The sequence below is a fragment of the Streptomyces sp. NPDC029296 genome, from assembly GCF_055569255.1.
Window position 1 is genome coordinate 79,251 of the sequence record NZ_JBVHXT010000022.1, and the last position, 57,671, is coordinate 136,921.

Below are 57,671 nucleotides of genomic sequence, written 5' to 3' on the forward strand. Positions count from 1 at the left end.
CCCTCTCCCTCCCCCCCCCCCCCCCCCCCCCCCCCCCCCCCCCCCACCCCCCCCCCCCCCCCCCCCCCCCCCCCCCCCCCCCCCCCCCCCCCCCCCCCCGCGCCCGCGTATTCCCCTTATCTCGCGGCCTCGTGGAAATGCGCCAACCACGCCTCGATATCACAGTGGATACTGTCCGGATCGATCCCTAATCGAGCGGCGATTTCATCCGCCGCCAATTCCGGCTGCCAGTCGCTGCGCTGGAGCGCCAGCCACATCGTCGTGCCACGCGGACCGCACCGATGCCGCTTACCGGTGCGCCGTGAGAGTAACTCCAGATAACCATCGGGCCGGACGCTCGCGGTCAGCTCGTGGTCGGGCCTCCTGGCCATGTGACATCCCATCTTCGTGGATTCTCGGGTCCGTTCCGACGGTACCCGCAGGTACGCCCCGTGACACGGGCGGCAATCGGACCTTTCCCGGTGGAGCCGCCCGTGCGGACGGAGTCGAGACACCTCTGCACAAACATGGCGCCACTCCTGCACAAAGGTGGAGACGGTGTCGTACACATTTCAGCGGAACCCTGTCGAAACCTGGCCCGGGGAGGTAGAGAAACCTCTACCTCGAACCGGGCGGACAATGCCAATGTGCCGACGGCGCGGTGTTCCTAATGTGGTCCTCAGACACCGCGTGAGAGGCGCGTCATCCCCTAGGGAGCCCGAGTGCAGACTTCACACGACCTCCGCCGGACGGAGGCGGTACGGCTGGACGCCGTGTCGAAGACCTACGGCCGGGGAGACGGCCGGGTGGCCGCCCTGCGCGGACTCACCATGAGCTTCGCCGACGGCACCTTCACCGCCGTGATGGGCCCCTCGGGATCCGGCAAGAGCACCTTCCTGCACTGCGCCGCCGGACTGGTCCGGCCCACCTCCGGCACGGTCACCGTCGGCGGCACCGACCTCGCCGGCCTCGACGACACCCGGCTGACCAAGCTGCGCCGGGACCGGATCGGCTTCATCTTCCAGTCCTTCAACCTGCTGCCCGCCCTCACGGTGATGCAGAACATCACGCTGCCGCTGCAACTGGCCGGGCAGCGGCCCGACCAGGACCTGATCCGCACCGTGGTCGAGCGCGTGGGCCTGGCCGAGCGGCTCGGCCACCTGCCGGCCCAGCTGTCCGGCGGCCAGCAGCAGCGCGTCGCCATCGCCCGCGCCCTGGTCACCCGGCCCGCCGTCGTCTTCGCCGACGAACCCACCGGCGCCCTCGACACCCGCACCGCCGCCGCCGTGCTCCGCCTGCTGCGCGAGTCCGTCGACACCGCCCGCCAGACCCTCGTCATGGTCACCCACGACCCGGTCGCCGCCTCCTACGCCGACCGCGTGGTCTTCCTCGCCGACGGCGCCTTCGCCGGCGAGCTGCACCGGCCCACGGCCGACGCGGTCGCCGCCCGGATGACCCGGCTCGGCGCCTGGGAGGACGAAGCCCACCGGCAGAACGCGCCGCAGCACTCGGGAGGGCGGTTCTGATGTGGCGCCTGGCCCTGCGCACCCTGAAATTCCGCCGGACGAGCTTCGTCGCGACCTTCCTCGCCATGTTCCTCGGCGCCGCGATCGTCATCGGCTGCGGCGGCCTGATGGAGACCGGCGTCCGCATGGCGGCCGACCCGCAGCGCCTGCGCGGCGCCCCGGTCGTGGTCACCGGTGAACAGACCCACGACTCCAGCGCGCTGACCGAACGGCACCGCATCGACGCCGGTCTGACCGGCGAGGTGGCCCGGGCCGACGGTGTGCGCGCGGCCGTCCCCGACGTCTCCTTCCCGGCCACCGTCCTCAAGGACGGCGAGCCGGTGACGGAGAAGTCCGCGTCGTACGGCCACGGCTGGGCGTCCGCCCGGCTCACCCCCTATACCCTCGCCGCCGGGAGATCCCCCGTCACCGGCGGCGAGGCCGTTCTCGACGCCGGGCTCGCCCGGCGGGCCGGCGTCCGCCCCGGCGCCACGGTCGACATCGTCGTCCGGGGCACCGCCCGGCAGTTCCGGGTCAGCGGCGTCGCCGAGCAGCACGGCGGCCACAACCCCGACGCGGCCGTCTTCTTCACCGACGACGCGGCCCGCGCCCTCGCGGGCGGCCGGATCGACTCCGTCGCCGTGCTGCCCGAGCCCGGCACGAGCACCGCCGCCCTCGCGGACGCGGTGCGCGCCGAGGTCGGCGACCGCGCCGAGGTGCTCACCGGCGCCCGCCGGGGACTGGCCGAACTGCCCGGCACCCTCTCCAGCCGGCGCACCGTCGTCATCCTCGCGGCGGTCTTCGGCTCCTCGGTCGTCCTGATCGTCATGTTCGGCGTGGCCTCCACCCTCGGCCTCTCCCTCCAGCAGCGCGCCCGCGAGATGGCCCTGCTGCGCGCCGTCGGCTCCACCCCGAAGCAACTGCGCCGCATGATCCTCACCGAGACCGCCGTGCTGTCGGTGGCCTCCGTACTGCTCGCCCTGGCGCCCGGATACGCCCTCGGACGGCTGCTGTTCAAGGTGCTGACCTCCAGCGGCGTGGTGGCGCCGGCGATCGTCTACCAGGCCGGCTGGATGCCGATGGCCGTCGGCGCGGCCGTCACCGTCCTCGCGGCGGCCGGCGCCACCCGGTTCGCCGGACGGCGGGCCGCCCGCACCGAACCGGTCGCCGCCCTCGCCGAAGCGACCGCCGCGGGCCGCTGGTTCAGCCTGCCCCGGCTGCTGCTCGCGCTGTTCTTCCTCGCCAACGGCATCGGCCTGGCCGTCGCCACCGCCACCGTGATGGAGGACGGCCCCACCCTCGCCAGCACCGCGGGCCCCGCCTCCGTGCTGTTCTGCATCGGCCTCGCCCTGCTCGCGCCCGGCCTCACCAAGGCCATGGTGGCGCTGCTGCGACCCCCCGTACGGGCCCTGTCCGGGCTCTCCGGGCAACTGGCGCTGCGCAACGCCGCCACCGCCCACGTCCGCATGGCGGGCGCCGTCGCACCGATCGTCCTGCTCATCGGCATCGCCACGGGCACCCTGTACATGCAGTCCACCGAGAACCACGTCTCCCGGACCTCCTACGACGCCAACGTCCTCGCCGACTACGTCCTCGACTCCACCACGGGCGGTTTCGCGCCCGGCGTCGTCGCCGAGGTGCGAGGCACGCCCGGGGTGGCCGCGGCCAGCGAGTTCGTCACCAGCCGCGGCTTCGTGGACCGCCCCGGCGGCCCGGCCGACACCGACCTGCGCGGCGTCTCCGCCGAAGGGGTGCGCCAGAGCCTCGACCTGCCCGTGGTCGCCGGCTCCCTCGACGCGCTGCACGGCGACACCGTGGCCCTGTCCGACAAGAAGGCCCGGGAGTACGGCGTCGAGGTCGGCGACCGGCTGCCGCTGCACCTCGGCGACGGCAGCGCCCTGCGGCCCACCGTCGTGGCCCTCTACACCGACAACCCCAAGCAGCAGTACCTGACCCTGCCCGCGGCGACCCTCGCCCCGCACACCGGCGACGGGCTGCCGCGCCAGATCCTGGTCCGCGCCGCGCCCGGCGCCGGCGCCGAGGCCCACGAGCGGCTCGCCGCGCTGGCCGCCCGGGTGCCCGGCACCGAACTGGACGACAGCTCCTCCCTGGCCGGCCGGAACAACCAGATCCAGCAGATCCTGGTGTCCGCCAACTACACCATCGTCGCCATGATCGTCGGCTACGCGGCCATCACCGTCGTCAACACCCTGGTGTCCGTCACCCGCAAACGGCGCGCGGAGTTCGGCCTCCAGCGGCTCACCGGCGCCACCCGCGCCCAGGTGATCGGCATGCTGACCGTGGAGGGCGTGCTGATCGCGGTCGTCGCCACCGTCCTCGGCACCCTCGCCTCCGCGACGACCATCGTCCCCTACAGCCTCGTCAAGAGCGGCTCGTACCTGCCCTCCGGATCCCCCGGCATCTACCTCGCCATCGTCGGCGGGTCCCTGCTGCTGGTGTTCGGTGCCACGCTGCTGCCCTCCTGGCGCGGCATGCGCAGCCCCGCCGTGGACACGGTGAAGGCCGCGTGAGCCACGCCCCGGCCGGGCCGTCCCCGCTTCCCCCGGGCGGGGACGGCCCCCGCGTGAGCGCCGGCCGGGGATGGCAGCATGAGGGCATGAAGACTGTGCCGGTCGCCTGGCGCGGCCGACTCCGCCGCGCCGCCCTGGACACCCTGGTCGGCGTGGCCACCGCCACCGGAGCCCTGCTGTCGGTCGTCCTCTTCGTCACCACCGCCTACTTCGTCATCCTCTGCCTGATCGGCATCGGCTTCCTCGCGCTGCCCTACCTCACCCGGGCCGTGCGGTGGCTGTGCGACCTCAACCGGCGCGCCGCGGCCCGCTCGGGCGTCCCCGTGGAGCGGCCCTACCGGCCCGAACCCGAGGAGATCGAGCGGGACATCGTCGGCTGGACGCGCCGCTGCAAATGGATCCTCGCCGACCCCGCGACCTGGCGGGACCTGCTGTGGCTGCTGCTCAACACCGCCCTCGGCATGGCCGGGTTCATACCGGCCGCCCTGCTCTACTACGCGGGGGAGGGGCTGTTCCTGGCCTGCGGGCTGTGGCGGCCGGTCGCGGACGGCGGAACGGGCCGCTGGTACGCCTTCGTCACCGTCGGCAGCTGGCCGGCCGCGTTCGCCGCCGGCCTGCTCGCGCTCGTCGTGCTCACCGGCTGGGTGTTCCTGTCCCCACTGGTGCTCAAGGGGTACGCCTACTTCGTCCGCTTCCTGCTCGGCCCGACCCGCGGTTCCCAACTCGCCTCACGCGTGCAGCACCTGTCCGAGACCCGGTCCGGCGCGCTGGACATCCAGGCCGCCGAACTGCGCCGCATCGAACGCGACCTGCACGACGGCGCGCAGGCCCGGCTCGTCAGCCTCGGCCTCCAACTCGGCGCCGTGGATCGGAAAATGGGCCAGGACCCGGAGGAGGCCCGCCGGCTGCTGCGGCAGGCCCGCAGCTCCTCCGTCGAGGCCCTGCGCGAACTGCGCGACCTGGTCCACGGCATCCACCCGCCGGTCCTCGCCGAACGCGGCCTGGCCGACGCCCTGCGCGCCCTGGGCCTGGCCAGCCCGCTCGACGTGACCGTGGTGGCGGACCTGCCCGGCAGGCTGCCCGACCCGGTCGAGTCCGCCGTCTACTTCGCGGTGTCGGAACTTCTCACCAACGCCCTCAAGCACGCCGACGCCCGGCGCGTGGAGGTCGTCGCCTGGCGCGCGGAGGACACCCTGCACACCCGGATCACCGACGACGGCCGCGGCGGTGCCGACGTCTCGGCCGGGAGCGGTCTGGAGGGCATCCGGCGGCGGCTGGCATCCTTTGACGGCGTCCTGGAGATCGACAGTCCTCCGGGCGGACCGACCGTGATCAAGCTGGAGTTGCCGTGCGCGTTGTCCTCGCCGAAGACCTCTTCCTCCTGAGGCAGGGAATCATCCAATTACTGGAGGCGTACGGGTTCGAGGTCGCCGCCGCCGTCGACAACGGAACCGACCTCGCCGCCGCGATCGCCGAGCACCGGCCCGACGTGGCGATCGTGGACGTACGGCTGCCGCCCACCTTCACCACCGAGGGCCTCCAGGCCGCGCTGCGGGCCCGGCGCGAGCGGCCCGGCCTGCCGATCCTCGTCCTCTCCCAGCACGTCGAGCAGATGTACGCCCGCGAGCTGCTGGCCGACGGCACCGGCGGCATCGGCTACCTCCTCAAGGACAGCGTCCTCGACGACGAGCAGTTCATCGACGCCGTGCGCCGGGTCGCGGCCGGCGGCACGGCCATGGACCCCGCCGTCGTCGCCCAGCTGTTGACCAGCCACGCCCGGGACGAACCGCTGGCCGCGCTCACCGCCCGCGAACGCGAGGTGCTGGAACTCATGGCCGAGGGCTGCTCCAACACCGCGATCGCCCAGCGGCTCACCGTCACCGAGGGAGCGGCGGCGAAGCACATCTCCAACATCTTCACCAAGCTGATGCTGCCGCCGTCCAGCGACAGCAACCGCCGGGTGCTCGCGGTCCTGGCCTATCTCAACGCCTGAGCGACGCCGGGCGGTTGGGGCGGGTAGGGGTGGCCGGGCGTCCGCAAGGCGGGTCAGACTGCTGGGGCCCGCCCGTGCCCCCCGCGGCGCCGCCGCCCCAGGAAGGGACCACCCGCCCCATGACCACGCTCGCCGAGCACGACCGTCTCTGGATCCGCCGCTACCACCCCCGCCCGGACGCGGCGGCCCGGCTGGTGTGCCTGCCGCACGCCGGCGGCTCGGCGACGTTCTACCACCCGGTCTCGGCGAGCATGCCGCCCTCCGTGGACGTGCTCGCCGTGCAGTACCCGGGCCGCCAGGACCGCCGCCACGAGCCGTGCGCCGGGAGCATCGGGGAACTGGCCGACCACGTCACCCCCGCGCTGCTGCCGTGGGCCGACCGCCCCTTGGTCCTGTTCGGCCACAGCATGGGCGCCTCCCTCGGCTTCGAGGTCGCCCGCCGGCTGGAACGCGACCACGGCATCGTCCCGAGGGCCCTGTTCGCCTCCGCCCGACGGGCCCCCTCCTGCCCGCGCGACGAGTCCGTCCACCTGCGCGACGACGACGGACTCATCGAGGAGATGCGGCGGCTCAGCGGCACGGACTCGGCCATCCTCGACGACATCGAACTGCTCCGCATGGCCCTGCCCGCCATCCGCGCCGACTACCGGGTCGCCGAGACCTACGCCTACGAGCCCGGCCCGAACCTGCGGTGCCCCGTCGTCGCGCTCGTCGGCGACGACGACCCCAAGGTCACCGTGGACGAGGCGCGTGCCTGGTCCCGTCACACCGACGCCTCCTTCGAGTGCCATGTGTTCCAGGGCGGCCACTTCTACCTGACGAGCCATCAGCGTCAGGTGCTCGGGCTGCTCGAGGACGCGGCGGTACGGCCGTGAGGTCGGTCCTCGTCACCGGCTGCGGCAGCGGCATCGGACTGGAGACGGCGCTGGCGTTCGCCCGCCGGGGCGACCGGGTGCACGCCTGCGTCCGCGACCCGGGCACCGCCGGGGAACTGCGGCGTCGTGCCCGCGCCGAGGAACTGACCCTGGACATCCCCCGGCTGGACGTCACCGACGACGCCTCCGTCACCGCCGCCGTCACCGCGGTGCAGGACCGGTACGGCCCCCTGGACGTCCTGGTCAACAACGCCGGCGTCGACCGTACCGGGCCCGTCGAGACCATGCCGGACGAGCAGGCCCGCACCGTGCTGGAGACCAACTTCTGGGGCCCGCTGCGCCTGGCCCGCGCGGTGCTGCCCGGGATGCGCGCCCGGGGCTCCGGCGTCATCGTCAACGTCTCCTCGCTCGCCGCCCGCACCTTCGCCGTGCCGCACGGCGGGTTCTACGCGGCGAGCAAGGCCGCCCTGGGCGCGCTCAGCGAGGCCCTGTACGCGGAGGTCCAGCCGTACGGCATCCGCGTGGTGTGCCTGGAGCCGGGCAGCTTCGCCACCGCCATCCAGCGGGCCTCCCTGGCCGGCGCCGCCGGCGGGCAGCCGTCCGGGAGCGGCCCCTACGCCGCGGACCACGCCTGGCTGGACCGGTTCCTCGCCCGGGTCGCGGAAGGCGCCGCCGACTGCGCCGAGGCGGCCCGGGCCGTGCTCGCCGCCGCCGACGACCCCGCCACCGGGCTGCACACGGTGGTCGGCGCGGACGCGGAGGCGGCCCTGCAGTTCCTCCAGGGGGTCTCCTACGAGCAGTGGCTGCCCCGCTTCCTGGAGCAGGCCCGGTCCCTCGCGGGACCGCGCCCCGCGGACCCCCGATAGGCCGACGGCGGCGGGACCGGGCCACCCGGTCCCACCGCCGTCGAGTGGGTTCAGCCGTGCACGCGGATCGAACGGGACGGGCACAGCTCGGCCGCCTGCACGACCTGCTCGCGCAGGTCCTCGGCCGGCTCCTCCCGCAGGAGGGTGACCAGGCCGTCGGCGTCCTGGTCGAACACCTCCGGGCTCAGCATCGCGCACTGGCCGGAGCCCACGCACCGGTCGCGTTCGGTGGTGACACGCATCAGGGACGCTCCGTCCTGCTCGGCCGTCACCAGGTGACGGGGAGTTCGTAGACGCCGTAGACCATGGCGTCGTCCTTGAACCGCAGCTCCGCCACGTCGGCGTCCAGCCGCAGGCCGGGGACGCGCCGCAGCAGCGTGCCGTAGACCGCCTCCAGCTCCACCCGGGCGAGGTTGGCACCGATGCACTGGTGGACGCCGTAGCCGAAGGCCAGATGGCCGCGGGCCTCCGCGCGGCGGATGTCCAGCGTGTCCGGGTCCGGGAAGACCGACTCGTCGTGGTTGGCCGCGTTGTTCAGCGCGAGGATGCCCTCGCCGGCGCGGATGGTGACGTCGCCGACCTCGATGTCCTCCACCGCGACCCGGGCGGTGCCGGAGTCGGAGATGGAGAAGACGCGCAGCAACTCCTCCACGGCGTTCGGCAGCAGCGACGGATCGGCCCGCAGCGCCTCCATCTGGTCCGGGTGCCGCAGCAGGGCCAGCACCCCGAGCGCGATCATGTTGGCGGTGGTCTCGTGGCCGCCGACCAGCATCAGCCGGGCCATCGTCACCACGTCGGTGTGGTCGGCGACCTGCTCGGCGCGGTTCTTCTCCAGGAACCGGCTGATGAGGTCGTCACCCGGCTCCTTCTCCTTCAGGGTGACCAGCTGGTCGAGATAGGTGTCCAGGGCCTGCACGGCCGCGCCGTACTCCTCCGGGCTCAGGTCGTGGTTCATCATCGCCGCCGACCACTCCTCGAACCGCGCGTGGTCCTCGTAGGGCACGCCGAGCAGTTCGCAGATCACCAGGGAGGGCACCGGCAGCGCCAGGGCGGTGACCAGGTCCACCGGGCCGCCCGCCGCCAGCATCGCGTCCACGTGGTCGTCCACGATCTGCTGGATCCGCGGGCGCAGCTCGCGCACCCGCCGGGCGGTGAACTCCGGTATGAGCATGCGCCGGTGGGCGGTGTGCTCCGGCGGGTCCATGTTCAGCATCATCAGCCGGACCTGCGCCAGCAGTTCCTCGGGGATGTGGAACTGGTGCGGGTAGCCCGGCAGTTTCAGATTGGAGCTGACCCGGCTGTCGCCCAGCACCTGCCGGACGTGCTCGTGCCGGGTGACCAGCCAGGCCGGCTTGCCGTTCACTTTCAGCGCGGCCCGGGAAACGGGCTGGTCGGCGCGCATCCCGGCGTACTCGGGCGGCTCGGAGAACGGGCAGGTGCGGCGCAGCGGGAACCGCACCAGCGGCGATTCCGTCTCGGGTGCGGCGTCGGCGGACTGGGTCATGGCTGCCTTTCGGACGTCGGTGACGGCGGGGGAGGGGTCGGGGCGGCGGGGCGGGGTGTCACCAGGTGACGGGCAGCTCGTACAGGCCGTAGACGATCGCGTCGTCCTTGAACCGCAGCTCCTCCACCGGGGCGGCCAGGCGCAGCGTCGGGACGCGGGCGAGCAGCGTCGAGTAGACGACGTCCAGCTCCATGCGGGCCAGGTTCTGGCCGATGCACTGGTGGACGCCGTAGCCGAACGCCAGCTGGCTGCGGGCCTCGCGGCGCACGTCCAGGCGGTCGGGGTCGGGGAAGACGCGCGCGTCGTGGTTGGCCGCGTTGTTCAGCGGCAGGACGCCCTCACCGGCCCGGATGGTCACCCCGCCCAGCTCGATGTCCTCCAGGGCGACGCGCGCGGTGCCCGCGTCGGAGATGGAGAAGAAGCGCAGTAGCTCCTCCACCGCCCGGGGCATCAGCTCCGGCTCGGCGCGGACGGCGGCCAGCTGCTCCGGGTGCTCCAGCAGGGCCAGCACACCGAGGGCGATCATGTTGGCGGTCGTCTCGTGGCCGGTGACCAGCATCAGCTTGGACATGCTGACGATGTCGGAGTGCTCCACGGCGGGGGTCTGCCGGTTGAACTCGATCAGCCGGCTGATCATGTCGTCGCCGGGCTCGCTCTCCTTGGCGGTGACCAGCCCGTCCACGTACCGGTCCAGCTCGTAGTGGGCGCGGCCCCGGTCCTCCTCGCTGATGTCGTGGTTCATGATGGCCCACGCCCACTCCTCGAACCGGCCGTGGTCCTCGTAGGGCACGCCGAGGAGTTCGCAGATCACCAGGGAGGGCACCGGCAGCGCGAGCGAGGTGACCAGGTCGACCGGGCCGTCCGCGCCCTTCTCCAGCATGTGGTCGATCTGCCGGTCCACGATCTGCTGCACCCGGCCGCGCAGCTCGCGCATCCGGCGCACGCTGAACTCCGGGGCCAGCATGCGCCGTTGCACCGTGTGGTCCGGCGGGTCCATGGACAGGAACGTCAGCGGCACCGACTGGAGGATCTCGTCCGGCACCGGTACCTGGAGGGGGTAGCCGGGCAGCTTCAGGTTCGCGCTGACCCGCTCGTCGCCCAGCAGCTTCTTGTACAGGTCGTGCCGGGTGACCAGCCAGGCGGGCTTGCCGTTGACCTTCAGCCGGGCCCGGGAGACGGGGGCGGTCTCGCGCAGCTCGGCGTAGGCGGCCGGCGGGCTGAAGGGACAGGCCCGCCGCATCGGGAAGTCCGGCGGCGCGGCCTGGTCGGCCGGTTCGGCAGGTGCAGTCATCATGTCCTCTTCGCACGGGAGGGAACGGGACGCGCCGACGCCGGGTCCGCCCCGGGCGCGGCGCCGTGCGGCGCCGTCGGCCGTCCCCCGCACGCTAGGCAGCCACGCCGACGGGACCCAACCCCTAGCCGCCCCTAGGGCCTGTCTGACAATTCCCGTCTGCCGCGCGACGCCATGCACGCTCCCCCAAGCTCTTCGAGCAGGGGGCACCCCCACTCGCCGCACCGGCCCCGGACCCGAGTACGTCCAGTACGAGGGCCTGGGGCCGACACTCCCCCAGCCTTCGGCCGGGGGGACCCCCAGAGCACGCACCTGACGCCGCGCGGCCGCCCTTCGGGCGACGACGCGAATTGTCAGACAGGCCCTAGGGGGTGGCGGGGGCCGGGATGGCCGACGCGGCCGGCTTCACCCGGTGTCCCGGGCGCCGTCGGGGTGTCGGGCGCTGCCGATGGGGTGCGGCTGGTGCCCCGGATGCCGTTGGTGCGGTGCGGTGCGGTGCGGGGCGGCCGGCGCCCGGGTGCCGTCGGTGGGGTGCGGCCGGTGTCTTGGGTGCCGGCGGGGCGGGGCTGGTGTTGTGGATGCCCCGGACACCCCGGTTGCCCCGGGTGCCGTCGGTGGGGTGCCTCCGCTGGTCCCGAACGGCGGCGGCGCGGTACGGCCGGTGAACCCGGGCGCCGCCGGTGCCCTGTGCCCGCCGCGGATGCCTCGTCATCCGCCACCCCGGGTACTGCGGGGCCGGTGCTCGTCGCCAGGGCCCGGCTGGTCCCGTCGCCTGTCGCTTCGCGTGCCGCCTCGACTCCGTCGTCCGTCACCCCGGGTGCCACCGGCATCCCACTCCCGAGGCTCCGCGTGCCGCCGGCATCCCGTCGCCCGCCGTTCGCGTGCCGTCGGTCGCCCGTTGCCTGCGTGCCGCCGGCCCCCCCGTCCGCGCGCCGCCGGCCGTCCGTCCCCGCTCCCTCCCCGCGCCGTCGGTCGCCTGTCCCCGCTGCCCCCGCGCGGCCGGCACTCCGTCGCCGCTGCCCCCGTGCGGCCGGCACTCCGTCGCCGCTGCTCCCGCGCGGCCGGCACTCCGTCGCCGTTGCTCCGCTTGGGGCCGGCACCCCCTCACCCGCCTTCCCCTCCCACGTCACCGGTACCCACCCCCACCCGCCTCCCTCTCCCACGCCGCCGCAGGCACCCCACCCCACCCCACCCCGCCCCCCACCCCCATGCGCCCCCAGTCCCCCCGGACCGCCTAGGGGCGGTTAGGGGTCTGGTGGCGGGGCGGGGGCCGTTAGCGTCGGCTGCGGACCACGGCGGAGACGGCGGGGGCGCCGCGCCCCGGCCCTCCCGGTCCCGGCCGGGGTCCGCGCCCGGCGCCGTCCCGTCCCGCAGCGAGCAGAGGTGATCAGCGTGTCCCCGGAAGCCAGCGCGAAGGGCACCGTCCCCTTCGGGGAGTACCGGACCTGGTACCGGGTGACCGGTGAGCCGGGCGCGGGACGCCCGGCGGTCGTCGTCGTGCACGGCGGGCCCGGCAGCACCCACGACTACCTGCTGCCGCTCGCCCGCCTCGCCGAGGACGGCTGGCCCGTCGTCCACTACGACCAGCTCGGCAACGGCGGCTCGACCCATCTCCCGGACCAGGACCCCGGGTTCTGGACCGTCGAGCTGTTCGAGGCCGAACTGGCCAACCTGGTTCAGCGGTTGGGGATCGCCGACGACTATGTGCTGTTCGGCCAGAGCTGGGGCGGCCCGCTGTGCGCCCGGCACGCGATGACCGCCCCGCCCGGCCTGCGCGGACTGGTCGTGGCCAACGCGCCCGCCTCCTACCCGCTGTGGTTGCAGGAGATGGCCCGGCTGCGCGCCGCACTGCCGCCGGAGGTGGAGGACACCCTGCGGCGGCACGAGGCGGCCGGCACCTACGACAGCGAGGAGTACCTCGCCGCGATGCGGGTCTTCTACGACCGCCACGTGTGCCGGGTGACGCCCTGGCCCCGGGACTTCCTGTCCTCGTTCATGGAGATCTACAACGACCCCACCGTCTACTACGCGATGAACGGCCCCAACGAGTTCCACGTCATCGGCTCCCTGAAAGACTGGTCGATCGTCGGCGACCTGCACCGCATCCGCATCCCGACCCTGCTGATCAGCGGACGCCACGACGAGGCCACACCGGCCGTCGTCCAGCCGTACCACGACGAGATCCCCGGGGCCCGCTGGGAGATCTTCGAGGAGTCCAGCCACCTTCCGCACCTGGAGGAACCCGAGCGGTTCCGCGCGGTGCTGACCGACTTCCTCAAGAGCCTGTGAAAGGGGACCTGGCCATGGCACACGACACCGCCCTCGTCTTCCCCGGCATGGGACCCGTCCCGTTCGCCGAGGTGGGCAGGTTCATGGTGGCGAACCCCATCGCCCGGGACCTGGTCGCCGTCGCCGACGAGGCCCTCGGCTACTCCCTCGTGGACGCCTTCCGCACCTCCCCGGGCGACTATTCGGAGGCCGCCCAGGTCGCGTTCCTCGTCAACTGCCTCGCCTGCGCCCACTGGGCCGAGGAACACCTCGGCGTGGAACCCGGCATCGTCGCCGGACCCAGCTTCGGCGAGAAGGCGGCCCTCGCCTACACCGGCGCCCTGGAACTCCCCGACGCCGTCCGCCTCACCGCGGAGATCGCCCGCTGCCTGGAGGAGTACTTCGCCACCGAGCACAAGGACGTCGTCACCCTGTCCTTCGTCCGCGCCCCGCGCGACGGCCTCGACGCGATCCTCGCCGAACTGGACGAGGCGGGGGAGTGGCACGAGATCTCCTGTCACATCGACGACGGCTTCTACATGCTCTCCCTCTCCGAACACCGCGTGCCCTGGTTCCAGGAGCGGCTGCGCGCCCTCGGCAGCCTCCCCCTGTACACCATGCGGCCCCCCATGCACGCCTCGGCGTTCGCGTCGCTGCGCGCGAAGGCCGACCGCGAGGTGGTGTCCCGCTACGCCTTCGCCGACCCCCGGCTGCCCGTCGTCGCCGACCAGGACGGCCGGCTCCTGCGCACCGGCGAGGAGGTGCGCACCATGCTCCTCGACGGCTTCGACCACCCGATGGACTGGCCGAGCGTCACCACGGCCCTGAAGGACGCCGGCGCCCGCCGGATGTGCGTCGCCGGACCCGACAGCCTGTTCGGCCGGGTGCCGTGCACGACCCGCCAGTTCGACGTCGTCGCGGCCCAGCCGCGGCTGGCCATGACCCCCCGGCGCCGTACCCGCGCCGCCTGATCCCCGCCCGACTCGTTGGAGGCCCCATGTGGGACGACCGGTTCGAACAGATACTCCGCCCCTTCCTGCCGTTCCTCCCCCCGCAGGAGGAGCTGACGCCGGAGTCCGACCTGAAGGACCTCGGCCTGGACTCCCTCGGCACCGTCCAGCTGCTCGGCACGCTGGAGGAGGACTACCAGGTCCGCTTCCGCGACAGCGCGCTGACCATGGACACCTTCCGCACCGCCGGCGTCCTGTGGGACACGCTGCGCGGCATGCTGCAGCAGAGCACCGCGGGCTGACGGGGCGGCCACCGTGGACCCCACCGTGGACGGCACGCTGTCCGGCCGGTTCGCGCGCGGCCTGGCCCTCGCCCCCGACCGGCCCGCGCTGCGCGCCGACGGCGTCGAGCTCACCTACCGCGAACTGCACGAACACGCCCTGGTCCGGGCCGGCTCACTGCTCGCCGGGCTCCCCGGCCGGCCGCCCGCCGTGGGGGTGCTGGCCGGCAAGGGACCCACGGCGTACGTCTCGCTGCTGGCCGGCCTGTACAGCGGCGTCACCGTCGTCCCCCTCCAGCCGGCCTTCCCCGCCGCCCGCACCCGGCGGATGATCGAGGCCGCCGGGGTGGGCGCGCTGCTCGCCGACGACGACGCCCTGCCCGCCCTGACCGCGCTGCACGAGGACGGCGTACGGCTGCCGACGCTGTTCGCGCCCGGCGGGCAGCCGATGCCCGCCCTCGCCCTCGACCCGGACAGCGCCCTGAAGGCACCCCAGCCCACCCGGCCCTCCGACATCGCCTACGTGCTGTTCACCTCGGGCTCCACCGGCCGGCCCAAGGGCGTCCCGGTCACCCACGCCAACACCGCCCACTACTTCGGCCTGCTCGACCGGCGCTACGACTTCGGGCCGCACGACGTCTTCTCGCAGACCTTCGACCTCAACTTCGACTGCGCGATGTTCGACCTGTTCTGCGCCTGGGGCGCCGGCGCCGCCGTCGTCCCCGTACCGCCCCGGGCCTACGCGCACCTGCCGGAGTTCGTGGCCGAGCAGCGGATGACCGTCTGGTTCTCCACGCCCAGCGCGATCACCCTGGTGCGCCGCACCGGCGGGCTCGCACCGGGCGCCCTGGCCCCGCTGCGCTGGAGCTTCTTCGCGGGGGAGGCGCTCGGCTGCAAGGACGCCGAGGACTGGGCCGCCGCCGCGCCGGGCGCCGCGCTGGAGAACCTCTACGGCCCCACCGAGCTGACCATCACCATCACCGCGCACCGCTGGACACCCGGCCGCCAGCCGAACGACATGGTGCCCATCGGCGCCGTCCACCCCGGCCACGACACCCTGCTGCTCGACCCCTCCGGCGCGCCCAGCACGGGTGACGAGGGCGAACTGTGCATCGCCGGGCCCCAGTCGACCCCGGGCTACCTCGACCCGGCGGACGACGCCGGGCGGTTCCTGGAGCGCGACGGCCGGCGCTACTACCGCACCGGCGACCGGGTCCGGCGCGCCGACGACGGCGGATGGCACTACCTGGGCCGCAAGGACGCACAGGTCCAGGTGCACGGCATCCGGGTGGAGCTGGCCGAGGTGGACGCCGCCGCCCGCACCTGTCCCGGCGTCGAGGACGCCGTGACCGTGGCGGTGCCCGTGGACGGCACCGTGGAACTCGCCGTCTTCCACACCGGCACCCCCGTCGCGCCCGCGCGGCTCGCCCGCCATCTGCGCGCGCTGCTGCCGGCCGCCGTCGTCCCGCGCGCCTACCACCACCTGGACGCCCTCCCGCTCAACGCCAACCGCAAGACCGATCGCAGGAAGCTCGCCTCCCGGGCCGCGGCCATGCGGCAGCCCGCCGGAGGCACACACGAAAGGCGGCAGGAGTCGCAGTGAACGGTCAACCGACAGTGCCGGCCCGCACCGACGCCCGGGTGCACGACCTGCTCGACGAGGCCACCGCCGAGCGCCCCGACGCCCCGGCGGTCACCGACGCCACGGGCCGCTGGACGTACCGGGAACTGGCCGCCCACAGCCACGCCGTCCACGCCTGGCTGCGGTCGGCCGGCATCGGCCCCGGCGACCGGGTCCTGGTCCAGCTGCCCAGCACCCGGGAACTCGTTGCGCTGCTGTACGGCACCGCGCGGTGCGGCGCGGTCCTCGTCCCCGTCAACACCGGCATGAAGGACTACCACCTGCGGGCGGTCGTGGAGAACGCCGAACCCGCGCTGATCGTCGTCGCCGACACGGCCGTGGACCGGATCGGCGCCCTCGCCGGTCAGGTGCCCGTCCGCGGGCTCGGCCCGGCCTGGCGGGAGATCACCGCGCTGCGCGAGCGCGGGGAGCGGCCCGCCGAGACCCCGGTCGGCGCCGATGACATCGCCGTCCTCGTCTACACCTCCGGCTCCACCGCCGCGCCCAAGGCGGTCATCTGCCCGCACGGCCGGATGGTCTTCGCCACCGAGGCCATCAACCTCGAACTCGGCTACCGCCCCGACGACGTGGTGTTCTGCCGCTTCCCCATCTCCTGGGACTACGGCCTGTACAAGGTGCTGCTCACCGCCGCCGGCCGCAGCGAACTCGTCCTCGCCGACGGCGACTCGGACCTGGTGCTGCTGCGCCGCATCCGGGAGACCGGCGCCACCGTCGTCCCGATCGTGCCGTCCCTGGCCACCATGATCTGCGCCCTCGCCGAACGCGAACCGGCCCGTGCGTCCCGGGTGCGGCTGTTCACCAACACCGGTGCCGCGCTGCCGAAGTCCACCGCCGACGCCCTGCGCACGGCGTTCCCCGGTGCCGAGGTGGTCGTCCAGTTCGGGCAGACCGAGTGCAAACGCGTCTCCGTGCTGCCGCCCGCCCTCCAGGACGCCAAGCCCGGCTCGGTCGGCCGCCCGCTGCCCGGCACCCGCGCCTTCGTCGTGGACGACGAGGGCCGGCCGCTGCCGCCCTGGCGGACCGGCGAGATCGTCGTCGAGGGACCGCACGTCATGCCCGGCTACTGGCGGGCCCCGGAGCAGACCGCCCGCGCCTTCCGCCCCGCCCCCGACGGCGGACTGCGGCTGCACACCGGCGACTTCGGCCACGTCGACGAGGACGGCTTCCTGTACTACGAGGGCCGCCGCGACGACATGTTCAAGCACAAGGGCGTCCGCATGAGCACCACCGAGATCGAGGCCGCCGCCGCCGACGTCCCCGGCGTCCGCGCCGCCGCCGTCCTGCCGCCCGCCGAGGACCGCCCCCTCGCGGTGTTCGCCGAGGGCGACATCGACCCGCACACCCTGCTGAAGGAACTGTCGCTGCGGCTGGAGCCCGCCAAGGTGCCCGCCGTGAGCCGGATCGTCGGCGAACTGCCGCTCACGCCGCACGGCAAGCACGACCGCAAGGCGCTCGCCCGCCTCCTGGAAGGAACCCCCGCGTGACCGCCACCGAACCGGCCGGCCGCGACCACCGCGTGTCCGCCACCGAGCTGGCCGAGCGCTTCGGCACCCCGGCCTACGTCTACGACCTGGACCGGGTGGCCGCGGCCCGCGACGACCTGTTCGCCGCGCTGCCCGCCGAGGTCGAGGTGTTCTACGCCGCCAAGGCCAACCCCCACCCCGAACTGCTGCGCGAGCTGGGGGCCGGCGGCTGCCGCGCCGAGATCAGCTCCGTCGGCGAACTCGACGCCGTCCTGCGCGCCGGGTTCGCCGGCGACCGCGTCCTGTACACCGGACCCGGCAAGACCACCGGGGAACTGACCGAGGCCCTGGCCCGGGGCGTGCGCCTGTTCTCCGCCGAGTCCCCCGGCGACCTGCGCCGCATCGGCGAGACGGCGCTCGGGCTGGGCCTGACCGCCGACTGCCTGCTCCGCGTCAACAACGCCACCGGCGCCGCGGCCACCGGCATCCGCATGACCGGCGTGCCCTCGCAGTTCGGCTTCGACGGCGAGACCCTGCCCGACCTCGCCGCCGAACTGCGCGAGGTCCCCGGCACCCGCGTCGCCGGACTGCACTTCTTCCCGCTGAGCAACGCCAAGGACGAGGCGAGCCTCATCGCCGAGTTCCGGCACACCGTCGCCACCGCCGCCGCCCTCCAGGAGGCCCTCGGCGTCACCTTCCGCTTCCTCGACATCGGCGGCGGATTCGCCGCGCCCTACGCCGTGCAGGGCACCCGGCCCGTCTACGGCGAACTGCGCGACGCCCTCGCGCGGGCGCTGGACGAGCACTTCCCCGGCTGGCGCGCGGGCGCCCCCCAGGTCGCCTGCGAATCGGGCCGCTACCTGGTCGCCGACAGCGGCACCCTGCTCACCTCCGTCGTCAACGTCAAGGACAGCCGCGACCACCGCTACCTCGTCGTCGACGCCGGCATCAACACCTTCGGGGGCATGTCCGGGCTCGGCCGCATCCTGCCCGTGTCCGTCGAACCCCACGAGTCCGTGGGCGCCGACGGCACCCCGGCGAGCCTGGCCGGACCGCTGTGCACCCCGGGCGACCTGCTCGGCCGGGGCGTCCCGCTGCCCGCGCTCGCCCCCGGCGACCTGCTCACGGTCCCCAACGCGGGCGCCTACGGCCCCACGGCCAGCCTGCTGATGTTCCTCGGCCGGCCCGCGCCCGCCGAGATCGTCGTACGCGGCGACGACCTCGTGTCCGTCTCCCGCATCGAGCACACCCGCACCTACGACCACGGACAGGCCCTGTGATGAGCCCCTCCCCGACCTTCCCCGGCCCCGGCGACCGGCCCGTGCTGGTGGCCGGCGGCATCTCCGACTCCCACACCTGGAACCTCGTCTACCTCCAGCTCCTCCTGGAGGAGCACGGGCACCGCGTGGTCAACCTCGGCCCGTGCGTCCCCGAGGACCTGCTCATCGCCGAGGCCCTCGCGCACCGCCCCGCGCTCATCGTGGTCAGCAGCGTCAACGGGCACGGCTACCACGACGGCATGCGGACCGTCACCCGGCTGCGCGAACACCCCGGCCTCGCCGCGGTGCCCGCCGTCATCGGCGGCAAGCTCGGCATCGCCGGGCCCGCGGGCACCGAGGAGGTGGCCGCGCTGCGCGCCGCCGGGTACGACGCGGTGTTCGACGACAGCGCCGAGGGCGTCGCCGCCTTCCGGCGGATGCTCGGCGCGCTGCCGCAGCGGGCCCTGGTGTGACCGGCGGCGGGTTCGGCGCGTTCGTGCGCCGGGCTCACGACGCCGGCCACCTGGTGGTGCAGCCCCGGATGGGGATGAGCAGCCCGCGGCGGATGCGTTCCGGGCTGCTCGCCACCCGGAACGCGCGGGCGACCACCGTCGGCACGATCACCCTGGACAGCTACACCCGGGTCGGCGACCTGGAGTCGGCGCGCCTGGCCGTCCTGGAGGACGTGGCCCTCAACGGCTACCCGATCGTGAGCCACGACGCGGCCACCACCGCGGCCGTCCTCGACGGGATCCACGGCCCCGGCTTCCCGGTCCAGGTCCGGCACGGCTCCGCCGCGCCCCGGGACATCTTCCGGGCGCTGACCGCCGTCGGGCTCGACGCCTCCGAGGGCGGCCCGGTCTCCTACTGCCTGCCCTACGGCCGGGTGCCGCTGCGCGCGTCCGTCGCCCACTGGTCGGACGCCTGCGAACTGCTCGCCGCCCGCCGGGAGTCGGGCGGCGAACCGCACCTGGAGACCTTCGGCGGCTGTGTCCTCGGCCAGTTGTGCCCGCCGAGCCTGCTCGTCGCCGTCAGCGTGCTGGAGGCGCTGTTCTTCCACCGGCACGGCATCCGCAGCATTTCCGTCAGTTACGCCCAGCAGACCCATCCCGGCCAGGACGCCGAAGCGGTGGCCGCGCTGCGCCGCCTGTGCGCGCACCACCTGCCGGACGCCGAATGGCATGTCGTCGTCTACGCCTACATGGGCCTGTATCCGGAAACGGAACAGGGCGCCTACCGACTGCTCGGGAAAGCGGCCGAACTCGCCGTCGCCAGCGGCTCGGAACGGCTCATCGTGAAAACCGTCGCGGAATCCCGCCGCATTCCCACCGTGGCCGAGAACGTGGCCGCCCTGGAATACGCGGCCGAGATCGCCGCCCGCACCCCGCGCGCCCCGGTCGACGCCACCGGCACCCAGACCTACGCCGAGGCGTCCGCCCTGGTGAACGCCGTCCTGGAACTGGACGACGACCTCGGCGGTGCCCTGCTGACGGCATTCGCCGAGGGACTGCTCGACGTGCCCTACTGTCTGCATCCGGACAACGCCGGATTCAGCCGCAGTCATATCGCCGCGGACGGCCGGCTGGCCTGGACCGACATCGGCAGGATGCCGCTGAACGGCATCGCCGACGTACGCCCGGCCCACGCCGTCACCGCCGCGGAACTGCTCGATTCCCTGTCCTACGTACGCCGTTCGTTCGACGGACACGACCCCCGGAACACCCGGGCCGTCGAATCCGCCCACCCCTAGGGGTGGTTAAGGGTGTGGCCTTTCGAAGGCCGTCACTACGGTGTGGAAAAAGGTGAGGAAAACCGGTGTCGGCCGAAAGTGGAGATGCGTGGATGAACGGGCCCGGATCCGACTCAGCTCTGGCACGACGGCTCGCCACGGCCGTCCCCTCCCGGCACCGCGCGCTGGTGACCGACCTCGTGCGCACGGCCGTGGCCGAGGCGATCGAGACGGCCCGGCCGGGCACGCCGGCCCCGCTCGACGCGTCCGCGCCCCTCGCCGCACAGGGACTCGACTCGCTCGCCGCGGTCGACCTGCACCGGCGGCTGACCGCGCTGACCGGCCTCGACCTGCCGGTCGGCCTCGCCTACGACTGCCCGACCGTCCAGGACCTCGCGGCCCGGCTGCTCGCCGAGGTCCACGGCACCCCGGACACCCCCGCCGAGCCGGCCGGTGACCCGGACCCCGGCGAACCGGTCGCCGTCGTCGGCATGGGCTGCCGCTTCCCCGGCGGCATCGCCTCGCCCGCCGACCTGTGGCGGCTGCTCACCGAGGGCGGCGAGGTGCTGACCGGCTTCCCCCGCGACCGCGGCTGGGACCTGGACGCCCTCTACCACGAGGACCCCGAGGTGCCCGGCAGCACGTACGTGCGCAGCGGCGGATTCCTCGACACCGCCACCGAGTTCGACGCCGACTTCTTCGGCATCAGCCCCCGCGAGGCGCTCGGCATGGACCCGCAGCAGCGGCTCGTGCTGGAGACCTCCTGGCAGGCCCTGGAGGACGCCGGCATCGACCCCACGGCGCTGCGCGGCACCCCGGCCGGCATGTTCCTCGGCGCCGAGATCCAGGAGTACGGCCCGCGCCTGCACGACGCCCCGGACGGCCTGGACGCCTATCTCCTCGCCGGGAACGCCAACAGCGTCATATCCGGCCGCGTCGCCTACGTGCTGGGCACCGAGGGGCCCGCGGTCACGGTGGACACCGCCTGCTCCGCCGCCCTGGTCGCCGTCCACCTGGCGTGCCGCTCGCTCAGGCAGGGCGAGTCCTCGCTCGCGCTCGCCGGCGGCGTGGCCGTCATGGGCGGCCCCGGGGTGTTCACCGCCTTCAGCCGGCAGCGCGGCCTCGCCCCCGACGGACGCTGCAAGGCGTTCTCCGCCACCGCCGACGGCACCGGATTCGCCGAGGGCGTCGGCGTGCTCGTCCTGGAACGGCTCTCCGACGCCCGCCGCAACGGCCACCGGGTGCTGGCCGTGGTGCGCGGCTCGGCGGTCAACCAGGACGGCGCCTCCAACGGCCTGACCGCACCCAGCGGCACCGCCCAGCAGCGGCTGATCCGCCGGGCGCTCGCCGACGCCGGCCTCACCGCCGCCGACATCGACGTGGTCGAGGCGCACGGCACCGGCACCCGGCTCGGCGACCCCATCGAGGCCACCGCGCTGCTCGCCACCTACGGCCAGGACCGGCCCGCCGGCGCGCCGCTGCTGCTCGGCTCCGTCAAGTCCAACCTCGGGCACACCCAGGCCGCCGCCGGTGCCGCCGGCCTGATCAAGACCGTCCTCGCCATGGAGCACGGACAGGTGCCGGCCACCCTCCACGTCGACGCGCCCACCCCGCACGTCGACTGGTCCTCCGGGGCCGTGGAACTCGTCACCGCGCCGCGCGCCTGGCCCGACACCGGCCGGGCCCGGCGGGCCGGGGTGTCCTCGTTCGGCGTCAGCGGCACCAACGCGCACGTCATCCTCGAACAACCCGAGCCCGAGCCCCGGCCCGAGGTCCGTGCGCCCGGTCCGGACGCGCGTCCCGCCCCACCCGCCGGGACACCGCTGCCGTTCGTCCTGTCCGCCCGGGGCGAGGCCGCCCTGCGCGCCCGCGCCGCCGACCTGCTGCCGCTGGCGGCCGAGGCCGATCTCCTGGACCTCGCCCACTCGCTGGCCACGACCCGGGCCGCGCTGCCCGACCGGGCCGTCCTCCTCGCCGCCGACCGCGCCGAACTCCGCGCCGCCCTCGACGGCCTGGCCTCCGGGACCACCCCGCCCACCCCGCGCGCCGACGGCGAACTCGGCTTCCTGTTCACCGGGCAGGGCAGCCAGCGCCCCGGCATGGGCCGCGAACTCGCCGCCGCCCATCCGGTGTTCGCCGACGCCCTGGACGACGTCTGCGCCCACTTCGACCTCCAGCTCGACCGGCCGCTCAAGGAGATCCTGTTCGCCGGCCCCGGCACCCCCGAGGCGGAGCTGCTGCACCGCACCGAGTACGCGCAGCCCGCCCTGTTCGCCGTGGAGGTGGCCCTGTACCGGCTGCTGGAGAGCTGGGGCCTCGCCCCGGACCACCTCGCCGGGCACTCCGTCGGCGAGATCGCCGCCGCCCACGTCGCGGGCGTCCTCACCCTCCAGGACGCCACGATCCTGGTCGCCGCCCGCGGCCGGCTGATGCAGGCCCTGCCCGAGGGCGGCGCCATGGCCGCCGTACGCGCCGCCGCGGACGAGGTGGCGCCCCTGCTCACCGCCCGCACCGGCATCGCCGCCGTCAACGGGCCCGCCGCCGTCGTCGTCTCCGGCGACGCGGCCGACGTGGAGCTGATCACCGCCGAACTCGCCGCCCGCGGCCACGACACCAAGCGGCTGCGGGTCAGCCACGCCTTCCACTCGCCGCTCATGGACCCCATGCTGGCCGGGTTCCGCCGGATCGCGCACGTCCTGGACTACGCCGAACCGAGGCTGCCGATCGTCTCCACCGTCACCGGCGGCCCCGTCACCGCCGAACTGCGCGACCCCGAGTACTGGGTGGAGCACGTCCGCGCACAGGTCCGCTTCCACGACGCCGTCCGCTCCCTCGCCGACGCCGGGGTGCGCACCTTCCTGGAGGTCGGCCCGGACGCCGTGCTGTCCGCCATGGGCCCCGACTGCGCCGACGCACCCGGCACCGCGTTCCTGCCGGTGCTGCGGCGCGAGCGCTCCGAGCCGCGCGAGGCCCTCGCCGCGCTGGCCACCGTCCACGCCCGGGGCGTCCCCGTCGACTGGCGGCGGCACTTCGCCGGCCTCGGCGGGCACCGGATCGACCTGCCCGGCTACCCCTTCCAGCGGCGCCGGTTCTGGCTGGAGCAGCGCACCGGCACCGACGCCACCGGCCTCGGCCAGCTCCCCGCCGGCCACCCGCTGCTGGCGGCCGTCGTCGCCGTCGGCGCCGAGGGCGTCGTCCTCACCGGCCGTCTCTCCACCCGTGCGCAGCCCTGGCTCGCCGACCACGTCATCGCCGGCCGGGTGCTCCTCCCCGGCACCGCCTTCGTCGAACTCGCCCTGCGCGCGGGCGAGCACGCCGGCGCCGGCACCCTGGAGGAGCTGACCCTCGGCGCCCCGCTGGTGCTGCGCGCCGAGGAGGACATCGCCGTGCAGGTCGCCGTCGGCGAACCCGACGCCACCGGCCGGCGCACCGTCACCGTGCACAGCCGCACGGACCGGGCCGCGCCCTGGACGCAGCACGCCACGGGCGTCCTCACCGCCGCCGCCCCGCCCGCCCCGGCCCCGCTCACCGAGTGGCCGCCGCGCGACGCCCGGCCGCTGGACACCACCGGCGTGTACGCCGGACTCGCCGGACAGGGCTACGACTACGGACCCGCCTTCCAGGGGCTGCGCGCCGCCTGGCGGCACGGCGACGACGTGTACGCCGAGGTCGCCCTGCCCGAGGACGCCGCCGCCGGCGCCGGCGCGTTCGGCCTGCACCCGGCGCTGCTCGACGCCGCGCTGCACGCCGCCGACCTCGGCACCCCGCCGCGCCCGGAGGTGCTGGTGCCGTTCGCCTGGACCGGCGTCACCCTGCACGCCACCGGCGCCACCGCCCTGCGCGTACGGATCACCCGCCGGGGCGGCGACACCATCGCCGTACACCTCGCCGACCCCGCCGGCGCCCCCGTGGCCGCCGTCGAGGCCCTGACCTCCCGCCCCGTACCGGACCAGGACGTCCTGTACGCCGTGGACTGGCGGCCGTACCCCCGGCCCGCGACCACCGAGCCCCTGCGGACCGCCGTCCTCACGGACGCCGCGGAGCCGCTGGGGGACGGATCCGCCCCGGACGCCCTCGTGTACCGCGTCCCCGGCCCGGCGGACGCCGGCGCCGAACAGGCGTGCGCCCAGGTCCGCCACGTCCTCGGCCTGCTGCGCACGTGGCAGGGCGACACACGCCTCGCCGGGACCCGGCTGGTCCTCGTCACCCCGCCCGGCAGTCCCGCCCACGCGGCCGTCCGCGGCCTGGTCCGCTCCGCCCAGGCCGAGAACCCCGGCCGCTACGTCCTGGTCGAGCACGAGACGCTGCCCTCCGAGACCGACCTGCGCCGCGTCCTCGCCACCGGCGAACCCGAACTCTCCCTGGCCGACGGCGCGTTCAGCGTGCCCCGGCTGACCGTGCGGCCCCCGGGCGAGGAGACGGCGGCCGACTGGGGCACCGTCCTCGTCACCGGCGGCACCGGCGGCCTCGGCGCGCTCCTCGCCCGCCACCTGGTGGCCGCCCACGGCGTACGCCGCCTGGTGCTCGCCGGCCGCCGCGGCACCGCGCCCGACCTGCACGCCGAACTCACCGCACTGGGCGCCGAGGTGACCGTCGCCGCCTGCGACACGGGCGACCGCGAGGCACTGCGCCGCCTGCTGGAGCGGCACCCGGTGGACTCCGTCGTGCACGCGGCGGGCACCGTCCGCGACGGCGTCGTGGACACCCTCACCGACGCGATGGTCGACGAGGTCTTCCACGCCAAGGCCCTGGGCGCCTGGCACCTGCACGAACTGACCCGGGACCGCCGGCTCGCCCGCTTCGTGCTGTTCTCCTCCCTCGCCGCCGTCCTCGACGGAGCCGGGCAGGGCAACTACGCCGCCGCCAACGCCTACCTGGACGCCCTCGCCGCCCACCGCGCCGCCCTCGGCCTGCCCGCCACCTCCCTCGGCTGGAGCCTGTGGGCCACCGACACCGGCATGGGCGCCGCCCTGGACGACACCGCCCGCGAGCGCATCGCCGCCTACGGCGTGCCCGGGCTGTCCGCCGCCCGCTCCCTGGAACTGTTCGACGCCGCCGTCCGCTCCGGCGCCCCCCACCTGCTCCCGGTGGAGATCGACACCGCCGCCGTCCGCCGCCGCCCCGACGGCGTGCCGCCGCTGCTGACCGGCCTCGTCCGCCCGCCCGTCCGCCGGGCCACCGCGGGCACCGCCCCCGCGCCGGTCACCGACGGACGGCTCGCCGCGCTGCCCGCCGCCGACCGCGACCGCGCCCTGCTCGACCTCGTGCGCACCGAGGTCGCGGCCGTACTGCGGCACGACGGCCCGTCCGCCGTGGACCCCGGCCGGGCCTTCACCGACCTCGGCTTCGACTCGCTCGCCGCCGTCGAACTGCGCAACCGGCTGAACACCGCCACCGGGCTGCGGCTGCCCGCCACCCTCGTCTTCGACCACCCCACCTCCCGCGCCCTGGCCGCCCACATCCGCGACACCCTCTTCGGCGCCGGCCCCGACCCCGATCAGAGTTCCGCCGCCCCCGCCCGCACCGCCCCGGACGACGACCCGATCGCCATCGTCGGCATGAGCTGCCGCTACCCCGGCGAGGTCCGTTCCCCGGAGGACCTGTGGCGGCTCGTCGCCGACGGCGTCGACGCGGTCGGCGGCTTCCCGGCGGACCGCGGCTGGGACACCGAGGCGCTGTACGACCCCGAGCCGGGCACCCCCGGCCGCACCTACACCCGCGAGGGCGCCTTCCTGTACGACGCGGCCGAGTTCGACGCCGGCTTCTTCGGCATCGGCCCCCGCGAGGCCACCGCCATGGACCCCCAGCAGCGGCTCCTGCTGGAGGTGTCCTGGGAGGCCCTGGAGCGCTCCGCCATCGACCCGCACCGGCTGCGCGGCTCCCGCACCGGCGTGTTCGCGGGCGTCATGTACCACGACTACGGCACCTGGCTCGCCGAGGTCCCCGAGGACCTCGCCGCCTACCTCGGCAACGGCAGCCTCGGCAGCGTCGTCTCCGGCCGGGTCGCCTACGCCCTCGGCCTGGAGGGGCCGGCCGTCACCGTCGACACCGCCTGCTCCTCCTCCCTGGTCACCCTGCACCTGGCGGCCCAGGCGCTGCGGCAGGGCGAGTGCGACCTCGCCCTGGTCGGCGGCGTCACCGTCATGTCGACACCGGACACCTTCGTGGACTTCGCCCGGCAGCGCGGACTGGCCGCCGACGGCCGCTGCAAGTCCTTCGCCGCCGCGGCCGACGGCACCGGCTGGGGCGAGGGCGCCGGCATGCTCGTCGTGGAACGCCTCTCCGACGCCCGCCGCAACGGCCACCGGGTCCTCGCCCTGGTGCGCGGCTCCGCCGTCAACTCCGACGGCGCCTCCAACGGCCTCACCGCCCCCAACGGGCCCTCCCAGCAGCGCGTCATCCGCGCCGCGCTCACCGCCGCCGGGCTCACCCCGGCCGACGTGGACGCCGTCGAGGCGCACGGCACGGGGACGACCCTGGGCGACCCGATCGAGGCGCAGGCGTTGCTGGCCACCTACGGCCAGGACCGCGAGGAGCCGCTGTGGCTGGGCTCCGTCAAGTCCAACATGGGGCACACCCAGGCCGCCGCCGGGGTCGCCGGGATCATCAAGATGGTCATGGCGATGCGCCACGGCGTGCTGCCCAGGACCCTGCACGTCGACGCGCCGTCGCACCAGGTCGACTGGAGCACCGGCGCCGTGGAACTGCTCACCGAGCGGCGCCCGTGGCCCGAGACCGGCCGGCCCCGCCGGGCGGGCGTCTCCTCCTTCGGGATCAGCGGCACCAACGCCCACGTGATCCTGGAGGAGTTCCCCGCACCCGAGCCCGCCGAGCCGGACCCCGCCACCGCCCCGCCGGTCCTCGCCCTCCCCGTCTCCGCGCGCTCACCCGAGGCCCTGCGCGGCCAGGCCCGGCGGCTGCTGGAACTGACCGGCACCGCCCCCGCCGACCTCGGCCTGGCCCTCGCCACCACCCGCGCCACCCACCCGCACCGCGCCGTCCTCCTCGCCACCGACGCCGGCCGGGCAGCCACCGCCCTGGACGCCCTCGCCCACGGCACCGAGGCCCCCGGACTGCTGGTGACGGGCACCGCCACCGACGGCGACCTGGCCTACCTGTTCTCCGGCCAGGGCGCCCAGCGCCCCGGCATGGGCCGCGAGTGGTACGACGCCTTCCCCGTCTACGCCGAACACTTCGACCGCGTCGCCGCGCTCTTCGACAAGCACCTCGAACGGCCCCTCGCCGAGGTCGTCCTCGGCGACGATCCCGGGACCCTGGAGCAGACCGCCTACACCCAGGCCGCCCTGTTCACCACCCAAGTGGCCCTCTACCGGCTGCTGGAGTCCTTCGGACTGCGCCCCGACCGGCTGGCCGGGCACTCCGTCGGCGAGTTCGCCGCCGCGTACGTCGCCGGCGTGTGGTCGCTGCCGGACGCCGTCACCGCCGTCGCCGCCCGCGGCCGGCTCATGCAGGCCCTGCCCGCGGGCGGCGCGATGGTCGCCGTCCAGGCGTCCGAGGAGGAGGCCGCCGCGCTGGTGGACGGCGAGCGGTGCGCGATCGCCGCCGTCAACGGCCCCGGGGCCGTGGTCGTCTCCGGCGACGAGGACGCCGTCACCGAGGTCGCCGCGCACTTCGCCGACGCCCGCCGGCTGCGCGTCTCGCATGCCTTCCACTCGCCCCGCATGGCCCCCATGCTGGCCGCCTTCCGGGACGTCATGGCCGCTCTGCCGGCCGCCGAACCGGCCATACCGATCGTCTCCACCCTCACCGGCGCCCCGGCCACCGCCGCCGACCTCGGCTCCGCCGACTACTGGGCACGGCACGTACGGGAGACCGTCCGCTTCGCCGACGCGGTCGCCACGCTGGCCGCGCAGGGCACCGGCACCTTCCTCGAACTCGGCGCCGCTCCCGTGCTCAGCGCCCTCGGCCCCGACTGCGTGCCGGACGCCGGGGACACCGCCTTCGTCCCCGCCGCCCGCAAGGACACCGCCGAACTGCCCGGCCTGCTCGCCGCCCTCGCCGCCGTCCACACCCGGGGCCACGACGTCGACTGGGCCGCGCTGTACGGGACGTACGCGGGGCGCCCGGTCGACCTGCCCACCTACGCCTTCGCCCACCAGCGGTACTGGCTGCCCACGCCCGCCGTCACCGCCGGCGACGCCGCCGGGCACGGGCTCGCCGCCGCCGGACACCCGCTGGTCAGCGCCCGCCTGGACCTGCCCGGAGACGCCGGGGTGCTGCTCACCGGCCGGATCTCCACCGCCACCCACCCGGTCCTCGCCGACCACGCCGTGCTGGGCACGGTCCTGGTGCCCGGCGCCGCACTCGTCGACCTCGCCCTGCACGCCGGACGCCTGACCGGCCGTCCCGTCCTGGACGAGCTGACCCTGCACGCCCCGCTGGCGCTGCCCGGGGACACCGCCGTACGCCTCCAGGTCGCCGCCCGCGCCGACGGCACCGTGGAGATCCACTCCCGCGCCGAGCACGCCCCCGCCGACGAGGGCTGGACCCACCACGCCACCGGCACCCTCACCGACTCCGCACCCGCACCCGCACCCGCACCCGCGGCCGGTGCCTGGCCGCCGCCCGGGGCCACTCCGCTCGACGTCGGCGGCCTCTACCCGCGCCTGCACACCGAGGGCTACGACTACGGTCCCGTCTTCCGGGGCGTCCGGGCCGCCTGGCGGGACGGCGACACCCTCCTCGCCGACCTCGAACTGCCCGCGCGGGCGGGCCAGGACGCCGCCCGGCACGTCCTGCACCCCGCGCTGCTGGACTCCGCCCTGCACGTCACCTCCCTGCTCGACGGCGAACCGGGGCCCGACGGGCCGTCCGACGGCGTCGCCCTGCCCTTCGCCTGGACCGGGGTCGCCCTGCACGCCCAGGCGTCCCTGACCGCCCGGGTCCGCGTCACCCGCCACACCGACGGCACCCGCATCGAGCTGGCGGACACCGAGGGCCGGCCCCTGGCCACCGTCGCCTCCTACGTCACCCGGCCGGTCACCGCCGACCGGCTCACCCGGCGCCGCCGCCACCTCTACGCCGTCACCGAGGCACCCCTGCCCGAGGCCGCCGGGCGCCCCGACCGCCGGAGCTGGGCGGTCCTCGGCGACGACGACCTCGGCCTCGGCGCCCCCGTCCACCCCGGCCTGGACGCCCTCGGCACCCCGGTACCGGACGTGGTGGTCCTGCCCGTGACGGCTCCCCGCGCCGAAGACGTGCCCGGCGCCGTGCGCGGCGCGCTCGGCCGCACCCTGGAGGTCCTCCAGTCCTGGACGGCCGACGACCGGTACGCCGGATCGGTGCTCGTGGTCCTCACCGGCGGCTCGCTCGCCGACGCGGCGGTGCACGGGCTGGTGCGGGCCGCACAGGCCGAGGACCCCGGCCGGATCCTCCTCGTCGAGCGGGCCGCGCCCGACGCACCCGTGCCCGACCGGGCCGCGCTGGCCGCCCTCCTCGACTCCGGGGAACCCGAGGTCCGCTGGCGGGACGGCACGGCCCACGCGCCCCGCCTGGTCCGCGCCGACGACACCGAGACCGCGGACCGCCCGTGGGGCACCGTCCTCGTCACCGGCGGCACCGGCGGACTCGGCGCCCTCGTCGCCCGCCACCTGGCCGCCCGGCACGGCGTCACCCGCCTGGTGCTGACCAGCCGCCGCGGCCCCGACGCGCCCGGCGCCGCCGCACTGCGCGCCGACCTCGCGGACCTCGGCGCCGAGGCCGACCTCGTCGCCTGCGACGTCGCCGACCGCGCCGCGCTCGCCGCCCTGCTCACCGCGCACCCCGTGGACAGCGTCGTGCACACCGCCGGCGTCCTGGACGACGCCCTGATCGGCTCGCTGACCCCGGCGCGGCTGGACACCGTCCTGCGGCCCAAGGCGGACGCCGCCTGGCACCTGCACGACCTGACCCGGGACGGGGAACTGGCCCACTTCGTGCTGTTCTCCTCGGCCGCCGGCACCCTCGACGCCTCCGGACAGGGCAACTACGCCGCCGCCAACGCCTTCCTCGACGCCCTGGCCGCCCACCGCGCCGCCCTCGGCCTGCCCGCCACCTCCCTCGCCTGGGGCCTGTGGTCCGGCGGCGGCATGGGCGCCGCGCTCGGCACGGCCGACGTCCAGCGCATCGAACGCACCGGCATCGGCGCGCTCGACCCGGACGAGGCACTGGACCTGTTCGACGCCGCCGTGGCCGCGGGCACCCCCGCCCTGGTCCCGGTACGGCTGGACACCGCCGCCCTGCGCCGCCGCGCCGACGACGTCCCGGCCGTGCTGCGGCCCCTGGCCGGCGCCACCGCCCGCCCGGACCGCGCCGACCACGCCCGCACCCTCGGCGAACGACTGGCCGCCCTGCCCGCCGCCGACCACGAGCACACCGTGCTGGAGGCGGTCCGCACCGAGGTGGCCGCCGTCCTCGGCCACCCCGGGCCCGCCGCCGTGGAACCCCGCCGCGCCTTCACCGAACTGGGCTTCGACTCGCTCGCCGCCGTGGAACTGCGCAACCGCCTGGGCGCGGCCAGCGGACTGCGGCTGCCCTCCACCCTCATCTTCGACTACGCCACCCCGGCCGCCCTCGCCGGCCACCTCCTCCAGCGGCTGCGGCCGGAGCCCGAGCCGGCCGCGCCCGGCGACGACGACGAGGTGCGCGCCCTGATCTCCCGCATCCCCGTCGCCCGCCTCCGCGCCGCCGGACTGCTGGACAGCCTGCTGAAACTGTCCGGGCCCGCCGCGGAGACCGCCCCCGCCGAACCGGCCAGGGACATCAGGACCATGGCCGTCGCCGACCTGGTGCGCGCCGCCCTCGACCGCACCGCCCCCCAGTGACCCACCCCCGGTGCCGGACGACGCGCCGCGTCCGGCACCGGGCCACCCGCACCGGCGCACCCGCCACCGCGTCACCAGCGCCGCCGAGCCAGCAGGGAGCGACACCGACCGTGGACACATCCGTCGAGCAGATCGTCGAGGCGCTGCGCGAGTCATTGCTCGAGAACGAGCGGCTGCGCGTGCAGAACGAACGGATCACCGAGGCGGCGCACGAGCCCGTCGCGATCGTCGCCATGAGCTGCCGCTACCCCGGCGGCGTACAGACCCCCGAACAGCTGTGGCAGCTGGTCGACACGGGCACGGACGCCGTCGGCGACTTCCCCGACGACCGCGGCTGGGACGTCGAGGGCATCTACGACCCCGACCCCGACACCCCCGGCCGCACCCATGTCCGCGAGGGCGGATTCCTGTACGACGCGGCCCGGTTCGACCCCGGCTTCTTCGGCATCAGCCCCCGCGAGGCCCTCGCCATGGACCCGCAGCAGCGGCTGCTGCTGGAGACCGCCTGGGAGGCCTTCGAGCGCGCCGGCATCGACCCGCACACCCTCAAGGGCAGCCGCACCGGCATCTACGCGGGCGTCATGTACCACGACTACGGCAGCTGGCTCACCGACGTCCCGGAGGGCGTCGAGGGCTACCTTGGCAACGGCAACCTCGGCAGCGTCGCCTCCGGCCGCGTCTCCTACCTCCTCGGCCTGGAGGGGCCCGCCGTCACCGTCGACACCGCCTGCTCCTCCTCCCTCGTCGCCCTGCACCTCGCCGTCCAGGCCCTGCGCACCGGCGAGTGCACCCTCGCCCTGGCCGGCGGCGTGACCGTCATGTCCACCCCGGACACCTTCATCGACTTCTCCCGTCAGCGCGGCCTCGCCCTCGACGGCCGCTGCAAGTCCTTCGCCGACGGCGCCGACGGCACCGGCTGGGGCGAGGGCGCCGGTCTGCTGCTGCTGGAACGGCTCTCCGACGCCCGCCGCAACGGCCACCGCGTGCTGGCCGTCGTCCGCGGCTCCGCCGTCAACCAGGACGGCGCCTCCAACGGCCTGACCGCCCCCAACGGCCCCTCCCAGCAGCGCGTCATCCGCGCCGCCCTCGCCAATGCCCGCCTCGAACCCCACCAGGTGCACGCCGTCGAGGCGCACGGCACCGGCACCCCGCTCGGCGACCCCATCGAGGCGCAGGCGCTGCTCGCCACCTACGGCCGGGACCGGGCCGAGCCGCTGTGGCTGGGCTCGGTCAAGTCGAACATCGGGCACACCCAGGCCGCCGCCGGGGTCGCCGGCGTCATCAAGATGGTGATGGCCATGCGGCACGGCCGGCTTCCCAGGACCCTGCACGCCGAACACCCCACCACCCAGGTCGACTGGGACGCGGGCGCCGTCGAACTGCTCCGCGAGGCCCGGGACTGGCCCACCGACGGCGAGCCCCGCCGCGCCGCCGTCTCCTCCTTCGGCATCAGCGGCACCAACGCCCACGTCATCGTCGAAGCCGCCCCCGAGACCGAGCCCCGTGCCGCGGACCCCGCCTGGAGCGGCCCCCTCCCGCTGGTGCTGTCCGGCAACGGCCCCCGGGGCCTGGCCGCCCAGGCCCGCCGCCTCCTCGACCACCTCGCCACCGGCACCGACCCCGTCCCCGACATCGCCCACACCCTCGCCGCCGGGCGCGCCGCGCTGGACGAACGGGCCGTCGTCACCGCGGCCCACCCACCCGCCCTCACCGCCGGGCTGACCGCCCTCACCGAGGGCGACGACACCGCGCCGAACGTGGTGCGCGGCCGGCCGGCGGGGGAGTCCCGCATCGCCTTCGTCTTCCCCGGGCAGGGCTCCCAGTGGGCCGGCATGGCCGCCGACCTCCTCGACACCTCACCGGTGTTCGCCGCGCGCATGGCCGACTGCGCCGCCGCCCTCGCCCCCGTCACCGACTGGGACCTCCTCGAGACCGTACGGTCCCGGCAGCCGCTGGACCGCGTGGACGTCGTCCAGCCCGTGCTGTGGGCGATCATGGTGTCCCTCGCCGAGGTGTGGCGCGCCCACGGGATCCGGCCGGCCGCCGTCGTCGGCCACTCCCAGGGCGAGATCGCCGCCGCCTGCGTGGCCGGCGCGCTCTCCCTCGCCGACGGCGCCCGCGTGGTGGCCCTGCGCAGCCGGGCGATCGCCCGGGAACTGTCCGGCCGCGGCGGCATGATGTCGGTGGCCCTGCCCGAGGCCCGGGTCCGCGACCTCCTCGCGCCCTACGCCGGCCGGGTCTCGGTGGCCGCCGTCAACGGCGCCTCCTCCGTGGTGCTGTCCGGCGACGCCGACGCCCTCGACACACTCCGCGCGGCCGTCGTGGCCGGCGGCGACCGCGCCAAGCGGCTCCCCGTGGACTACGCCTCGCACTCCGCGCACGTCGAGTCGATCCGGGAGCGACTGCTCGCCGACCTGGCGGGCATCCGGCCCCGGCCCGCCGAGGTGCCGTTCTACTCCACCGTCACCGGCACCCGCCTCGACACCACCGGCCTGGACGCCGGCTACTGGTACACCAACCTCCGGCAGACCGTGCTGTTCGCACCGGCCACCCGCACCCTGCTCGACGCCGGGTACGGCGTGTTCGTCGAGTGCAGCCCCCACCCCGTGCTGCTGCACAGCGTCGAGGAGACCGCCGACACCGCCGGCGCCGCCGTCACCGGCCTCGGCTCCCTGCGCCGCGACGACGGCGGCACCGAGCGCCTGCTGACCGCCCTCGGCGAGGCCTTCGTCGCCGGCCTCCCGGTGGACTGGGCACCCGTCTTCGACGGCCTGCCGGTCCGCACCGCCGACCTGCCCACCTACGCCTTCCAGCGTGAGCGGTACTGGCTGGGCCGGTCCGCCTCCGGCGGCGACGTCACCGCCGCCGGACTCGAGACCACCGGCCACCCCCTGCTCGGCGCCGCCGTCCCGGTCGCCGAGGGCGGCACCGTGTTCACCGGCCGGCTCGCCACCGCCACCACGCCCTGGCTGGCCGACCACGCCGTGTCCGGCACCCCCCTGCTGCCCGGCACCGCCCTGGTCGAACTGGCCCTCGGCGCCGGCCACCGGCTCGGCTGCGGACACCTGGCCGAACTCACCCTCGAGGCACCGCTGACCCTGCCCGAGCGGGGCGCCGTCCAGCTCCAGCTGCACGTGGCCGCCGCCGACGACACCGGACACCGCGCGCTGAGCGTCCACTCCCGCCCCGAGGGCGACGACGACACCGCCTGGACGCGGCACGCCACCGGCCTGCTCGCCCCCCGGGCCGCCGCCCCCGCCTTCGACCTCACGGCCTGGCCGCCGCCGGGCGCGCGGCCCGTACCGGCCGAGGACGCCTACGACCGCCTGGCCGCCCTCGGCTACGACTACGGGCCCGCCTTCCAGGGGCTGCGCGCCGTGTGGCGGCGCGGCGACGAGACCTTCGCCGAGGTCGAACTCCCCGGGGAAGCGGACGGGTTCGCCCTGCACCCGGCCCTGTTCGACGCCGCGCTGCACGCCGACGGCCTCACCGCCGACGGCCGGGACGGCACCCGGCTGCCGTTCTCCTGGACCGGGGTCTCGCTGTACGCGGCCGGGGCCACCGCCCTGCGGGTCCGGCTGCACGGCACCGGGGACGCGCTCGCCCTCCAGCTCGCCGACCCCACGGGCGCCCCGGTCGCCGAGGCCGAGTCCCTGGTCTCCCGGCCCGTCGACCCGGCCGCGCTCACCTCCGCCGCCCGCACCGACGCCCTGTACCGGCTGGACTGGCCGGCCCTGCCCGTACCCGAGGCACCCACGCCCGAGTACACGGTCCTGGACGAACGGGGCCCGGCCGCGCTGGAGACCGTCCCGGCATGGGCGGTGCTGGCCGCCGGCGGCGACGGCCCGGGCACCGGCACACACCGGGCGGCCGAGCGCGTGCTGACCGCCGTACAGGACTGGCTGGCCGACGAACGCACCGCCGGCGCCCGGCTGCTGGTCCTCACCCGGGGCGCCGTGGCGGCGGGGCGGGAGGACGTCACCGACCTGACGGGCGCCGCGGTGTGGGGCCTGGTCCGGGCGGCCCAGGGGGAGCACCCCGGGCGGTTCGTGCTCGTGGACACCCTCGCGGACGCCGGTGGCGCCGACGCCGCCGTGGCCGCCGCCGCGGCGAGCGGTGAAACCCAGCTCGCCCTGCGCGACGGCACCGTGCGCGTGCCCCGGCTCGCCCGTGCCACCCCGCGAGGACAGGCACCGGCCCTCGACCCGGACGGCACCGTGCTGATCACCGGCGGTACCGGTGTGCTCGGCGCCCTGGTCGCCCGGCACCTGGTCGCCGAGCACGGCGTCCGCCGCCTGGTGCTGGCCGGCCGCAGCGGCACCGCCGCCGAGGACTTCGCCGGCCTGGACGCGGAGATCACCGTGGCCCGCTGCGACGCCGCCGACCGGGACCAACTGGCCCGGCTGCTCGCCGAGATACCGCCGGACCGCCCGCTGACCGCCGTCTTCCACCTCGCCGGCGTCCTGGACGACGGCCTGGTGACCGACCAGACGGGCGAGCGCCTGGCCGCCGTACTGCGGCCCAAGGCCGACGCCGCCTGGCATCTGCACGAGCTGACCCGCGACCTCGGCCTCGCCGCGTTCGTGCTGTTCTCCTCCGCCGCGGGCACGGTCGACGGCGCGGGACAGTCCGGCTACGCCGCCGCCAACGCCTTCCTCGACGCGCTGGCCGCCCACCGCACCCACCACGGTCTGCCCGCCCACTCGCTGGCCTGGGGCTTCTGGGAGCAGCGCACCGGCCTGACCGCGCACCTCACCGACGCCGATGTGGCCCGCATGGCCCGCGCGGGCGTCCGCCCGCTGTCCACCGAGGAGGGGCTGCGCCTGCTCGACGCCGCCCTGGGCGCCGCCGAGCCGCTGCTGCTCCCGGTCGGCCTGGACGCGGCCGTGCTGCGCCGGGCCACGGACGTCCCGGCGGTGCTGCGCGGCCTGGTGCCCGCCCGCGCCCGCCGCACGGCGGCCACCCGCGCGGACTCGGCCCCGCTCGCCGACCGGCTCGCCGCCCTCGGCCCCGCCGAACGCGACGCGGCCCTCCTGGAACTGATCCGCACCCAGGTCGCCGCCGTGCTCGGCCACGGCAGCGACATGACGCTGGATCCGCGCCGCTCCTTCCGCGAGTCCGGGTTCGACTCGCTGACGGCGGTGGAACTGCGCAACCGGCTGGGCGCCGCGGTGGGCCTGCGCCTGCCCGCCACCCTGGTCTTCGACTACCCGGACGCGGGCGCGCTCGTCGCCCACCTCAGGACGGAACTGTTCGGCGAGGACGACGGGTCCGCCGCCGACGTCACCGTGCGGGAGGCGGACGAGCCGGTCGCCATCGTCGCCATGGCCTGCCGCTACCCCGGCGGCGTCGCCACCCCCGAGGAGCTGTGGCGGCTGCTGGCCGACGGCGGCGACGGCATCGGCGCCTTCCCCGCCGACCGCGGCTGGGACCTGGACGGCCTGTACGACCCGGAGCCCGGCAAGGCCGGCCACTCCGTCACCCGGTCCGGCGGATTCCTGTACGACGCCGCCGACTTCGACCCCGACTTCTTCGGCATCGGCCCGCGCGAGGCCCTGGCCATGGACCCGCAGCAGCGGCTGCTGCTGGAGACGTCCTGGGAGGCGCTGGAGCGGGCCGGCATCGACCCGCACTCCGTGCGCGGCAGCCGTACCGGCGTGTTCGCGGGCATCATGTACCACGACTACGGCAGCCGGCTGCGCCGCGTCCCGGAAGCCGTGCGCGACCACCTCGGCAACGGCAGCCTCGGCAGCGTGGCCTCCGGCCGGGTCGCCTACGCCCTCGGCCTGGAGGGCCCGACGCTCACGGTCGACACGGCGTGCTCGTCGTCCCTGGTGGCGCTGCACCTGGCCGCGCAGGCGCTGCGGCAGGGCGAGTGCACGCTGGCACTGGCGGGCGGGGTGTCCGTGATGTCGACCGTCGACACGTTCGTGGACTTCAGCAGGCAGCGCAATCTGGCGGCCGACGGCCACGCCAAGTCCTTCGCCGACGCGGCGGACGGCACGGCCCTGTCCGAGGGCGCCGGCATGCTCGTCCTGGAGCGGCTGAGCGACGCCCGCCGCAACGGGCACCCGGTGCTGGCCGTCGTCCGGGGCTCCGCCGTCAACCAGGACGGCGCCTCCAACGGCCTCACCGCCCCCAACGGGCCCTCCCAGCAGCGGGTCATCCGGCAGGCGCTGGCCGCCGCGCACCTCACCCCGGCCGACGTGGACGCCGTCGAGGCGCACGGCACGGGGACGACCCTGGGCGACCCGATCGAGGCACAGGCCCTCCTCGCCACCTACGGCCAGGACCGCGAGGAGCCGCTGTGGCTGGGCTCCGTCAAGTCGAACATCGGGCACACCCAGGCCGCCGCCGGGGTCGCCGGGATCATCAAGATGGTCATGGCGATGCGTCACGGTGTGCTGCCCAGGACCCTGCACGTGGACAAGCCGTCGTCCCAGGTCGACTGGGAGGCGGGCAACGTACGGCTGCTGACCGAGGATCGTCCGTGGCCGGCCGCGGACCGGCCGCGCCGGGCCGGGGTGTCCTCCTTCGGCATCAGCGGCACCAACGTCCACACCATCATCGAGGAGGCACCCGCCGAGGAGCCCGCACCGGGCCCGGACCCGGCCTCGGTCCCGCTGCTGCCGCTCGTCGTCTCCGGGGCCACCCCCGAGGCGCTGGCCGCCCAGGCCGCCCGGCTGCGCGCGGTCGCCGGCCGGCCGCTGCCCGACCTCGCGCGCTCCCTGGCCACGGGCCGCGCCGCCCTCACCCACCGGGCCGCCGTCGTCGCCCGCGACGGGGACGAACTCCTCGCCGCCCTCACCGCGCTGGCCGACGGCACCGGCTCCGACGCCGTGGTCCGCGGCCGGCCCGAAGGCGGCAAGACGGCCGTCCTCTTCACCGGCCAGGGCGCCCAGCGCCCGGGCATGGGCCGGGGCCTGTACGCCGCCCACCCCGCCTTCCGGGAGGCGCTCGACGAGGTCTGCCGGGCACTCGACGCCCACCTCGACCGCCCGCTGCGGGAGGTGATGTGGGCCGAGCCCGGCACCGAGGACGCCGGCCTGCTCGACCACACGCTCTACACCCAGAGCGCCCTGTTCGCCGTGGAGACCGCGACGTACCGGCTGCTGGAGTCCCACGGTGTGCGCCCGGACCGGCTGGCCGGACACTCCATCGGCGAACTGACGGCCGCGCACGTCGCCGGGGTGTGGGACCTCGCGGACGCCGCCCGGCTGGTCGCCGCGCGCGGCCGGCTGATGCAGGCGCTGCCCGCCGGAGGCGCGATGCTCGCCCTCGACGCCACCGAGGACGAGGTGCTGCCCCACCTCGGCCCCGAGGTGTCCGTCGCCGCCGTCAACGGGCCCCGCGCCGTCGTCGTCTCCGGCACCGAGGCCGCCGTGGCCGCGGTCGCCGCCGCCCTCCCCGGCCGCCGCACCAGGCGGCTGCGGGTCAGCCACGCCTTCCACTCCCCGCTGATGGACCCGATGCTCGCGGAGTTCGAGAAGACCGCCCGGGAACTGCGGTACGCGCCGCCCGCGATCCCCCTCGTCTCCAACCTGACCGGAGCGCTCGCCGGCGAGGACGAGGTGTGCGACCCCGGGTACTGGGTGCGGCACGTCCGCGAGACGGTCCGCTTCGGCGACGGCGTCCGCGCGCTGGAGGCCGACGGGGTGCGCACCTTCCTCGAACTCGGCCCCGACGCCGTCCTGTCGGCCCTGGGCGCGCACGCCGTCGCCGACGCCGAACGGTCGGCGTTCGTCCCGGCGCTGCGCCGCGACCGGGACGAGGAGCGGACCTTCGCGGCCCTGCTCGGCACCGCCCACGTGCGCGGGGTCCCCGTCGACTGGCGGCGGGTGTTCGCCGGCACCGGCGCCCGCCGCACCGACCTGCCCACCTACGCCTTCCAGCGGCGGCGGCTGTGGCTGGACGACGAGCCCGGCGCGGTCGCCGACGCGGGCGGCCTCGGCCAGGCCCCGGCCGGGCATCCGATGCTCGGCGCGGCCCTGGACCTCGCCGACGACGACCGGGTCACACTGACCGGCCGCCTCTCCCTGGCCACCCACCCCTGGCTCGGCGACCACGCCGTGGCCGGTGTCGTCCTCGTCCCGGGCAGTGCCCTCGTCGAACTGGCCGTCCAGGCCGGCGACCGCACCGGCTGCCCGCACCTCGCGGAACTCACCCTGGAACGCCCGCTGGTGCTGCCCGGGACCGGCGCCGTCCACCTCCAGGTGACCGCCGCCGCCCCCGGCGCCGACGGGCACCGGAGGCTCACCGTGCACGCCCGCCCGGAGGGCACGGACGGCGCGTGGACCCGGCACGCCACCGGCGTCCTCGCCCCCCGCACCGCACCGGAACCGGCCGCGCTGACCGACTGGCCGCCCGCCGGCGCCGTACCCGTGGACGTCACCGGCACCTACGACCACCTGGCCGCGCAGGGCTACGCCTACGGGCCGCTGTTCCGCTGCCTGCGCGGCGCGTGGCGGCTCGGCGCGGAGGTCTGGGCCGAACTCGCCCTGCCCGAGCCCGCCGCGGCCGACGGCTTCGCGCTGCACCCGGCGCTGCTCGACTCCACCCTGCACGCCATCGACCTGCTCGACGGCCAGGACCCGACCGTGCTCACCCTGCCCTTCTCCTGGGAGGGCGTCACCCTGCACGCGACCGGTGCCACGGCGGTGCGGCTGCGGCTGACCCCGCACGGCACCGACCACATGACCCTGCGCCTGTACGACGGCACGGGCGCGCCCGTGGCCGAGGTGACCGCGCTGCGCATCCGCCAGGTGACCGCCGACCAGCTGAACGCGGCCGCGCCCGAGCCCGGCGACCTGTTCGGGCTGCGGTGGACCGAACTGCCGGTCCCCGCGGGCGGCCCGGCGCCCGCACCGCGTACCCTCACCGTGGATCCCGCCCCCGGCGCCGAACCGCCCGCCGTGGCGCGTGAGACCGCCGTACGCGCCCTCGCCGCGCTGCGACGGCACCTCGCCGGCGCACCGGACGGCGTGCCGCTGGTGGTGCTGACCCGGTCCGCCGTCGCCGTCCGCGCCGACGACGTGCCCGACCCGGCGCAGGCCGTGCTCTGGGGCCTGGTGCGGTCGGCCGCGGTCGAGCACCCGGGCCGCTTCGTCCTCGTCGACACCGACGGCGAGGACGCCTCGGCCGGCGCCCTCCCGGCCGCCGTGGCCACCGGCGCTCCCGAACTCGCCCTGCGCGCCGGCACGGTGTACGCCCCGGAGCTGACCCGCGTCACCGCTCCCGACCCGGAGGGAGCCGCTCTGGACCCGGAGGGGACCGTTCTGGTCACCGGTGGCACCGGGAGCCTCGGGCGGCTGCTGGCGCGGCACCTGGTGACCCGGCACGGGGTCCGGCACCTGCTGCTGGCCGGCCGGGGCGGGCGGCTGCCCGAGCCCGGCGCCCTGGACGACCTGGCGGCCCTGGGCGCGAGCGTGACCGTCGCCGCCTGCGACGTCACCGACCGGGCCGCGCTCGCCGGCCTGCTGGCGTCCGTGCCCCCCGCGCACCCGCTGACCGCCGTCGTGCACGCCGCGGGAATCCTGGACGACGGCCTGGTCACCGACCTCACCCCCGAACGGCTGGACGCGGTGATGCGGCCCAAGGCCGACGCCGCCTGGCACCTGCACGAGCTGACCCGCGACCTCGGCCTCGCCGCGTTCGTGCTGTTCTCGTCCGCCGCCGGCACCCTGGGCGCGGCGGGCCAGGCCAACTACGCGGCGGGGAACGCCTTCCTGGACGCCCTGGCCGTCCGGCGGCGCGCCGAGGGGCTGCCCGCCCTCTCGCTGGGCTGGGGACTGTGGGACACGGGGGAGGGCATGGCGGCCGGGCTCGGCGAGACCGAGCTGCGCCGGCTGGCCCGCGACGGCATCCTGCCGCTGCCCGCCGACCGCGCCCTGGCCCTGTTCGACCGCGCGCTGACCGCCGGGCGGGCGCCGGCCGCCGACCGGGCTCTGCTGCTGCCGGTGCGCGTGCGGGCCACCGAGGACGCCCCCGCCCTGGTACGCGGCCTCGCCCCCGCCGCCGTACGGCGCCCCGCCCGCCCGGCGGCCACCCTCGCGCCCGCGACCGCCGAGCCGCTGGCGGACCGGCTGGCCCGCCTCGGCGCCGCCGACGCGCTGGAGCTGCTGGTGGAGACGGTGTGCGGGCACGTCGCCGACGTCCTCGGCCATGCCTCCGGCAGCGCCGTCGACCCCCAGCGCTCCCTGGGCGACCTCGGCGTGGACTCGCTGGCCGCGCTGGAGCTGCGCAACCGGCTCGGCGCGGACACCGGCCTGCGGCTGTCCACCACGCTCACCTTCGACTACCCGACGTCCGAGGCCCTCGCCCGGCACCTGTTCACGGAGCTGGGCGGCGACCGCGCCGCCGAGCCGGCCGTCGACATCGAGGCCGAGGTGGTGCGGCTGGAGGAGGTGCTGGGGACCGCGCTGGACTCGCCCGCGCTGGACGAGGAGCAGCGCGCCCGGGTGGCGGCCCGGCTGCGCACCCTCAGCGCCCGCTGGGACGGCACCGGCGAGTGGCGGGAGAGCGGCACCGCACCCGCCGGCGGGACGGGGCTGGAGACGGCCACCGCCGACGAGCTGTTCGGCATCCTGGACGACGAACTCGGCAGCTTCAGCTGACCGGGCGGCGCGCGGCACGCGGCCCCACCGGTGACCTCCCGGTGGGGCCGCGTACCGCGCCTCTCGTACGGCGAGGCGCCGGGGGCCGCTCAGCCCGCCGATGTATGGGTGTCGGCCCAGCGGTCCGACAGTTTGGGGATGCGGTGCTCCAGCATTTTCGACGGCAGCTCCGCCCGGCTGGCCACCTGGAGCTTGCGGTAGACCCGGGTGAGGTGCTGCTCCACCGTGCTGATCGTGACGTGCAGCCGGGCGCTGATCTCCCGGTTGGTGTAGCCGAGCGCGGCCAGTCCGGCGACCCGGCACTCGGCGTCGCTGAGGATGGCCGGGCCGTCCTCGGACTCGGCGGCCTCGGGCCGTACCGGGTCCTCCAGCAGGTGCGCGTCGACCGGCGACTCGATCCGGCAGGCCTCGGCCTCCCGGGCGGCCCGCCGGGCCACCAGCCGGGCCCGGGCGTACTCGCCGAGCTCGTAGTGCGCGGCGGACAGGTCGGCGTAGGCCTGCGCCAGCGCGTAGCGGTCGCCGCACGTCTTGAGCAGGTCGATCGTCTCGCGCAGCAGCGAGGCCCGGCGGTGCGGCTTGCTGGTCGCGGCCAGCAGCCGCAGTGCCATGGCCCGGGCCCGGGAGCTGTGCCCGCCCGGCAGCCGCAACTGCTCCTCGGCCCACTCGCGGGCCGTGCGGGCCTTGCCGATCCGCAGATTGGCCAGCGCCAGGTCGGACCGCCAGGGGATGCCCTTCTGCAGGCTGGGATTGCCCTCGCGGAGCAGCCGGCCGCAGGTCTCGAAGTCGCCCAGGGCCGCGAACGGCCGGTCGGTGGCGAGGTAGTGGTGACCGCGGGCGCGCAGGTACTGGATGCCGAACACGGTGCGGAACATGGGTTCCGGCACATCGCGCTTGAGCAGTTCCTCGGCCTCGGCGTGGGAGCCGGTGGCGGTGTGCGCGGAGATGGCCGTCGACAGCGGCAGGCCGATCAGCACCCCCCAGCTCTGCGCGCCCAGGATGCCGAGCGCGTCGAGCGCGCCCCGCGACGCGGTGGTCACGTCCCCCCGCAGCAGGGCGATCTCGGCCCGGATGGAGCCGAGCAGGGCCTGCCAGGTCGTCGCCCCGCGCTCCGCGGCGCACTCCAGCAGCCCGTCGCAGGCCGCGGCGGCGACCGCGGGCCGGTCCGCGTGGGCGATCGCCAGCAGCGACATCGCGACCAGTTCGAGGTTGAGATGGTCCAGTTGGTGTCCTTGCAGGGCCTGGGCGACGGCCGCCGCGGACTCGTCGGTGGCCTCGCCGCCGACCAGCGCCGCCACCCGTGCGGCCAGTCCGCCGCCGTCGGCGCGCACCGGGCGGGGGCGCGGGGCGGGGCCGGCGGCCGGGGCGCCCTTGCCGGGCAGCGCCACGCCGTAGAACCACTGCCGCACGAACTCCACCTCGGCGACGATCTGCACGTCGGCGGGCGACTGGGCGTGTACGAGCGTGGTGACGGCCTTGGCGGCCAGTTCGGTGTCGCCCCGCCACAGCAGGTACCGCAGGACGGTGGCGGTGTCCCGCATGCTCAGCCCGCCGTCCAGCGCGACCTCGCGCAGCGGCTCCAGGTGGGGGCCGGCCGCCGCCGGGTTGGTACGCCACTGGGCGCGGGCCAGTGCCACCGACAGGGCGTGGCGTTCCTGTTCGTCGGCGCAGACGCGCAGGACCATGCCGAGATAGTCGGTGCAGCGCTCCACGTCGTCGGCGGCCAGCGCCTGTTCCGCGGCGGTGCGCAGCGCTCCCGCGCCCCAGCCCGCCGGGACCTGGCCGGCGGCGTGCAGATGCCGCGCCACCTCGACGGCCGGGGCGCCGGAACGATACAGCAGGTGGGCGATCCGGCCGTGCAGTTCGGAGCGGGCGGTGGCGTCCATGTCCTCCAGGACGGCCGCGGCGGCGGTGGGGTGCCGGAAGGCGTGACCGTCCAGCAGTCCGGAGGAGTTGAGGACGGCGACGGCCTCCTGGGCGCCGGCGGGCGTGGTGCCGGCCAGCTCCGCGACGGAGACGGTCTGCGCGAGGGTGCCGAGCGCGGCCAGGGCCCGGGCCACCCGGACCCCTCCCGCCCCGCCGCGGTGCAGCAGGGACAGCACGGCCTGGCGGTAGGCGGCGCCGGCCACGGGCGGGCCGATCTCGGGGCCGAGGCCGGCGCTGTCGTCCAGCAGGGCGTGGATGAGGAAGGGGCTGCCGGCGGTGGCCCGGTGGTAGGCGCCGGACACGAGGTCCGGCAGGGCCCGGCCGGCCTGGGCGGCGAGGAGTTCGCCGACGCCCGCCTCGGACAGCGGGGCCAGCCGCACCCGTTGGTGCGGCTGGCGCAGCAGTTCGGTGTGCGCGTCCGAGCGGGCCGCGCCGAAGTGCCCGGAGGTGGCGCACACCACGAGCACCCGCCGGGAGCGGCTGCGGCGCAGCAGATGGATGACCGTCGTCAGCGACTCGGGGTCCATGGCGTGGGCGTCGTCCAGGGCGAGGACCAGGGGGCGTTCGCCGGGGACGAGGCTCAGCAGGGCCTCGGTCCCCTCGGCCGGCCGGAGCGCCGGGGCGCGGGGTTCTGGGGGACGGGCGTCCCGCGCCGCGGGGCGCGCGGCCGGGGGAGCGTGGTGTGCCAAGGCGTTCTCCGCCTCGGCGTTGCCGAGTAATTGCCCGACCAGGCTCATCGGCTGGTGCCGTTCCGCCGCGCAGGCCGTACCGGCCAGGACCCGCGCGTCGGCACTGTGCAGTGTGGCCAGGAATTCGTGCATCAACTGGGTCTTGCCGGATCCCGGGCCCCCCGTGATGATCACGAGGCGGCCGTTTCCCCGCGCACAGTCGGTGAATGCCTCGGCCAGGGACCGGAGTTCTCTCGAACGGCCGAAGATGTGCATCGTGCCTCTCCCCATGAATTCTTCAAGGCGAACCGGATCGTGCTCCGCTTTCCGCGTGATGAGCGAGGGCGGGGTGTCACGCGACGGTGCGTGGAGAGTTCACAAGGGCGGCGACGGCGCGACAAAGGCGGCGCGCCGAACCGGCCCGGTCCCTGGCGGACGGCTGCTGACCGGCGGCGCCGTGCGTGTGCGGCCGCCGATGTGCTCCCTGCCTGCATCGCGAGGGGCGTTGCATCCTCTGGTCTCCCCGTATGTGCCGCGTACTGTCGACACCCCGAATCGATTTCGGCCAGTAATTGGCCGAAATCGATTCGGGGTGTCCACGGCTTTGCTGGTCGAATCCTGAATTAAAGATTAGAAACACATAGCAGATCGGAACGCTATCTGTCCAGGTCAACGTTGTCAACTGTCGTCATGTATCCGTCAGTTGTGGTGTGCGTGGGCCTCCTGCCTACTGGCCGGACGGTCCGCCGAGGCATCGTTTTACGGGCCGTTTATTTACCGGATGGTTAATGAAAGGATCCGGGCAGGCGCAATCGTGAGATCGGTCACGCGAAAGGCGGTGTGGCTGCCCGTTCGGGCACGGCCCCCGCCCGGAGGTCGGTCAGGGGAGGATCGAGTCGATGTACCCGCCGTCCACGCGCAGGGCCCCGCCGGTCGTGGCCGACGCCTGCTCGGAACTGAGATAGACGACCATATGGGCGATCTCCTCGGGCTCGATCAGCCGCTGCAGCAGGGACTGCGGACGGTGCCGGCGCATGAACTCGCGCTGCGCCTCGTCCCAGGGCAGCTCCCGGTCGACCAGCTCGTATACGAAGTCCTCGACGCCGCCGGTGTGGGTGGGGCCCGCGATGACCGAGTTCACCGTCACGCCCGTGCCCGCGGCCTTCTTGGCGAAGCCCCGGCCCACCGCCAGCAGGGCGGTCTTGGACATTCCGTAGTGGATCATCTCCGCGGGGACGACCACCGCCGAGTCGCTCGCCACGTACTGCACGCGGCCCCAGCCCCGCTCGGTCATGCCCGGCAGATACAGCCGGGTCAGCCGTACGGCGGCCAGGACGTTCACCTCGAAGTAGCGCCGCCACTCCGCGTCGCTGATCTCCAGCGGGTCGGCGGCGCCGAAGATGCCGAGGTTGTTCACGAGGATGTCCACCCGGGGCAGCAGCTTTGCCACCCGGGCCGCGCCCTCGTCCCCGGAGACGTCGGCGGCCACCGGCACCGCCTCGGCACCGGGCACCTGCCTCGTCAGCGCCTCCACGCTCTCGGCCACCCGCCGCTCGTCGCGGCCGTTGACCCCCACCCGGGCCCCGGCCCGGGCGAGCGCGACGGCGATGGCGGCGCCGATGCCCTGTGTCGAGCCGGTGACCAGTGCGGTACGTCCTGTCAGATCGATTCGCATGAGGAAACGAGTTCCCCCCGGCCCGCGGCCCTACCGTGCCCCGCGCCCGTCCGCCTTGAAAAGCGCACGGCCGTGCGCCGGTGTCGACCGGCAGCCGTAAGGGATCCGTCAAAGCCATGGGCCCTGCCGTAAGGGAGGCGTCAACAACGGCCGGATCCGGTCAGAGAGGCGCTTTCCTCGTACACGTCCGTTTCCACCGCACCTCACTCCAGGAGTTCGCGATGGCCGATCCGGCCTTCGTCCTCACCGTGCTCGCCGGTTTCGCGCTGGTGGCTCTCGTCGCCAAGGGGGTGACGAAGCTGTGACCGCCGAGAACGTCGTCGGCCTGCTCGTGGCCGTCGCCCTGCTGGGCTACCTCGTCCTCGCCCTGATCTTCCCGGAGAGGTTCTGAGCACGCACATGGGTCCCGTACTGGCAGGCGTGCTCCAACTGCTCGCCCTCGTCGGCGCGCTGGCGCTCGTCCACATCCCGCTCGGCACCTACATGGCCCGGGTCTACACCTCACGGCGCCACCTGCGGGCGGAGCGGTGGATCTACCGGGCCATCGGCGCCGACCCCGACGCCGAGATGACCTGGCCCGCGTATCTGCGCGGTGTGCTGGCCTTCTCCCTGGCCGGTGTCCTGTTCCTCTACCTGCTCCAGCGGCTCCAGGGCATCCTGCCCGGCTCGCTCGGCTTCGCCTCGGTGAACCCCGCGCAGTCGTTCAACACGGCCGTCTCCTTCGTCACCAACACCGACTGGCAGTCGTACGCCGGCGAGCAGACCATGGGGCACGTCGTGCAGACCGCCGGTCTGGCCGTGCAGAACTTCGTGTCGGCCGCCGTGGGCATGGCCGTGGCCGTGGCACTGGTGCGCGGCTTCACCCGGTCCCGCTCCGGTGGACTGGGCAACTTCTGGGCCGACCTGGTACGCGGCACGCTGCGCGTCCTGGTGCCCGTCGCCGCGCTCGCCGCCGTGGTGCTGGTGGCCTCGGGCGCGCTGCAGAACTTCTCCGGCATCCACGAGGTCGGGCAGTTCACGGGCGGCCGGCAGCAGTGGGGCGGCGGCGCGTACGCCTCGCAGGAGGCCATCAAGGAACTGGGCACCAACGGCGGCGGCGTCGCCAACGCGAACAGCGCCCACCCCTTCGAGAACCCGACCCCGTTCACGAACCTGCTGGAGATCTTCCTCATCCTGGTGATCCCCTTCTCGCTGACCCGCACCTTCGGCGTGCTGGTCGGCAGCGTGAGGCAGGGCTACGCGATCCTCGGCACGATGGCGGCCGTCTGGCTGGGCTTCGTCGCGCTGATGATGTGGACCGAGTTCGCCCACCACGGCCCGGCGCTCAAGGCCGCGGGCGGGGCGATGGAGGGCAAGGAGGTCCGCTTCGGCGTCGGCGGCTCCTCGATCTTCGCGGTGACGACCACGCTCACGTCGACCGGTGCGGTGGACTCCTTCCACTCCTCCTTCACCGGCCTGGGCGGCGGCATCACCCTGCTCGGCATGATGCTGGGTGAGATCGCGCCCGGCGGCGTCGGCTCCGGCCTGTACGGCATGCTGATCATGGCGGTGATCGCGGTGTTCATCGCCGGCCTGATGGTCGGCCGCACCCCCGAGTACCTGGGCAAGAAGATCGGCGCCCGGGAGATGAAGCTCGCCGCCTGCTACATCCTCGTCACCCCGGCGCTCGTCCTGGTCCTCACCGCGGCCTCCCTGGCCCTGCCGACCCCGCCGCACTCGATGCTCGACCCGGGCGCGCACGGTTTCTCCGAGGTGCTGTACGCGTTCACCTCGGCGTCGAACAACAACGGCTCGGCCTTCGCCGGCCTGAACGCGAACACCGACTGGTTCAACACCATGACCGGGCTCGCCATGCTGCTCGGCCGCTTCCTGCCGATGGTGTTCGTGCTGGCGCTCGCCGGCTCGCTCGCCGGGCAGCGGCCCGTCCCGGTGACGGCGGGCACCCTGCGCACCGAGAAGCCGCTGTTCACGGGCCTGCTGGCGGGCGCCGTCCTCATCGTCACCGGTCTCACCTACTTCCCGGCCCTGGCACTGGGCCCGCTCGCGGAGGGCCTGGCGTGACGAGCACCGACATACACCCGCAAGAGGACCCGATGACGTCCGCTCCCACCCTCGCACCCCACCAGGACGCCCCCACGGGGCAGCGGCCCCCCGGGCGCCGCGTCGGCGCGGGTCTCTTCGACCCCGCGCAACTGGTCGGGTCGCTGCCGGAGGCCTTCCGGAAGCTGGATCCGCGGGTGATGGTCAAGTCCCCCGTGATGTTCGTGGTGTGGATCGGCTCGGTCCTGACCACCGTCTTCTCCTGCACGGACCCCGGCGACCGGTTCGGCTGGACCATCAGCGCCTGGCTGTGGCTGACCGTGCTCTTCGCCAACCTGGCGGAGGCGGTCGCCGAGGGCCGCGGCAAGGCGCAGGCCGACACCCTGCGCAAGGCCAAGAGCGGCACCGTAGCGCGCCGGCTGCGGACGGACGGCTCCGAGGAACGCGTCCCGGGCACCGGGCTGACCATCGGCGACCTGGTGGTCTGCGAGGCCGGGGACGTCGTCCCCGGCGACGGGGACGTGGTGGAGGGTGTCGCGTCCGTGGACGAGTCGGCCATCACCGGCGAGTCCGCGCCGGTCATCCGCGAGTCCGGCGGCGACCGCAGCGCCGTCACGGGCGGGACGAAGGTGCTGTCGGACCGGATCGTCGTCCGGATCACGACCAGGCCCGGCGAGACCTTCCTCGACCGGATGATCAGCCTGGTGGAGGGCGCGGCCCGGCAGAAGACGCCGAACGAGATCGCCCTGGACATCCTGCTGGCCTCGCTGACCGTCGTCTTCCTGCTGGCCTGCGCCACGCTGCCGCCCTTCGCGGAGTACGCGGGCACCCGCCTGACGATGGTCGTGCTGGTCGCCCTGCTGGTGTGCCTGATCCCGACCACCATCGGCGCCCTGCTGTCCGCGATCGGCATCGCCGGCATGGACCGCCTGGTGCAGCGCAATGTGCTGGCCATGTCGGGCCGCGCGGTCGAGGCCGCCGGTGACGTCTCGACGCTGCTGCTCGACAAGACCGGCACCATCACCCTCGGCAACCGGCAGGCCGCCGAGTTCCTGGCGGTGGGCGCTGCGACACAGGCCGAGGTCGCCGACGCCGCCCAGCTGTCGTCGCTCGCCGACGAGACCCCCGAGGGCCGCTCCGTCGTCGTCCTGGCCAAGGAGTGCTACGGGCTGCGCGAACGCCACCGGGGAGAACTCGCCGGCGCCGCATGGATCGCCTTCACCGCCCGGACCCGCATGTCCGGCGTGGACGTGGACGGCCGCAGGATCCGCAAGGGCGCCGCCGCCTCGGTCATCGCCTGGGTGCGGGAGCGGGGCGGCACGGTCGCCGAGGACGCGGACCGGACGGCCGGACGCGTCTCCGCCGCCGGCGGCACCCCGCTGCTGGTCGCGGTCGAGGACGACAGGGGCGCCCGGGTGCTGGGCGTCATCCATCTCAAGGACGTCGTCAAGGAGGGCATGCGGGAACGGTTCGAGGAGCTGCGCCGCATGGGCATCAGAACGGTCATGGTCACGGGGGACAACCCGCTGACCGCCGGGGCGATCGCCGCGGAGGCGGGCGTGGACGACTTCCTCGCCGAGGCCACCCCCGAGGACAAGATGGCCCTCATCAAGCGCGAGCAGGCCGGCGGCAGGCTGGTCGCGATGACCGGCGACGGCACCAACGACGCGCCGGCCCTCGCCCAGGCGGACGTCGGCGTGGCCATGAACACCGGTACGTCGGCCGCCAAGGAGGCCGGCAACATGGTCGACCTCGACTCCGACCCGACGAAGCTGATCGAGATCGTGGAGATCGGCAAGCAGCTCCTCATCACCCGGGGCGCGTTGACGACGTTCTCCATCGCCAACGACGTGGCCAAGTACTTCGCGATCATCCCGGCGCTGTTCGCGGCCGTCCACCCGGGCCTGGACAGGCTGAACATCATGCGGCTGTCCTCACCGGACTCGGCGATCCTGTCGGCGGTCGTCTTCAACGCGCTGATCATCCTCGCGCTGGTGCCGCTGTCCCTGAGGGGCGTGCGCTACCGGCCGATGAGCGCGGACCGGATGCTGCGCCGCAACCTCGGGATCTACGGCATCGGCGGTCTGATCGCGCCGTTCCTCGGCATCAAGCTCATCGACCTCGTCATCTCTTCGATCCCCGGGATCGGGTGAAGGACATGAAGAACTCTCTCCTGAACACCGGCCGGCTGCTGGGCGCGGGCCTGCGGGCGCTGCTGGTGTTGACCGTGCTCACAGGCGTCCTCTACCCGCTGGCCGTCACAGGTGTGGCCCAGGCGCTCTTCCCCGGCCCGGCGAACGGCTCGGAGATCAAGGCGGACGGCAAGGTCGTCGGCTCCTCCCTCATCGGCCAACAGGGCTACGGCCTGCGGTACTTCCAGCCCCGCCCGGCACGCGGACTGGCCGGGAACTCGGTCAACACCCGATACCGGCTGCTGGTGTCCGGCGCGACCAACCTCGCCGCCGACAACAAGGAGCTGCTCCGCCAGGTCGAGGACGCCAAGGCCGAGGTCGTCCGGGACAACTCGGTGCCCGGTCATCCGGTCGGGCCCTCCGACGTCCCCGCCGACGCCGTCACCTCCTCCGGCTCCGGCCTGGACCCGGACATCTCCCCGGCCTACGCCGCGCTCCAGGTGCGCCGGGTCGCCGCCAGGAACCGCCTGCCCGTCACCGCGGTGCGCGGGCTGGTCGAGGACCACACCGAGGGACGCACCCTGGGCTTCCTCGGCGAACCCCGCGTGAACGTCCTGGAGCTGAACATCGCGCTCCGGGATCTCGTGGCCAAGCGGCGATGACGGTCTTACGCGGCCCCCGAGCCGCGAACAGGAAAGGCGTACGCCCATGACCCGGGCCGGGACGTCCGCCTCACCGCGCCCGAGTGGGGCAACCGGCCGCACGCCACGGCGGGGGACCGCCCGCCCGGTGGGCGTCCGGGCCGTGGACCCGATCCCGGGCCCCGACACGTCGCCGCGCGCGGCCACCCGAGCGTGGAAATCCGGATCGGACACCGGCTTCCCCCCTCCGGTGGGGGCACCCGGACCCGTCCTCGTCACCGGATCGGATCCGTCCGCGGATCGACGGCCCAGTGGTTGGCCCGCAGCATCCGCCCCGCGAACTCCACCTCGACCTCCGCCCGGAACCGGAACCCGACGGACCGGCAGATACCGTTCGACGCCCCGTTGGCGACCGCCGGGAAGGCGTGCACCACGCCCCACCGCCCCTGCTCCCGGGCCTTCTCCAGGAGGGCGCGGACGGCGCGCTTGCCGAGGCCACGGCCCTGGAACTCCGGCAGCACCATCCACCCGATCTCGGAGACCGGCCCGCCGCCGGGGTCGTGCGACCACAGGGTTACCTGGCCCGCCACCACCTCCGGCCGGCCCGGGTCGGGAACGATCATCTTGATCCACGCCTGGTCGTCCGCCGCCTGCCGGACATCCCGCCCGACCTTGTCCGCGATCCCCTCGCGCGGCAGGGGGCCGCCGAGGCCGGCCATCATGGCGGGGTCGCAGCGCATCCGGACGTAGGCGTCGACATCACCCGGTGACACATCGCGCAGTTCCACAGGTCCCCTCCCTTTTCCCGGGGTTTCCCCGGGACTTCCCCAGGATTTTCCCGGGATCCTCCCACGGGCGGCTCCGGGTGGGTCAGGGGCTGGTGAGGAGCACGAGCCGGCCGGTGGCCCGGGTCATCGCGACGTAGCGGTCCACCGCCCCCTGGACGCCGGTGCCGAAGCGGTCCGGGTCGACGAGGACGACCAGGTCGAATTCGAGCCCCTTGGTCAGCTCGGGAGGCAGGGAGCGGACCCGGGAGGCCGCCGGGAAGGAGGGGTCGCCGATGACGCAGGCGGTCCCGTCGGCGTGCGTGGCGAGCCAGGTGTCCACGACCGAGCGCAGCTCCGCGACGGAGCCGTGGCCGACGGGCACACCGCTGCGGCGCACGGACACCGGCACGTTGGCGTCGGGCAGCACGGCCCGGATCACCGGCTCGGCCCGGGCCATGACCTCCTCGGGCGTACGGTAGTTCACGCTCAGCGAGGCCAGCCGGATCCGGTCGAACCCGACCCGTTCGAGCCGCTGGTTCCAGGACTCCGTGAACCCGTGCCGGGCCTGCGCCCGGTCCCCGACGATCGTGAAACTCCGGGACGGGCACCGCAGCAGCAGCATCTGCCACTCCGCGTCGGTCAGCTCCTGCGCCTCGTCCACGACGATGTGCGCGAACGGCCCGGCGAGCAGGTCGGGATCGGCGGCGGGCAGCTCGCCCTCGTCCACCAGGCTGACCTTCGCGTCCTCCCCGCGCAACATCGCCACCAGGCCCTCGCCGTCGTCCCCGTCGGCCCCGGACGTCGCCACGGCCTGGACGAGGTTGTCGACGACCCGCTCCATGCGCTCCCGCTGCGCCGCGAGGAGCGCCGCGTTCCGCCGTGCGCGCCGCGCCGCCTCCGGGTCGCCGAGCCGCTGCCGCGCCGCGTCCAGCAGCGGCAGGTCCGACACCGTCCAGGCCTGCGCGTCCGCGCGCCGCAACCGCCGGACCTCCTCCGGGCCGAGCCAGGGGGCGCACAGCCGCAAGTAGGCGGGCACCGTCCACAGGTCGCCGACCAGGTCGGCCGCCTCCAGCTGCGGCCACGCCCGGTCGAGGGCCGCCAGCAGCTCCCGGTTCGTCCGCAGCGACCTGCGCAGCAGCTCGGAGGGGGCGTCGCCGTCGTGCTTGTCCTCCAGGATCGTCAGCAGTTCCGCCAGCACCTGCTCACGGGCCTCGTTGTGGGGGGTGCCGGGCTCCGCCGCGTCGAACGCCGCCGCCCAGTCGTCCGCGGTCAGCCGGATGTCGGACCAGGGGGTGGTGACCGTCATGTCCTCGGTGGGCGGTTCCTCGTAGAACCTGACGGCCGTCTCGATCGCCCGCACCATCCGCGCGGACGACTTCAGCCGGGCCGCCTCCGGGTCGGTCTCGGGGACCGCCCGGGCCCCCTCGGCGACCAGGTCGCGCAGGGTGCAGGTCTGCACGCCCTCCTCGCCGAGGCCGGGCAGGACGTCGGCGACGTAGGACAGGTACGGCCGGTGCGGGCCGACGAACAGCACCCCGCCCCGGCGGTGCCCGAGCCGGGGATCGGCGTACAGCAGGTAGGCGGAGCGGTGCAGGGCCACCACCGTCTTGCCGGTGCCCGGGCCGCCGTCCACGACGAGCGCGCCCCGCGAACCCGCCCGGATGATGGCGTCCTGGTCGGCCTGGATGGTGCCGAGCACGTCCCGCATCCGCGTCGAACGGCTGCCGCCCAGACCGGCGATGAACGCGGACTGGTCGTCCAGCGCGGCGTGCCCCACCAGGCCGTCGGCGGTGAACACCTCGTCCCAGTAGTCGCCGATCCGGCCGTTCGTCCAGCGGTACCGGCGGCGGCTCACCAAGCCCATCGGGTGGGCGTGGGTGGCGCCGAAGAACGGCTCGGCGGCAGGGGAGCGCCAGTCGACCAGCAGCCGCCGGCCCGTGCTGTCGGTGAGGCCGAGCCGTCCGACGTACACGGGCCCGGGGTCGTCCGCGGTGACCATGCGCCCGAGGCACAGGTCCAGCCCGAAGCGGCGCAGCGTCCGCAGCCGGGCGGTCAGCCGGTGGATCTCCGCGTCCCGGTCCATCGCCTGCCGGCCGGTGCCGCCGGGCGCCCGGCGTTCGGCGTCGAGCCGCCCGGTCAGTTCGGCGATCGACTGCTCCAGGCACTCCGCGATCGCCGCGAAGTGCCGCTCGTCGTCGCCGATCAGCGCGGGGTCGGCCTTCGCGGACAGCCGGTCGGGAAGGTCGAACGCGCTGGTGGTCAGGTGGGATGTCACGTATCTGTCTCCGATGAGGCCGCGTTCTCGGCCGCGTAGTGGTCGTGTCGGTGGTTCCGGGCCGGTCGCGCCCGGCCGGCGGACGGGCCGGGCGGCCCGGTGCCCGCCGGTTCACCGGTGTTCACCGGTGTGGTGACGCCGGCCGGGCCGGCCGGCGGGTGGGGCGCCCCGCCGTTCCGCCGTCCTGCGTCAGCGGGAAGCCGCGGCGTCCAGCAGCAGCCGCGCGGCCACCGATGCCCCGTCGGAGCGGACCCGGCCCGCCGCGGCGGTCGCCCGCGCGCGGGTTGCGGGAGCGAGCGCCGTGCGCAGCGCGGCCGACAGCGACGCGACGGTGGGGGCGGGGCCGTCGTGGGCCGCGCCGATGCCCAGGGCGGCCACCCGGCCGGCCCAGTACGGCTGGTCCGCCACCTGGGGGACCACCACCTGGGCCGCCCCGGCCCGGGCGGCCGTCGTCGTGGTACCCGCGCCACCATGGTGCACGACGGCGGCCACCCGGCCGAACAGCGCCTGCTGGTTGACCTCCCCGACCACGAAGCAGTCGTCCCCGTCGCCGCCGGGGGACAGGTCGGCCCAGCCGCGCGCCACGATCACGCGGCGGCCCTGCGCGCGGACCGCCTCGACGGCGACCCGGGCCATGTCCGCCGCCGCGTGCAGGGGCATGCTGCCGAAGCCCACGTACACCGGCGGCGTCCCGGCGTCGAGGAACGCCGTCAGGCCGGCCGGGAGCGGCTGGGTGTCGGGCAGGATCCACGCGCCGGTCTGCACGACGCCGAGGTCCGGCGTGCCGTGCCACGGGTCCAGGAACGGGTCGCTCGCCAGCCACGGCCGCTCGCCCAGGACGTAGGCGCGGACGTCGTCCACCGGGGGCAGGCCGAGGGACGCCCGGCCCGTGTCGAGCGCCGTCCGGAACAGCGCGTCGATGTTCCGGGCGTCCAGCTCCCACAGCGCCCGGTTGTCGGTCACCTCCGGCGGGAGCGGGCGGCCCGGGTACGCGAGCGGCCGGCGGTGCGGCGCGGGCAGGGTGAGCTGCTGGAAGGTGACGGACACCGAGCGGACCCCGAGCTTCTCGGCCACCGACAGCGCACCCGCGACGGCGGGCAGCGCACCGGTGGCCACCAGCACGTCGCACCCCTCGGCCGCCTCGGTGACCGGGCCGAGCTGGCCGGCTATCAGCGCGGCCGCGCGCTCGGGCAGCGACGAGGGCGACGGCGCCGCCCTCGTCAGCGCGCGGGCCGACGGGCCTACCGGCACCAGCGGCACCCCCACGTCGGCCAGCCGGCGCGCGAAGTCCTCGTCCGGGGGCGCGCACACCCGCACCCGAGCACCGTGCTCACGCAACCGGACCGCGAGCCCCGCCAGCGGTTCCACGTCCCCGCGCGACCCATAGGTCGACAACACCACACGCACTTCGCAGAACTCCCATTCCGGCGGCTTCCTGGCTCAGGCCGTTGATTCTGCGGTACGACGGGGGCCTTGCCGCAAGGCCCCCCGTGCGCTATAAGTTAAGAGTGGCAAGGAGCGTCCGACCTCCTTGCCTTTGTTCTTTCTCCCTCGGCGACCCTACTCCGCGACGCCGGTTCCGTGTCCGCCCCGGTCCCGCGCGGGCTAGCGTGCTCCCCATGTCCGGAAGAGCACCGCGGCGCCCCGCCAGCCCCCCACGTCCCCCGGCCGCACGCGACTACGACCTGCCGCGCTGGCGGGACCAGGGCAGCCTCGGCCGGGGCAAGCCCTTCGTGCGCAAGGCGACGGAGGTGCACGGCGACCGGGAGGCCGTCGTCAAGCACACCGCCGACCCGCCCGGCGCACGTCTCACCCGGGCCCGGCGGATCCGCCTCCAGCGCTTCCACCAGGAGGCGCTGTACATGCGCCGGATGAACGGCACCCCCGGGATCCTCCCGGTCTGGGACATCGACGACGAGCACGGCGACCGGCCCCGCTGGTACGCCATGCCCCACGCCCGTCCGCTGGCCGGCGCCCTCGACGAGAAGTCCACCCTCCTCGACGTCGTCGCCCACGTCACGGGCCTGGCCGAAACCCTGGCCGCCCTCGCCGAGCAGGGCACCTACCACCGCGACATCAAGCCCGACAACCTCTTCTGGTACGACGGCGCGGCGGTCCTCGGCGACTTCGGGATCGCCGCCATCGCCCGGACGCCCGCCGGACTGACCCGGCAGGGAGAAGGGCTCGGCCCCGCCAACTTCCTCGCCCCCGAGATGCGCCGGGCCACCGGCCCCGGGGCCGGCGCGCGGGCCGACGTCTACTCCCTCGCCAAGACGCTGTTCGTCCTCGCCCACCCCGGCCGCGGCCCCTACCCGCCGTTCGGCACGCACCGCGTGGACGCCGAGGAGTTCAGCCTGTGGCCGCTCGGCGGCGGCGACGCCACCCCGGCCCTCGGCCACGTCCTGGAGGCGGCCACCCAGCACATGGTCCGCGACCGGCTGACCATGGCCGACTTCCACGCCGAACTGCGCGCCTGGCTCGACCGCCACCGCGGTGACGCCGCCCGCTTCACCCCCTTCGGCGCCCGCTTCTTCCCCCGGGGCTGGGACGACCCCTCCCTGTGGGACCGCCACCACCGCGACGAGGAGGCCACCCGGGCGATGATGCTGCCCTGCATCCGCCGCCTGGCCGAGGCCCTGACCGGCGACAGGGGTGCCTGGACCGAGGGCACCGACCACGCGGGCGGCGACAGCACCCTCGGCGAGTACGACTGGCGGCCCAACAGCGAGGAGGGCTTCGTGGCGGAGGGGGCCCTCTGGCTGGCCACGCACGCGCACGGCGGCCGGCGCGTCGTCCTGGAGGCCGTCCTCGACCACGACGTCTGCTTCCTCGCCGAGGTCCAGCGCGGCGGACCCCCGTGGACCCTGGAGCGGCAGTGGGGGCACACCCCCTGGCACCGGCCACGCCTGCCCCGCACCCACGACCGGCTCCGGGAGCTGACCGACGAGGTCGTCGAGTGGATCACGCGCTCCGCGCAGGACGCCCCCGCCGCACCGGACACCTCCGCCGCCCCGGACGCGCCCACCGACCCGGACCGGCCGGTCGCCGACGGTCACCCGGTACCGGTCACAGGCCCATGACGTCGAACAGCAGGGACGGATCCGGCTCCGCCACCCGGTCCAGGGTCTGCTCGGCCCAGATGACCTTGCCCCGCGCGGCGTAACGGGTCCCCCACAGGTCGGCGAACTGGGAGACCAGGAACAGCCCCCGGCCCCCCTCGTCCGTGCTGGCCGCGCGCCGCAGCCGCGGCGAGGTGTTGCTGCCGTCCGACACCTCGCAGACCAGCGTCCGGCCCAGCAGCAGCCGGACCCGCACGGGCGGGGCGCCGTAACGGATCGCGTTGGTGAGCAGCTCGCTGAGGATCAGTTCGGTGGCGAACGCCGTCTCCTCCAGCTCCCAGTCGGCCAGCCGCCGGCTCACCTCGCCGCGCACCCGGGGCACGGCCGTCACGTCGAACGGCACGTCCCAGCTCGCCACGCGGGAGGGGTCGAGCAGCCGGGTCCGGGCGACCAGCAGGGCCACGTCGTCACTGGGGTGCTCGGGCAGCATGCGCTCCACCAGGACGCGGCAGGTCTCCTCCGGTGTCCGGTCCGCGTGGGCGACGGCCGAGGAGAGCGTCGCCAGGCCCTCGTCGACGTCCCGGCCCCGGCTCTCGATCAGGCCGTCGGTGAACAGGACCAGACGGCTGCCCTCGGGCAGCTCCAGCTCGCCCGCCTCGAAGGGGTGCCCGCCCACCCCCAGGGGCGGTGACAGGGGCAGGTCCGGGAAGGTCACCCGGCCCTCGGGATCCACCACGGCGGGCGCCAGGTGCCCCGCGCGGGACACGGCGCACCGCCCGCACACCGGGTCGTACACGGCGTAGAGGCAGGTGGCGCCGGTGAGCGGCACGTGGTCGTCGTCGGCGGCCGCGGTCTGCGAGTCCAGCCGGGTCACCATCTCGTCCAGGTGGCCGAGCAGCTCGTCCGGGGCGAGGTCCAG

The 57,671-nt window shown here is 75.1% G+C and carries 31 protein-coding genes (1 of these 31 only partly in view); 22 read left to right on the forward strand and 9 right to left on the reverse strand.

What is annotated here, in order from left to right; all coding sequences use genetic code 11:
* The first annotated feature begins 701 nt into the window (after window positions 1-701).
* The 6 genes from ACZ4W9_RS20465 to ACZ4W9_RS20490 all read left to right on the forward strand — a co-directional run bounded on the left by ACZ4W9_RS20465 (window position 702) and on the right by ACZ4W9_RS20490 (window position 7,749).
* Window positions 702-1,505 (forward strand): ABC transporter ATP-binding protein, encoded by an 804-nt coding sequence (locus ACZ4W9_RS20465; protein WP_467937690.1) that lies wholly within the window; start codon window positions 702-704, stop codon window positions 1,503-1,505.
* The gene (locus tag ACZ4W9_RS20470; RefSeq protein WP_467937692.1) at window positions 1,505-4,015 is read left to right on the forward strand and encodes an FtsX-like permease family protein; all 2,511 of its coding nucleotides are present in this window, start codon (window positions 1,505-1,507) and stop codon (window positions 4,013-4,015) included. The genes ACZ4W9_RS20465 and ACZ4W9_RS20470 overlap by 1 nt, the downstream gene beginning before the upstream one ends.
* Before the next feature lie 86 nt (window positions 4,016-4,101).
* A complete protein-coding gene (locus ACZ4W9_RS20475) occupies window positions 4,102-5,400 on the forward strand; it encodes a sensor histidine kinase (protein WP_467937694.1) in 1,299 nt (432 codons plus the stop codon).
* Complete coding sequence (locus ACZ4W9_RS20480; protein ID WP_161290623.1) at window positions 5,364-6,008, forward strand: response regulator; 645 nt, start codon at window positions 5,364-5,366, stop codon at window positions 6,006-6,008. Before ACZ4W9_RS20475 ends, ACZ4W9_RS20480 begins: the two co-directional genes overlap by 37 nt.
* Window positions 6,009-6,127: 119 nt before the next feature.
* Window positions 6,128-6,883 carry a thioesterase II family protein gene (locus ACZ4W9_RS20485; RefSeq protein ID WP_467937696.1) on the forward strand — a complete coding sequence of 252 codons (756 nt, stop codon included), beginning with the start codon at window positions 6,128-6,130 and terminating at the stop codon, window positions 6,881-6,883.
* Window positions 6,880-7,749, forward strand: coding sequence for an SDR family oxidoreductase (locus ACZ4W9_RS20490; protein WP_467937698.1), 870 nt, complete (start codon window positions 6,880-6,882; stop codon window positions 7,747-7,749). The genes ACZ4W9_RS20485 and ACZ4W9_RS20490 overlap by 4 nt, the downstream gene beginning before the upstream one ends.
* 50 nt (window positions 7,750-7,799) lie before the next feature.
* Here ACZ4W9_RS20490 and ACZ4W9_RS20495 read toward each other — a convergent pair whose 3' ends face one another.
* The 3 genes from ACZ4W9_RS20495 to ACZ4W9_RS20505 are packed head-to-tail and all read right to left on the reverse strand — an operon-like array spanning window position 7,800 to window position 10,544.
* Entirely contained in the window at window positions 7,800-7,991 is a 192-nt protein-coding gene (locus ACZ4W9_RS20495; protein WP_467937700.1) for a ferredoxin, read from the reverse strand.
* Between the two features lie 26 nt (window positions 7,992-8,017).
* Window positions 8,018-9,253 carry a cytochrome P450 gene (locus ACZ4W9_RS20500; protein ID WP_467937702.1) on the reverse strand — a complete coding sequence of 412 codons (1,236 nt, stop codon included), beginning with the start codon at window positions 9,251-9,253 and terminating at the stop codon, window positions 8,018-8,020.
* Between the two features lie 58 nt (window positions 9,254-9,311).
* Entirely contained in the window at window positions 9,312-10,544 is a 1,233-nt protein-coding gene (locus ACZ4W9_RS20505) for a cytochrome P450 (protein WP_467937773.1), read from the reverse strand.
* A gap of 1,392 nt (window positions 10,545-11,936) precedes the next feature.
* On the opposite strand from ACZ4W9_RS20505, the gene ACZ4W9_RS20510 reads away from it, so the two are divergent.
* The 10 genes from ACZ4W9_RS20510 to ACZ4W9_RS20555 all read left to right on the forward strand — a co-directional run bounded on the left by ACZ4W9_RS20510 (window position 11,937) and on the right by ACZ4W9_RS20555 (window position 41,572).
* On the forward strand, window positions 11,937-12,833 hold the full coding sequence (locus ACZ4W9_RS20510) for a proline iminopeptidase-family hydrolase (protein WP_467937705.1): 897 nt from the start codon (window positions 11,937-11,939) through the stop codon (window positions 12,831-12,833).
* Window positions 12,834-12,847: 14 nt separating this feature from the next.
* Window positions 12,848-13,783 (forward strand): ACP S-malonyltransferase, encoded by a 936-nt coding sequence (locus tag ACZ4W9_RS20515; protein WP_467937707.1) that lies wholly within the window; start codon window positions 12,848-12,850, stop codon window positions 13,781-13,783.
* 26 nt (window positions 13,784-13,809) lie between these two features.
* On the forward strand, window positions 13,810-14,064 hold the full coding sequence (locus tag ACZ4W9_RS20520) for a phosphopantetheine-binding protein (protein WP_318205429.1): 255 nt from the start codon (window positions 13,810-13,812) through the stop codon (window positions 14,062-14,064).
* 13 nt (window positions 14,065-14,077) lie between these two features.
* On the forward strand, window positions 14,078-15,646 hold the full coding sequence (locus tag ACZ4W9_RS20525; RefSeq protein ID WP_467937710.1) for an AMP-binding protein: 1,569 nt from the start codon (window positions 14,078-14,080) through the stop codon (window positions 15,644-15,646).
* A complete protein-coding gene (locus ACZ4W9_RS20530; RefSeq protein WP_467937712.1) occupies window positions 15,643-17,169 on the forward strand; it encodes a class I adenylate-forming enzyme family protein in 1,527 nt (508 codons plus the stop codon). The genes ACZ4W9_RS20525 and ACZ4W9_RS20530 overlap by 4 nt, the downstream gene beginning before the upstream one ends.
* Window positions 17,166-18,428, forward strand: a complete 1,263-nt coding sequence (locus tag ACZ4W9_RS20535) for a type III PLP-dependent enzyme domain-containing protein (RefSeq protein WP_467937714.1) — start codon at window positions 17,166-17,168, stop codon at window positions 18,426-18,428. The genes ACZ4W9_RS20530 and ACZ4W9_RS20535 overlap by 4 nt, the downstream gene beginning before the upstream one ends.
* Entirely contained in the window at window positions 18,428-18,880 is a 453-nt protein-coding gene (locus tag ACZ4W9_RS20540) for a cobalamin B12-binding domain-containing protein (protein ID WP_467937716.1), read from the forward strand. The genes ACZ4W9_RS20535 and ACZ4W9_RS20540 overlap by 1 nt, the downstream gene beginning before the upstream one ends.
* The gene (locus tag ACZ4W9_RS20545; protein ID WP_467937718.1) at window positions 18,877-20,157 is read left to right on the forward strand and encodes a methylaspartate mutase; all 1,281 of its coding nucleotides are present in this window, start codon (window positions 18,877-18,879) and stop codon (window positions 20,155-20,157) included. The genes ACZ4W9_RS20540 and ACZ4W9_RS20545 overlap by 4 nt, the downstream gene beginning before the upstream one ends.
* 92 nt (window positions 20,158-20,249) lie before the next feature.
* Complete coding sequence (locus ACZ4W9_RS20550; protein ID WP_467937720.1) at window positions 20,250-30,959, forward strand: SDR family NAD(P)-dependent oxidoreductase; 10,710 nt, start codon at window positions 20,250-20,252, stop codon at window positions 30,957-30,959.
* Between the two features lie 110 nt (window positions 30,960-31,069).
* Window positions 31,070-41,572, forward strand: a complete 10,503-nt coding sequence (locus tag ACZ4W9_RS20555; protein ID WP_467937722.1) for an SDR family NAD(P)-dependent oxidoreductase — start codon at window positions 31,070-31,072, stop codon at window positions 41,570-41,572.
* Window positions 41,573-41,661: 89 nt separating this feature from the next.
* Here the strand turns inward: ACZ4W9_RS20555 and ACZ4W9_RS20560 are convergent, their stop codons facing one another.
* Entirely contained in the window at window positions 41,662-44,439 is a 2,778-nt protein-coding gene (locus tag ACZ4W9_RS20560) for an AAA family ATPase (protein ID WP_467937724.1), read from the reverse strand.
* Between the two features lie 604 nt (window positions 44,440-45,043).
* Entirely contained in the window at window positions 45,044-45,838 is a 795-nt protein-coding gene (locus ACZ4W9_RS20565) for an SDR family NAD(P)-dependent oxidoreductase (RefSeq protein ID WP_467937726.1), read from the reverse strand.
* A gap of 116 nt (window positions 45,839-45,954) precedes the next feature.
* Between ACZ4W9_RS20565 and ACZ4W9_RS20570 the strand changes: the two genes are divergently transcribed.
* The 5 genes from ACZ4W9_RS20570 to ACZ4W9_RS20590 are packed head-to-tail and all read left to right on the forward strand — an operon-like array spanning window position 45,955 to window position 50,672.
* Window positions 45,955-46,143 carry a hypothetical protein gene (locus ACZ4W9_RS20570; RefSeq protein ID WP_467937728.1) on the forward strand — a complete coding sequence of 63 codons (189 nt, stop codon included), beginning with the start codon at window positions 45,955-45,957 and terminating at the stop codon, window positions 46,141-46,143.
* Window positions 46,140-46,229: a K(+)-transporting ATPase subunit F gene (kdpF, locus tag ACZ4W9_RS20575; protein ID WP_361808272.1), complete on the forward strand. Its 90-nt coding sequence runs from the start codon at window positions 46,140-46,142 to the stop codon at window positions 46,227-46,229. The genes ACZ4W9_RS20570 and kdpF overlap by 4 nt, the downstream gene beginning before the upstream one ends.
* A gap of 8 nt (window positions 46,230-46,237) precedes the next feature.
* Window positions 46,238-47,899, forward strand: a complete 1,662-nt coding sequence (gene kdpA, locus ACZ4W9_RS20580) for a potassium-transporting ATPase subunit KdpA (protein ID WP_467937731.1) — start codon at window positions 46,238-46,240, stop codon at window positions 47,897-47,899.
* Window positions 47,900-47,931: 32 nt separating this feature from the next.
* Entirely contained in the window at window positions 47,932-50,031 is a 2,100-nt protein-coding gene (gene kdpB, locus ACZ4W9_RS20585) for a potassium-transporting ATPase subunit KdpB (RefSeq protein ID WP_467937775.1), read from the forward strand.
* Window positions 50,032-50,036: 5 nt separating this feature from the next.
* Window positions 50,037-50,672 (forward strand): potassium-transporting ATPase subunit C, encoded by a 636-nt coding sequence (locus tag ACZ4W9_RS20590; protein WP_467937733.1) that lies wholly within the window; start codon window positions 50,037-50,039, stop codon window positions 50,670-50,672.
* Between the two features lie 254 nt (window positions 50,673-50,926).
* On the opposite strand, the gene ACZ4W9_RS20595 is transcribed toward ACZ4W9_RS20590, so the two are convergent.
* The 3 genes from ACZ4W9_RS20595 to ACZ4W9_RS20605 form a co-directional block, all read right to left on the reverse strand.
* The gene (locus tag ACZ4W9_RS20595; protein WP_467937735.1) at window positions 50,927-51,439 is read right to left on the reverse strand and encodes a GNAT family N-acetyltransferase; all 513 of its coding nucleotides are present in this window, start codon (window positions 51,437-51,439) and stop codon (window positions 50,927-50,929) included.
* 82 nt (window positions 51,440-51,521) lie between these two features.
* Window positions 51,522-53,693 (reverse strand): RNA polymerase recycling motor ATPase HelR, encoded by a 2,172-nt coding sequence (gene helR, locus ACZ4W9_RS20600; RefSeq protein ID WP_467937737.1) that lies wholly within the window; start codon window positions 53,691-53,693, stop codon window positions 51,522-51,524.
* A gap of 189 nt (window positions 53,694-53,882) precedes the next feature.
* Window positions 53,883-55,100 (reverse strand): glycosyltransferase, encoded by a 1,218-nt coding sequence (locus ACZ4W9_RS20605; RefSeq protein WP_467937739.1) that lies wholly within the window; start codon window positions 55,098-55,100, stop codon window positions 53,883-53,885.
* Between the two features lie 212 nt (window positions 55,101-55,312).
* Between ACZ4W9_RS20605 and ACZ4W9_RS20610 the strand changes: the two genes are divergently transcribed.
* Window positions 55,313-56,773: a serine/threonine protein kinase gene (locus ACZ4W9_RS20610; RefSeq protein ID WP_467937741.1), complete on the forward strand. Its 1,461-nt coding sequence runs from the start codon at window positions 55,313-55,315 to the stop codon at window positions 56,771-56,773.
* Here the strand turns inward: ACZ4W9_RS20610 and ACZ4W9_RS20615 are convergent.
* Window positions 56,760-57,671, reverse strand: the end of a protein-coding gene (locus ACZ4W9_RS20615) for a SpoIIE family protein phosphatase (RefSeq protein ID WP_467937743.1). It continues 1,875 nt past the right edge of the window; the window shows 912 of its 2,787 coding nt (coding positions 1,876-2,787); its start codon lies beyond the right edge, outside the window; its stop codon occupies window positions 56,760-56,762. The genes ACZ4W9_RS20610 and ACZ4W9_RS20615 overlap by 14 nt on opposite strands.

Excerpts from the sequence above, each read along its gene's own strand:
- ACZ4W9_RS20500 (WP_467937702.1), bottom strand. The coding sequence starts at position 9,253 with ATGACCCAGTCCGCCGACGCCGCACCCGAGACGGAATCGCCGCTGGTG.
- ACZ4W9_RS20505 (WP_467937773.1), bottom strand. The coding sequence starts at position 10,544 with ATGACTGCACCTGCCGAACCGGCCGACCAGGCCGCGCCGCCGGACTTC.
- ACZ4W9_RS20570 (WP_467937728.1), top strand. The coding sequence starts at position 45,955 with ATGGGCCCTGCCGTAAGGGAGGCGTCAACAACGGCCGGATCCGGTCAG.
- ACZ4W9_RS20565 (WP_467937726.1), bottom strand. The coding sequence starts at position 45,838 with ATGCGAATCGATCTGACAGGACGTACCGCACTGGTCACCGGCTCGACA.
- kdpB (WP_467937775.1), top strand. The coding sequence starts at position 47,932 with ATGACGTCCGCTCCCACCCTCGCACCCCACCAGGACGCCCCCACGGGG.
- ACZ4W9_RS20485 (WP_467937696.1), top strand. The coding sequence starts at position 6,128 with ATGACCACGCTCGCCGAGCACGACCGTCTCTGGATCCGCCGCTACCAC.
- ACZ4W9_RS20475 (WP_467937694.1), top strand. The coding sequence starts at position 4,102 with ATGAAGACTGTGCCGGTCGCCTGGCGCGGCCGACTCCGCCGCGCCGCC.
- ACZ4W9_RS20470 (WP_467937692.1), top strand. The coding sequence starts at position 1,505 with ATGTGGCGCCTGGCCCTGCGCACCCTGAAATTCCGCCGGACGAGCTTC.
- ACZ4W9_RS20540 (WP_467937716.1), top strand. The coding sequence starts at position 18,428 with ATGAGCCCCTCCCCGACCTTCCCCGGCCCCGGCGACCGGCCCGTGCTG.
- ACZ4W9_RS20610 (WP_467937741.1), top strand. The coding sequence starts at position 55,313 with ATGTCCGGAAGAGCACCGCGGCGCCCCGCCAGCCCCCCACGTCCCCCG.
- kdpA (WP_467937731.1), top strand. The coding sequence starts at position 46,238 with ATGGGTCCCGTACTGGCAGGCGTGCTCCAACTGCTCGCCCTCGTCGGC.
- ACZ4W9_RS20515 (WP_467937707.1), top strand. The coding sequence starts at position 12,848 with ATGGCACACGACACCGCCCTCGTCTTCCCCGGCATGGGACCCGTCCCG.
- ACZ4W9_RS20520 (WP_318205429.1), top strand. The coding sequence starts at position 13,810 with ATGTGGGACGACCGGTTCGAACAGATACTCCGCCCCTTCCTGCCGTTC.
- ACZ4W9_RS20495 (WP_467937700.1), bottom strand. The coding sequence starts at position 7,991 with ATGCGTGTCACCACCGAACGCGACCGGTGCGTGGGCTCCGGCCAGTGC.
- ACZ4W9_RS20590 (WP_467937733.1), top strand. The coding sequence starts at position 50,037 with ATGAAGAACTCTCTCCTGAACACCGGCCGGCTGCTGGGCGCGGGCCTG.
- ACZ4W9_RS20560 (WP_467937724.1), bottom strand. The coding sequence starts at position 44,439 with ATGCACATCTTCGGCCGTTCGAGAGAACTCCGGTCCCTGGCCGAGGCA.
- ACZ4W9_RS20550 (WP_467937720.1), top strand. The coding sequence starts at position 20,250 with ATGAACGGGCCCGGATCCGACTCAGCTCTGGCACGACGGCTCGCCACG.